General features: G+C 36.0%; 47 protein-coding genes and 1 pseudogene (1 of these 48 running past the window's edge). 44 read left to right on the plus strand and 4 right to left on the minus strand.

The features are described from left to right. Positions 1 to 244 precede the first annotated feature (244 nt). Positions 245 to 1,501 (plus strand): phosphoribosylamine--glycine ligase, encoded by a 1,257-nt coding sequence (gene purD, locus JFL43_RS12845; RefSeq protein WP_200749349.1) that lies wholly within the window; start codon positions 245 to 247, stop codon positions 1,499 to 1,501. Positions 1,502 to 1,554: 53 nt separating this feature from the next. Here purD and JFL43_RS12850 read toward each other — a convergent pair whose 3' ends face one another. Beyond that, positions 1,555 to 1,974 (minus strand): YgaP family membrane protein, encoded by a 420-nt coding sequence (locus JFL43_RS12850; protein WP_407701980.1) that lies wholly within the window; start codon positions 1,972 to 1,974, stop codon positions 1,555 to 1,557. 174 nt (positions 1,975 to 2,148) lie between these two features. Here JFL43_RS12850 and JFL43_RS12855 point away from each other — a divergent pair, with 174 nt between their 5' ends. The 23 genes and pseudogenes from JFL43_RS12855 (at position 2,149) to JFL43_RS12955 (ending at position 27,061) form a co-directional block, all read left to right on the plus strand. Further along, positions 2,149 to 3,879 (plus strand): adenine deaminase C-terminal domain-containing protein, encoded by a 1,731-nt coding sequence (locus JFL43_RS12855; RefSeq protein WP_200749405.1) that lies wholly within the window; start codon positions 2,149 to 2,151, stop codon positions 3,877 to 3,879. 11 nt (positions 3,880 to 3,890) lie between these two features. Continuing rightward, entirely contained in the window at positions 3,891 to 4,931 is a 1,041-nt protein-coding gene (locus JFL43_RS12860) for a DUF3048 domain-containing protein (RefSeq protein ID WP_234447769.1), read from the plus strand. A 23-nt stretch (positions 4,932 to 4,954) separates the two neighbouring features. Further along, the gene (locus tag JFL43_RS12865; RefSeq protein ID WP_200749350.1) at positions 4,955 to 5,275 is read left to right on the plus strand and encodes a YerC/YecD family TrpR-related protein; all 321 of its coding nucleotides are present in this window, start codon (positions 4,955 to 4,957) and stop codon (positions 5,273 to 5,275) included. Positions 5,276 to 5,489: 214 nt separating this feature from the next. Next, the gene (gene pcrB, locus JFL43_RS12870; protein ID WP_100795787.1) at positions 5,490 to 6,176 is read left to right on the plus strand and encodes a heptaprenylglyceryl phosphate synthase; all 687 of its coding nucleotides are present in this window, start codon (positions 5,490 to 5,492) and stop codon (positions 6,174 to 6,176) included. A gap of 52 nt (positions 6,177 to 6,228) precedes the next feature. Further along, entirely contained in the window at positions 6,229 to 8,472 is a 2,244-nt protein-coding gene (gene pcrA, locus JFL43_RS12875) for a DNA helicase PcrA (protein WP_200749351.1), read from the plus strand. 24 nt (positions 8,473 to 8,496) lie between these two features. Next, entirely contained in the window at positions 8,497 to 10,503 is a 2,007-nt protein-coding gene (gene ligA, locus JFL43_RS12880; RefSeq protein WP_200749352.1) for an NAD-dependent DNA ligase LigA, read from the plus strand. Positions 10,504 to 10,517: 14 nt separating this feature from the next. Continuing rightward, the gene (locus tag JFL43_RS12885; protein ID WP_200749353.1) at positions 10,518 to 11,660 is read left to right on the plus strand and encodes a CamS family sex pheromone protein; all 1,143 of its coding nucleotides are present in this window, start codon (positions 10,518 to 10,520) and stop codon (positions 11,658 to 11,660) included. Positions 11,661 to 11,951: 291 nt separating this feature from the next. After that, positions 11,952 to 12,245: an Asp-tRNA(Asn)/Glu-tRNA(Gln) amidotransferase subunit GatC gene (gatC, locus tag JFL43_RS12890; protein ID WP_100795791.1), complete on the plus strand. Its 294-nt coding sequence runs from the start codon at positions 11,952 to 11,954 to the stop codon at positions 12,243 to 12,245. A gap of 23 nt (positions 12,246 to 12,268) precedes the next feature. After that, positions 12,269 to 13,732, plus strand: a complete 1,464-nt coding sequence (gene gatA / locus JFL43_RS12895) for an Asp-tRNA(Asn)/Glu-tRNA(Gln) amidotransferase subunit GatA (protein WP_100795792.1) — start codon at positions 12,269 to 12,271, stop codon at positions 13,730 to 13,732. A 1-nt stretch (position 13,733) separates the two neighbouring features. Further along, complete coding sequence (gene gatB / locus JFL43_RS12900; protein WP_100795793.1) at positions 13,734 to 15,161, plus strand: Asp-tRNA(Asn)/Glu-tRNA(Gln) amidotransferase subunit GatB; 1,428 nt, start codon at positions 13,734 to 13,736, stop codon at positions 15,159 to 15,161. A gap of 84 nt (positions 15,162 to 15,245) precedes the next feature. Beyond that, positions 15,246 to 15,383, plus strand: a complete 138-nt coding sequence (locus JFL43_RS12905) for a hypothetical protein (protein ID WP_200749354.1) — start codon at positions 15,246 to 15,248, stop codon at positions 15,381 to 15,383. Positions 15,384 to 15,996: 613 nt separating this feature from the next. After that, complete coding sequence (locus JFL43_RS12910; RefSeq protein WP_200749355.1) at positions 15,997 to 16,542, plus strand: hypothetical protein; 546 nt, start codon at positions 15,997 to 15,999, stop codon at positions 16,540 to 16,542. Positions 16,543 to 16,799: 257 nt separating this feature from the next. After that, a complete protein-coding gene (locus tag JFL43_RS12915) occupies positions 16,800 to 16,973 on the plus strand; it encodes a hypothetical protein (RefSeq protein WP_200749356.1) in 174 nt (57 codons plus the stop codon). Between the two features lie 394 nt (positions 16,974 to 17,367). Further along, a complete protein-coding gene (locus JFL43_RS12920) occupies positions 17,368 to 17,928 on the plus strand; it encodes a thioredoxin family protein (RefSeq protein WP_200749357.1) in 561 nt (186 codons plus the stop codon). Between the two features lie 238 nt (positions 17,929 to 18,166). Next, the gene (locus JFL43_RS12925; RefSeq protein WP_200749358.1) at positions 18,167 to 19,078 is read left to right on the plus strand and encodes a diacylglycerol kinase; all 912 of its coding nucleotides are present in this window, start codon (positions 18,167 to 18,169) and stop codon (positions 19,076 to 19,078) included. 326 nt (positions 19,079 to 19,404) lie between these two features. Continuing rightward, complete coding sequence (locus tag JFL43_RS12930) at positions 19,405 to 20,748, plus strand: cytochrome ubiquinol oxidase subunit I (protein WP_200749359.1); 1,344 nt, start codon at positions 19,405 to 19,407, stop codon at positions 20,746 to 20,748. Beyond that, a complete protein-coding gene (locus tag JFL43_RS12935; protein ID WP_100795798.1) occupies positions 20,748 to 21,773 on the plus strand; it encodes a cytochrome d ubiquinol oxidase subunit II in 1,026 nt (341 codons plus the stop codon). Before JFL43_RS12930 ends, JFL43_RS12935 begins: the two co-directional genes overlap by 1 nt. A 15-nt stretch (positions 21,774 to 21,788) precedes the next feature. Further along, positions 21,789 to 21,896, plus strand: coding sequence for a cytochrome bd oxidase small subunit CydS (gene cydS, locus JFL43_RS23520; RefSeq protein WP_407701981.1), 108 nt, complete (start codon positions 21,789 to 21,791; stop codon positions 21,894 to 21,896). Between the two features lie 98 nt (positions 21,897 to 21,994). Continuing rightward, the gene (gene rlmD, locus JFL43_RS12940; protein ID WP_200749360.1) at positions 21,995 to 23,365 is read left to right on the plus strand and encodes a 23S rRNA (uracil(1939)-C(5))-methyltransferase RlmD; all 1,371 of its coding nucleotides are present in this window, start codon (positions 21,995 to 21,997) and stop codon (positions 23,363 to 23,365) included. Positions 23,366 to 23,511: 146 nt separating this feature from the next. Beyond that, positions 23,512 to 24,018: a YehS family protein gene (locus JFL43_RS12945; protein WP_200749361.1), complete on the plus strand. Its 507-nt coding sequence runs from the start codon at positions 23,512 to 23,514 to the stop codon at positions 24,016 to 24,018. 198 nt (positions 24,019 to 24,216) lie between these two features. Then, complete coding sequence (locus JFL43_RS12950; RefSeq protein WP_200749362.1) at positions 24,217 to 25,182, plus strand: hypothetical protein; 966 nt, start codon at positions 24,217 to 24,219, stop codon at positions 25,180 to 25,182. A 62-nt stretch (positions 25,183 to 25,244) separates the two neighbouring features. Continuing rightward, positions 25,245 to 25,316: pseudogene (locus JFL43_RS22610) on the plus strand (DUF1456 family protein); the annotation flags it as partial. Positions 25,317 to 26,098: 782 nt separating this feature from the next. Further along, positions 26,099 to 27,061: a tRNA dihydrouridine synthase gene (locus tag JFL43_RS12955; protein WP_200749407.1), complete on the plus strand. Its 963-nt coding sequence runs from the start codon at positions 26,099 to 26,101 to the stop codon at positions 27,059 to 27,061. 360 nt (positions 27,062 to 27,421) lie between these two features. Here the strand turns inward: JFL43_RS12955 and JFL43_RS12960 are convergent, their stop codons facing one another. Further along, the gene (locus JFL43_RS12960; protein ID WP_200749363.1) at positions 27,422 to 27,631 is read right to left on the minus strand and encodes an alpha/beta-type small acid-soluble spore protein; all 210 of its coding nucleotides are present in this window, start codon (positions 27,629 to 27,631) and stop codon (positions 27,422 to 27,424) included. A 508-nt stretch (positions 27,632 to 28,139) separates the two neighbouring features. On the opposite strand from JFL43_RS12960, the gene JFL43_RS12965 reads away from it, so the two are divergent. The 3 genes from JFL43_RS12965 to JFL43_RS12975 all read left to right on the plus strand — a co-directional run bounded on the left by JFL43_RS12965 (position 28,140) and on the right by JFL43_RS12975 (position 30,561). Continuing rightward, positions 28,140 to 29,093, plus strand: a complete 954-nt coding sequence (locus tag JFL43_RS12965; protein WP_200749364.1) for a methyl-accepting chemotaxis protein — start codon at positions 28,140 to 28,142, stop codon at positions 29,091 to 29,093. A gap of 606 nt (positions 29,094 to 29,699) precedes the next feature. Continuing rightward, positions 29,700 to 30,128, plus strand: a complete 429-nt coding sequence (locus tag JFL43_RS12970; protein ID WP_200749365.1) for a S1 domain-containing RNA-binding protein — start codon at positions 29,700 to 29,702, stop codon at positions 30,126 to 30,128. Positions 30,129 to 30,312: 184 nt separating this feature from the next. Beyond that, entirely contained in the window at positions 30,313 to 30,561 is a 249-nt protein-coding gene (locus JFL43_RS12975) for a YkuS family protein (RefSeq protein ID WP_100795806.1), read from the plus strand. Positions 30,562 to 30,632: 71 nt separating this feature from the next. On the opposite strand, the gene JFL43_RS12980 is transcribed toward JFL43_RS12975, so the two are convergent. Both JFL43_RS12980 and JFL43_RS12985 read right to left on the minus strand, forming a co-directional pair. Continuing rightward, positions 30,633 to 30,935, minus strand: a complete 303-nt coding sequence (locus JFL43_RS12980) for a hypothetical protein (RefSeq protein WP_200749366.1) — start codon at positions 30,933 to 30,935, stop codon at positions 30,633 to 30,635. Between the two features lie 7 nt (positions 30,936 to 30,942). After that, complete coding sequence (locus tag JFL43_RS12985; RefSeq protein WP_200749367.1) at positions 30,943 to 33,957, minus strand: amino acid adenylation domain-containing protein; 3,015 nt, start codon at positions 33,955 to 33,957, stop codon at positions 30,943 to 30,945. Between the two features lie 130 nt (positions 33,958 to 34,087). Here JFL43_RS12985 and JFL43_RS12990 point away from each other — a divergent pair, with 130 nt between their 5' ends. The 17 genes from JFL43_RS12990 to asnB all read left to right on the plus strand — a co-directional run. Beyond that, the gene (locus JFL43_RS12990) at positions 34,088 to 35,830 is read left to right on the plus strand and encodes a methyl-accepting chemotaxis protein (protein WP_200749368.1); all 1,743 of its coding nucleotides are present in this window, start codon (positions 34,088 to 34,090) and stop codon (positions 35,828 to 35,830) included. Between the two features lie 489 nt (positions 35,831 to 36,319). Then, a complete protein-coding gene (locus JFL43_RS12995; protein ID WP_200749408.1) occupies positions 36,320 to 38,215 on the plus strand; it encodes a PrkA family serine protein kinase in 1,896 nt (631 codons plus the stop codon). A gap of 322 nt (positions 38,216 to 38,537) precedes the next feature. Further along, positions 38,538 to 39,701 (plus strand): sporulation protein YhbH, encoded by a 1,164-nt coding sequence (gene yhbH, locus JFL43_RS13000; protein WP_200749369.1) that lies wholly within the window; start codon positions 38,538 to 38,540, stop codon positions 39,699 to 39,701. 62 nt (positions 39,702 to 39,763) lie between these two features. Continuing rightward, on the plus strand, positions 39,764 to 41,164 hold the full coding sequence (locus tag JFL43_RS13005) for a SpoVR family protein (RefSeq protein ID WP_200749370.1): 1,401 nt from the start codon (positions 39,764 to 39,766) through the stop codon (positions 41,162 to 41,164). Between the two features lie 185 nt (positions 41,165 to 41,349). After that, positions 41,350 to 41,652 carry a YunC family protein gene (locus JFL43_RS13010; protein ID WP_100795814.1) on the plus strand — a complete coding sequence of 101 codons (303 nt, stop codon included), beginning with the start codon at positions 41,350 to 41,352 and terminating at the stop codon, positions 41,650 to 41,652. Positions 41,653 to 41,937: 285 nt separating this feature from the next. Beyond that, the gene (locus tag JFL43_RS13015; protein WP_200749371.1) at positions 41,938 to 42,642 is read left to right on the plus strand and encodes a DUF421 domain-containing protein; all 705 of its coding nucleotides are present in this window, start codon (positions 41,938 to 41,940) and stop codon (positions 42,640 to 42,642) included. A gap of 767 nt (positions 42,643 to 43,409) precedes the next feature. Then, a complete protein-coding gene (locus tag JFL43_RS13020; protein ID WP_200749372.1) occupies positions 43,410 to 46,793 on the plus strand; it encodes a S8 family peptidase in 3,384 nt (1,127 codons plus the stop codon). A 369-nt stretch (positions 46,794 to 47,162) separates the two neighbouring features. Next, positions 47,163 to 48,038 (plus strand): radical SAM/SPASM domain-containing protein, encoded by an 876-nt coding sequence (locus JFL43_RS13025; protein WP_200749373.1) that lies wholly within the window; start codon positions 47,163 to 47,165, stop codon positions 48,036 to 48,038. Positions 48,039 to 48,749: 711 nt separating this feature from the next. After that, the gene (locus JFL43_RS13030; protein WP_234447772.1) at positions 48,750 to 49,952 is read left to right on the plus strand and encodes an aminotransferase-like domain-containing protein; all 1,203 of its coding nucleotides are present in this window, start codon (positions 48,750 to 48,752) and stop codon (positions 49,950 to 49,952) included. A gap of 135 nt (positions 49,953 to 50,087) precedes the next feature. Next, positions 50,088 to 50,264 (plus strand): hypothetical protein, encoded by a 177-nt coding sequence (locus JFL43_RS13035; protein ID WP_200749411.1) that lies wholly within the window; start codon positions 50,088 to 50,090, stop codon positions 50,262 to 50,264. A gap of 273 nt (positions 50,265 to 50,537) precedes the next feature. Continuing rightward, positions 50,538 to 51,269 carry an alpha/beta hydrolase gene (locus tag JFL43_RS13040; protein WP_200749374.1) on the plus strand — a complete coding sequence of 244 codons (732 nt, stop codon included), beginning with the start codon at positions 50,538 to 50,540 and terminating at the stop codon, positions 51,267 to 51,269. A 97-nt stretch (positions 51,270 to 51,366) separates the two neighbouring features. Beyond that, a complete protein-coding gene (locus tag JFL43_RS13045; RefSeq protein ID WP_407701982.1) occupies positions 51,367 to 51,699 on the plus strand; it encodes a PH domain-containing protein in 333 nt (110 codons plus the stop codon). A gap of 431 nt (positions 51,700 to 52,130) precedes the next feature. After that, positions 52,131 to 53,366 (plus strand): peptidase, encoded by a 1,236-nt coding sequence (locus tag JFL43_RS13050; protein WP_200749375.1) that lies wholly within the window; start codon positions 52,131 to 52,133, stop codon positions 53,364 to 53,366. 515 nt (positions 53,367 to 53,881) lie between these two features. Then, entirely contained in the window at positions 53,882 to 55,627 is a 1,746-nt protein-coding gene (locus JFL43_RS13055; protein WP_200749376.1) for a methyl-accepting chemotaxis protein, read from the plus strand. A 457-nt stretch (positions 55,628 to 56,084) separates the two neighbouring features. Continuing rightward, positions 56,085 to 56,681: a VanZ family protein gene (locus JFL43_RS13060; protein ID WP_100795827.1), complete on the plus strand. Its 597-nt coding sequence runs from the start codon at positions 56,085 to 56,087 to the stop codon at positions 56,679 to 56,681. 57 nt (positions 56,682 to 56,738) lie between these two features. After that, a complete protein-coding gene (locus JFL43_RS13065) occupies positions 56,739 to 56,891 on the plus strand; it encodes a Fur-regulated basic protein FbpA (protein ID WP_100795828.1) in 153 nt (50 codons plus the stop codon). A gap of 216 nt (positions 56,892 to 57,107) precedes the next feature. Next, positions 57,108 to 57,671, plus strand: partial view of an asparagine synthase (glutamine-hydrolyzing) gene (gene asnB / locus JFL43_RS13070; protein WP_200749377.1) — the beginning only. It continues 1,257 nt past the right edge of the window; 564 of the gene's 1,821 nt are visible here — the first part of the coding sequence; the start codon lies at positions 57,108 to 57,110; its stop codon lies beyond the right edge, outside the window.

A 57,671-nucleotide genomic window follows, 5' to 3' on the forward strand; every position in this document is an offset into this window, starting at 1 on the left:
CTCGAGGGGCTGGCCGCTGAAGCTGGATATCTTGATTAAGGAAGGCCACCTAAGTGCGCGACATCGTGTCAAAGGTCATTATTAGTAAAAGTAGCCTAAATGAGCATAGGGTACCGAATTACGAGCATAGAATTGGTTAATTCGAGCATGGCAACTCATCTAATAAATAAACAACACTAAACCCGGAACACACCAAGCGAGCATCGGCGTGTTCCGTTAGTTTATAAATAGGAGGATTCTTTCAATGAAAGTACTAGTCATTGGTAGTGGTGGTCGCGAGCATGCAATTGCCAAACAATTTGCAAATGCACCATCAGTTGAGAATGTATTTGTTGCACCAGGTAATGATGGTATGAAAAATGATGTAGAGTGTGTCGCAATTGACGCTTTCAACTTTGCAGAACTTATAGATTTTGCTAAAGAGCAGTCAATCGACTTAACATTTGTCGGACCTGAACAACCTTTAGTAGCTGGTATCGTGGATGCTTTTAATGAAGCGGGTTTACGCATTTTTGGCCCAACTAAGGCTGCAGCTAAAATTGAAGGTAGTAAATCCTTTGCAAAAGAACTAATGCAAAAATACAATATACCAACAGCCGCTTCTGCAACATTTACTGAAGCAGAAGCTGCAATTGCATACGTACAAAAAATGGGTGCTCCAATCGTTGTGAAAGCAGATGGTCTTGCGGCAGGTAAAGGTGTAATCGTTGCGATGACGGAAGAAGAAGCGATTGAAGGTATCGAAGACATGATTGGCAATCAACGCTTTGGGGATTCTTCTTCTCGTGTTGTGATTGAGGAATTCCTTGATGGGGAAGAGTTCTCTTATATGTCATTTGTACATAATGGTCAAATTTATCCGATGGTTATTGCACAAGATCATAAACGTGCATATGATGGCGATAAAGGTCCAAATACAGGTGGAATGGGTGCTTATTCTCCAGTACCTCAAATTTCTGAAACAGTAGTAAAGCGTTCATATGATGAAGTGGTAGAACCCACTGTTAAAGCGATGACAGCTGAAGGTTCATCTTTCACAGGGATTTTATACGCAGGGCTTATTTTAACGGCAGAGGGCCCTAAAGTAATTGAATTTAATGCACGCTTTGGTGATCCTGAGACACAAGTTGTACTACCACGTATGGCTTCTGATTTTGGTGAATTTATGATGGCGTTAATGAATGAACAGCCGTACACTTTGGAATGGTCAGAAGATGTAATGCTAGGTGTCGTAATTGCTTCAGAAGGATATCCTGGCGATGTACAAAAAGGTGCTAAATTACCGTCACTAGAAAAATTATCAGCAGAATTTGATGTTTTCCATGCGGGTACAAAACTTGCAGGAGAAGACTTTGTAGGAAACGGTGGCCGCGTACTACTAGTTGCTACGAAGGCTGCAACATTGAAGGAAGCACAAAAAAAAGTATATAAAGGTCTATCTAAAGATACTTGGGATAGATTTTTTTATCGTACTGATATAGGCTGGCGCACGATGAAGTAAAATGAAAAACTGTCCGATAAAAAATATCGGACAGCTTTTTGTTCATATGGGTTTTACGTAGTAGATGAACTAGCTTGACTGTTATTATTGTTCTTTTTTTGATCATTGGACTGATTTTTAGAATCACTGTTTTGTGAATCACTGTTTTTGCTATTCATATTCCCGCCAGCAAAATCCTTCATCAGTTGATCAATATTAGGGATGATGCTTGCAGCTTGGCCACCAAATGCGCTAGTCATAGAGCTATCGACCGCACTTTGCATGGTAGAGCTCATCATTGCCTTTGTTGGACAATATTTTAGTATACCTTCAGCTGTTTTCATTGCACCGAAAATAATCATCATCCGACCTCTAGTACAATTAGGATTGCGCGAAATTCTGCCAATACCAAATGCGGTCATACCCACACCACAGGTTAGTCGCATAAAAGCATTTTTCGTACTTAAGTTTTCTGATTGAGTCAATAAAGTCACCCTCCTAAATAAATTTTCCCATAATTAAACAACGAAAAACTTTGATTTCCTAAAGTGCTGTGATACGATAATTTAGTGATGCGAAATAAGAATCAAATCCTATTTTTTACATAAACTAAAAAACCATTTAACGAGCATGAAAATATGAAAGAAGAAAGAAAGGAGATGGATGTAATGCAAGAACCCTCGTGGAAAATCGGGCAAATCCGTCAGCAAATTGCCATCATTGATGGTAAAGAAGCACCTAATTTAGTTATTAAAAACGCACGTTATTTACATGGTGTATACAAACAATGGATCCAGGGGAATATTTGGATCGCAAAAGATCGTATTGTATATGCGGGTCCTAAAATGCCAACAAATACAACGGCAACAGAGATTGTTGATGCTAAGGGACAGACGATTGTTCCAGGTTATATTGAACCGCATGTTCATCCATTTCAGCTTTATAATCCCCAAACATTTGCAGATTATGCGGCTCAACTTGGAACAACAACATTTCTATCCGACAACTTAATGTTATTTTTATTATTAAAAAACAAGAAAGCGTTTTCAATTTTAGATCAATTAAAACAGCTCCCATTTGCATTTTATTGGTGGGCACGATTTGATTCGCAAACAGAACTTGAAAATGAGCATGATTTATTTATGACGACAGCTATCAGTGATTGGCTTGAACGTTCAGATGTTATTTTAGGCGGAGAGTTAACAGGCTGGCCAAGGTTACTTGCTGGTGATGACCAAATGCTTTATTGGTTGCAACTTGCAAAAGCACATGGCAAGAAAATTGAAGCGCATTTGCCAGGTGCCTCTGAAAGAACATTGGCACGTATGAAATTATTTGGCGCAGATAGTGATCATGAATCGATGACTTTAGAAGAAGTGGAAAATCGTATTTTGCATGGTTATGCTGTGACATTACGTCACTCATCAATCCGTCCAGATTTACCTATTTTATTAAAAGACATCGTTGAAAAGGGTTTGAATATTTTTGATCATTTAATGATGACAACAGATGGTGCAACACCTTCATTCTATATAGATGGTGTGATGGACAAATGTATTCAAGTTGCACTGGATGCAGGAGTAGCACCAATCGATGCATATCAGATGGCTTCTTACAATGTCGCGCGCTATTATAATATGACCAATTTGCACGGACTAATTGCAACTGGCCGCTTTGCTACATTGAATATTTTAGAAAATGAATTTAACCCAGTGCCGGTTAGTGTGTTATCAAAAGGAGTTTGGTTAAAGCGTGACAATGAAAAAGTATACGCTCTACCAGCAATCGATTGGTCAGCAATTGATTCACTAGATTTAGATTTTGATCTAACGGATGATGACTTCCAATTTTCAATGCCATTTGGGATTCAATTATTAAACGATGTTATTACTAAGCCTTACAGCGTATCAGTTCATACAAATGAAGGTAAACTTAGCACGGATCATGATGAATGTTATTTAATGTTGATTGATAAAAAGGGGAAATGGCGTGTAAACACGCTATTAAAAGGTTTTGCTACTCATCTACAAGGTTTTGCATCCTCATATTCTAGTACTGGCGATATAATTTTAATCGGAAAAAATACGAAAGATATGTTAGTGGCCTTCAATGAAATGAAGAAAATGAACGGCGGTATCGTAATCGTTGAAAACGGACTAGTTGTAGAAAGCTTACCACTATCAATTGGAGGAGGATTATCGGCTGAGCCTGTAGAACTATTAATAGAGCAGGAATTAGCACTCAAGAAAAAGTTGCAGGAACGTGGCTATCATCTTGGAGATGCTATTTATACTTTGCTATTTTTACAATCTACTCACTTGCCTTATATTCGAATTACACAACGCGGTATTTTTGATGTCATGAAGAAAACCGTTCTATTCCCGTCAGTTATGAGATAGGAGGAAACCTTTTGAAGAGGAAATTAATTATTGTAATGCTACTAGTGCTTGCCGCATTAATAGTGGGATGTTCAAAAGAGAAAGAAAAAGAAGAAGAAAAGAAGGAACCAGCAACAGCAGAAGTACCAGCCGAAGTAGAGAAAAAAACATATATCACACCGTTTACTGGAGTAGAAGTGGATAAAAAACCTACGATGCGCCCTGTAATGGTGACGATTAACAATCAACCACAAGCACGTCCGCAATCAGGTTTAACTTCGGCAGATCTTATTTATGAAATGGTTGCAGAAGGAAATATTACACGTATACTTGCGGTATTCCAAAGTGAATTACCAGAAAATATCGGACCTGTCAGAAGTGCGAGAGATTATTTTGTTGACTTAGCAAAAGGCTTAGATGCATTTTATATTGCACATGGCTATAGTCCAGAAGCGAAATCGATGTTGACGACAGGTGTTGTGGATAATATTAATGGAATGCAATATGATGGTTCGTTATTTAAACGTTCAGCAGATCGCGTAGCCCCCCATAACTCCTATATTTCTGAGGAAAGTGTAAAATTAGGGGAAGAAAAAGTTGATGCTGCATTAAAATTGCAGAAAAAAGTACCTTTCTCTTTTTATGAGTCAGTTGAAGATGTTAAAATAGACAAGGTTATATCGAAAGTTGATATTCGTTACGGCTCTGATGAGCAATTTCATAACACATTTACATATAACGAGGACAGTAAATTATATGAACGTCAATCTGGTGGCGTTGTGACGAAGGATCTATTGAATGATGAATCTGTACAAGTTGCCAATGTTTTATTTTTTGAAATCAATCATAGTACTGTCGATCAAAAGGGGCGTCAAGCGCTAGACTTGGCTTCAGGTGGAAGTGGCTATGTCTTTCAAGCAGGGCAAAAGTTAGATGTGAAATGGCGAAATGTAGATGGCGTATTGTTACCATATGCCGACGATAAGCCTGTCAAACTAGTGCCTGGTAAGTCATGGATAAACTTCGTACCTTCCAATCCTGGATTAGCAAAATTGGTCACATATAAACCTTAATGAAGGAAAGGGGGAAATGAAGCATGCAAATAGAGAAAATTCGTGGTCATCAAACAGACCAATTATTTAAAGCAGTATTAGAATTGAATGATATTGAAGAATGCTATAAATTCTTTGATGATCTATGTACAATAACTGAAATTCAATCTTTAGCACAACGTTTTGAAGTAGCGCATTTATTACGCTTGAAAAAAACGTATGAAACAATTAAAAAGGAAACAGGTGCTTCTACAGCGACAATTTCGCGTGTACGTCGTTGCTTTGATTATGGTAACGATACATATGATGAGATGCTTGGTCGCCTTTATCCTGACGAAAAACCTTTTCTAGCACCTAAAGGCTGAAAAGTTGTATAGCAAATATAAGTGAAACTGACTGAGCAGATGTCTGTTCAGTTTTTTTCTTGTGAAATAAAGATTATAATAAATTCTCCATCTCTCCTTTCATATTTTGAATGGAGGGTCTGTTTGACTAATGTATACTGGTAATTAGAGAGAATGCTCGGTAGCTCTTTGGCCAAGCTGAATAGATATTAACATTTTAGATAGGTGGGTAAAAATGGAGTTTCAAAATTGGCGTCATGTATTTAAAATTGATCCGGCAAAACCTATGGCAGATGAAGTGCTAGAGCAACTATGTGAATCTGGCACAGATGCAGTAATAGTGGGTGGTACGGATGATGTGACAATTGATAATGTTTTAGATTTATTAGTAAGAATTCGACGCTTTACAGTGCCGGTAGTGCTAGAGATTTCTAATTTAGAATCAGTCACACCAGGCTTCGATTTTTACTTTATTCCAACAGTGTTGAATAGTAATAACACAGCATGGGTAAAAGACTTACATCACCAAGCAATTAAAGAATATGGTGATATCATGATGTGGGACGAGCTTTTTGCTGAAGGCTATTGCATATTAAATTCAGATTGTAAGGCTGCAAAAGTGACTGAGGCAAATACGGAGTTAGACTCAGATGACGTTGTTGCTTATGCTAGAATGGCTGAAAATCTTTTTAATTTACCTATTTTTTATTTAGAATATAGCGGCACTTATGGGAATCCTAATGTAGTGAAAGACGTGCAAAATGTATTAGAAAAGACACGTCTATTTTACGGCGGAGGTATTAAGAACGCGGAGCAGGCGAAGGAAATGTCCCAATTAGCAAATACCGTCGTAATTGGTAATGTAATTTATGACGATTTAAAAGCAGCTTTAAGTACGGTAAAAGCAGTGAAAGAAATATAAAACTATAGTATAATTAAGAACAAACGTTTGTATTGTATAAAGGTGGTGCGTTATGGAACAGTTAACAAATAATTTATTAAAAGGTATGAATCCTGAACAAGCAGAAGCTGTGAAAACAACTGAAGGGCCATTACTTATAATGGCTGGTGCAGGCTCAGGGAAAACACGCGTACTAACTCATCGTATCGCGTATTTAGTCATTGAGAAAAAGGTCTATCCTTCGAAAATATTAGCCCTTACTTTCACGAACAAAGCAGCACGTGAAATGAGAGAGCGTATAGATGGTCTACTAGGAAACGGTACAGGACAACAAATGTGGGTATCTACATTCCACTCGATGTGTGTTCGGATTTTACGTCGTGATATTGATCGCATTGGCTACAATAAAAACTTTTCAATTCTAGATACAACTGACCAATTGACGGTGATTAAAAACGTCTTGAAAGAGTTAAATATCGACCCGAAACGTCATGATCCACGCTCTATGCTAAACGCAATTAGCTCAGCTAAAAACGAATGCATTGACATTGAAACATATAAGGCGCAAGTGAGCGCAACGAATCCATATGAAAAAACAGTTGCAGATGTCTATGAAGGCTACCAAAAACGCCTTCGTAAAAACCAATCATTAGATTTTGATGATTTGATTATGATGACAATTCGTTTATTCCAACAGGTGCCTGAAGTACTTGAGAATTATCAAAATCGTTTCCAATATATTCACGTCGATGAATATCAAGATACGAACCACTCTCAATATCAATTAGTTCAAATGCTTGCGAAGAAATTCCAGAATATCTGTGTTGTAGGTGACTCTGATCAATCTATTTATCGTTGGCGCGGGGCCGATATCCAAAATATTTTATCTTTTGAAAAGAGTTACCCTACGGCAAAAGCGATTATGCTAGAACAAAATTACCGTTCTACAGCACGCATCCTTCAAGCAGCTAATGACGTCATAAAAAATAACACGAGCCGCTATCCTAAAGAACTTCGTACGGAAAATGCTGAAGGTGAGAAAATTGCTATTCATCGTTCGTATGATGAGAGACAAGAAGCTCAATTCGTCGTACAAACAATTCAAGATTTGATGTTAAAAGATAATCGCTCACTCGATGATTTTTCGATTCTTTACCGTACAAATGCACAATCTCGCGCGATGGAAGAAGTATTAGTGAAATCGAATATGGCTTATACAATCGTCGGCGGCACGAAGTTCTATGACCGTAAAGAAATAAAGGATTTACTAGCTTACCTGCGTTTAATTGCTAACAATGATGACGATTTATCTTTAGCGCGCATTATTAACGAGCCAAAACGTAGTATCGGTGCAACTTCATTTGATCGTATGGCGCAATTTGCATTTGAGCAAGATCGTTCTATTTTCGATGCATTACGAGAAGTTGATTTTATGGGCTTGCCTGCAAAAGCAACAAATGCAGCAGCAAAATTCCATGCAATGATTTCTGGCTTTACGCAAATGCAGGAGTATTTATCTGTGACGGAGTTAGTTGAGCAAGTGCTCGATAAATCAGGCTACCGTGAAATGTTGCAAATTGAAAAAACGATTGAAGCAGAAAGTCGCTTAGAGAATATCGATGAATTTTTAACAGTTACAAAAGCATTCGAAGCGCAAAGTGATGATAAAACGCTCGTTGCCTTTTTAACGGACTTGGCACTAATTGCAGACATCGATTCACTTGATAAAGAGGACGAGTCTAAAGGGAGCATCGTCTTAATGACAATGCACTCGGCAAAAGGTTTAGAATTCCCAGTTGTTTTCATCATCGGTATGGAAGAAAATATTTTCCCACATTCACGTTCATTACAAGATGAGGATGAAATGGAAGAGGAGCGTCGTTTGGCGTATGTCGGTGTCACACGTGCTGAGCAGAAATTATTCTTAACTTGCGCGCAAACGCGTACTATTTTTGGACGCAGTAGCTATAATAGTCCATCACGTTTCCTTCAAGAAATTGATAGTGACATTATTGAAGATATTTCGTCTAACAAAAGTAGTGCTAGTGGTGGTGCTGGGCGTTCAACGCGATCTTCAGGCTTTGCAACAAAAGCGCCAACAACGCGTACAGTTGTGTCAAAATCTGCTTATCAACAATCTGGTGGAGAAAAGCTTGGTTGGGCTTCAGGGGATAAAGCAGCTCATAAAAAATGGGGTGTCGGTACAGTTGTTAGTGTCCGCGGTGAAGGTGAAAATGTTGAGCTAGATATCGCATTCCCAAGCCCAACAGGTATTAAACGATTATTAGCAAAATTTGCGCCTATTGAAAAAGTATAGGCGTAGTTGCGGAGGAATAAATGAATGGACAGAATTCAAATGGAAAAGCGTGTAGCTGAATTGAATAAGCTTCTTCATGAATATGGACATGCCTATTATGTGTTGGATCAACCGGTCGTTTCAGATGCAATTTATGATCAATATTTGAAAGAGTTAATCGCAATTGAGGGAGAAAATCCGGATTTAATTTATCCAGACTCTCCTACTCAGCGTGTTGGAGGAAACATATTACAAGGGTTCCAAAAGGTCACGCATAACTATCCGATGCTTAGTCTATCCAATGCTTTTAACGAAGCAGATTTGAATGACTTCGATCGAAAAGCACGTGCCATCATCGGTGATAACTTCAATTACATTTGCGAGTTGAAAATCGATGGTTTAGCGATTTCATTGCGCTACGAAAATGGCTTATTTGTTTTAGGCTCAACACGTGGTGATGGTCAAATTGGTGAGGATATTACAGAGAACTTGAAAACAGTTCGTTCTGTACCGCTCCGCTTAAAAGAGTCTGTGTCAATTGAAGCTCGTGGTGAATGTTATATGCCAAAAAGCTCCTTCACGAATCTAAACAAAGCGCGTGCAGAAAAGGATGAAGAATTATTCGCAAATCCTCGCAATGCAGCGGCGGGATCACTTCGTCAGCTAGACCCTAAAATTGCGGCAAGTCGTAATTTATCGACCTTTATCTATGCAATCGGGGGTAGTGGAGAGGCATATAATTTGGCAGGCCATAGTGACGCACTAGATTATATGGATAAGCTTGGATTCCAAACAAATCGTGAACGCCGCGCATGTAAAGACATTAAAGAAGTAATGGCTTATATTGAGGAATGGACTGAAAAGCGTCCAGAGTTACCATATGAAATTGATGGCATTGTCATTAAAGTAAACCGCTATGACCAACAAGAGGAGCTAGGCTATACAGCGAAAAGTCCTCGTTGGTCCATTGCATATAAATTCCCTGCAGAAGAGGTTGTCACTAAAGTATTGGACGTTGATCTAACAGTTGGCCGTACAGGCGTTGTTACACCAACAGCCATTCTTGAGCCAGTGCTAGTGGCAGGAACAACAGTAGGGCGTGCCACACTGCATAATGAGGATATGATTCGAGAAAAAGATATCCGTATCGGTGACCAAGTCATTATTCGCAAAGCTGGTGACATCATTCCTGAAGTCGTCTCCGTGCTATTCGATCAGCGAAGTGAAGATTCCGTTCCATTTGAAATGCCGACACATTGCCCAGCATGTGAAAGTGAACTTATCCGCTTAGAGGGTGAAGTAGCCCTACGTTGTGTGAACCCACAATGCTTCGCGCAAATGGCAGAAGGCATGGCACATTTTGTATCGCGGAATGCGATGAATATTGATGGCTGCGGGGAAAAAGTGGTAGGGCAATTATTAAAATCTGAGCTTGTAAAAGATGTATCAGACCTCTATAAATTAAATGTCGAGGAACTAATGCAATTAGATCGTATGGGCGAAAAGTCAGCAAATAAATTAGTAACGGCTATTGAAAAATCGAAAGAAAATTCAATGGAACGCTTATTATTTGGCTTAGGTGTTCGTCATGTTGGAGCAAAAGCAGCTCGCGTATTGTCGGAGGAATTTGGCTCCATTCAAAACTTAATGACAGTTACAACAGGTCAACTCATCAATGTAAATGATATCGGTGAGAAGATGGCTGAATCATTATTGTCGTATTTCGAAAATGAAGAAGTGCAAGCATTATTGCAAAGGCTTTCTGATGCAGGTGTAAACATGGACTTTAAAGGTAAGAAAGTAAATGTAACTGACACAGAAAGCGTATTTTCAGGTAAAACGGTTGTTTTAACCGGTAAATTAGAACAATTGACACGTCATGATGCAAAAGAGAAAATAGAACAGTTAGGCGGTACAGTTACAGGGAGTGTTAGTAAAAAGACAGACCTTGTAATCGCCGGAGAAGAGGCAGGTTCAAAACTAGCTAAAGCTGAACAACTCGGCATTGAAGTTTGGGATGAAAGCCGCCTTATTCAAGAATTAACTTTGTAAAGGAGTTCAAGATAATGAACCGACTTCGCTGGATACCGGCGATGATTGTTGTTGCAATGCTTGCAGGCTGCGTTCCATCATTAAAGAATGACACGGAAGTAGTACAAAGCGATGCAAAAGACAAAGAAGAAGCAACGATCATTCCTAATATGCAAATTGATGACCAATACTACCGTACTCTTTTACCTTATAAAGAAAGTGCAAGTAGAGGTTTGATTGTTTCAAACATTTATTCAAAATATGATGTAACAGAAGCAGAAAGCGGACTGTTACGCCTATCAAAAAATGCTTTCGATCCAAGCAAGTACTTCTTCCAAGAGGGACAATATTTAGATAAAGATACGGCATCTTCATGGCTAGAGCGTAGTTCTCAAAAAGATGAAGGTCTAAACCCTGCTACTAGTTCTAAAATGTCGCCAACTGAGCGTGCTACAAAGGCACCAATCTATTTGGCTCATATCGTAGAGCAAAATTATCTTGAAAAGACAGATAAAAATAAAGTGAAGCTTGCGGGTGTATCTATCGGTTTAGCACTTAACTCTATTTATTATTATCAAAAAGAGGATTATGGTGCAACTTATGAAGAATCGATACTTGAACCGACTTTAACAGAACAAGGGAAAAAAATTGCTGCTCAAGTTATCCAACGATTACGTCAAAAAGAGGGACTAGAAAACGTTCCAATGGTTGTTGGGCTATTTAAACAGCAAAGTCGTAGCTCCATCGTTCCAGGCACATATATCTCTTACGGAATTGTAGATGAGGGATCTAATAAAGTGTCAGAATGGCAATCGGTTAAAGAGGAATACGTGTTATTCCCAACAAATGATATTAAAGAAAACTATCGTGAAATGAATCAGTACTTTAAAAACTTCAAACAAGATATTGATAAATATTTTACTAACTATACAAATGTAATCGGAACAGGGTTCTATCAAAATAATAAAATTAAAAAGTTAACAATTGATATCCCAATTAAATTTTATGGTACATCTGAAATTGTTGGCTTCACACAATTCATGGCTGGAGAAGTAATGGATCAATTCCCTAAAGGTTTAAAAGTAGAAGTGAACGTTACTTCTGTCAATGGACCAGAGGCATTGGTAGTGAAAGAAGCGAATAGTGATAAGCCGGATGTGCATATTTATAACGACTAGCTTTTCACGTAAAGGGTGCGGCCTATATGTCGCACTCTTTAATTTTGTAGAAAGCATGAAAATCATTCTTATTTGTGTCGATAAAATGTATAATTTGAAAGTAGTCAATTTTCTCTATTCCTTTTAGCTATAATGGATTATGTATGAGTACAGCAAGGTTATGAATAAAGAAAAGAAAAGCCTTTATTTTCAAGCGTTTGGAGCTGCTTTTGTGGATAGAAGCGCCTTGCATAAATATTACTAAAAATGATATTATTATCGGTATGGTTATTGAATTCGGAGGTGTGAAGAATGGCGAATATTTCAAAAGAAGAAGTTAAGCACGTTGCTAACTTAGCACGTCTAGCTATTACTGAAGCGGAAGCTGAGAAGTTTGCGCAACAATTAGGTGCAATTACTAAATTTGCAGAGCAACTTAATGAGCTAGACACTACTAATGTTGAACCTACAACGCATGTCTTACCTCTTGTAAACGTTCTACGTGAGGACGTTGCAGTTAAAGGTTTAGATCGTGAAGTTATGATGTTAAACGTGAAAGAGCAAGAAAACGGCTTAGTTAAAGTACCACCAATCATTACAGAATAATAGTCAGTAAGGAGGGACCACGCATGACATTGTTTACAAAATCAGCGCAAGAGTTACAAGAACTTTTAAAAACAAAAGAAATCTCAATCGCTGACTTAACAGAAGAAGCTTATAAACGCGTTGCTGCAATTGATGGCGAAGTAGGCGCATTTTTAGCATTAAATGAAGAAAAAGCAACTGCACAAGCGAAAGAAATGGATGCAGTACCGTTTGAAGAAAGAGGACCACTATACGGTCTACCTATCGGTGTTAAAGATAATATCGTCACTGAAGGTTTAGAAACAACTTGTGCAAGTAAAATTCTAGAAGGCTTCAACCCAATTTATGATGCAACAGTTGTCCATAAATTACGTGAAGCAGGCATGGTAACAATCGGTAAATTGAACATGGATGAGTTCGCAATGGGTTCTTCAAATGAAAACTCTGCTTACAAAACAGTTCATAATCCATGGAACTTAAATAACGTACCAGGTGGATCTTCAGGTGGTTCAGCAGCAGCTGTAGCAGCAGGGGAAGTTCCATTCTCATTAGGTTCTGATACAGGTGGTTCAATCCGTCAACCAGCAGCATTCTGTGGTGTTGTAGGGATGAAACCAACGTATGGTCGCGTATCTCGATTCGGTTTAGTAGCATTCGCTTCTTCACTTGACCAAATCGGACCAATCACTCGTAACGTACGTGATAATGCTTTATTACTTGAAGCAATTTCTGGTGTTGATGCTAACGATTCAACTTCAGCAAACGTTGAAGTACCAAGCTTTGTAGAATCACTTACTGGTGATGTAAAAGGTCTTCGTATTGCTGTACCTAAAGAATATTTAGGTGAGGGTGTTGGCGAAGCAGCACGTAAATCAGTTCTTGATGCACTAAAAGTATTAGAATCTCTAGGCGCAACTTGGGAAGAAGTATCACTACCTCACTCTAAATACGCTTTAGCAGCTTACTACATCCTGTCTTCTTCTGAAGCATCTTCAAACTTATCTCGTTTCGACGGTATCCGTTACGGTTTCCGCGCTGAAAACGTTACTAACCTAGAAGAACTTTATAAAGAAACTCGTGCTCAAGGCTTTGGCGATGAAGTAAAACGTCGTATCATGCTTGGAACTTACTCTTTAAGCTCAGGTACTTATGATGCTTACTACAAAAAAGCACAACAAACTCGTACATTAATCAAAGCAGATTTTGATAAAGTGTTCGAAGATTTTGATGTGATTCTTGGACCTACAACACCAACACCAGCATTCAAAATTGGTGAAAATATTAAAGATCCAATGACAATGTACGCTAACGATATTTTAACAATTCCTATTAACTTAGCGGGTGTACCAGCAATCTCAATCCCATGTGGATTTGAAGATGGTCTACCACTAGGTTTACAAATTATCGGTAATTACTTCGATGAAGCGACAATTTACCGCGTGGCAGATGCTTTCGAAAAAGCATCTGAATTCCACAAAGAAACTCCTCAAATTTGGGAGGTAAAATAACATGAACTTTGAAACAGTTATTGGTTTAGAAGTACACGTAGAGTTAAAAACAAACTCTAAAATCTTCTCTGGTTCACCAAACCACTTCGGTGCAGAACCAAACACAAACACAACAGTAATTGACCTTGGCTACCCAGGTGTTTTACCAGTTGTAAACAAAAACGTTGTAGATTACGCGATTCGTGCTTCTTTAGCACTTAATATGGAAATCGAACAACATACAAAATTCGACCGTAAAAACTATTTCTATCCTGATAATCCGAAAGCTTACCAAATTTCGCAATTTGATAAACCAATCGGTAAAAATGGCTGGGTTGAAATCGAAGTAAACGGTGAGAAAAAACGTATCGGTATTACTCGTCTTCATATGGAAGAAGATGCAGGTAAACTAACACACGGTAAAAACAGCTCTCTAGTTGACTTCAACCGTCAAGGTACACCACTTGTGGAAATCGTATCTGAACCAGATATTCGTACACCAGAAGAAGCTTATGCTTACCTAGAACAAATCAAATCAATCATCCAATATACAGGCGTATCTGACTGTAAAATGGAAGAAGGCTCACTTCGCTGTGATGCTAACATCTCAATCCGTCCATACGGCCGAGATGAATTTGGTACAAAAACTGAATTGAAAAACTTAAACTCATTCAACTTCGTACGTCGTGGTCTTGAATATGAAGAAAAACGTCAAGCAGCAGTATTAAACGCTGGCGGTGTCATCGAACAAGAAACGCGTCGTTTTGATGAAAAAACAGGTAAAACAATTCTTATGCGTGTGAAAGAGGGAGCGGATGATTACCGTTACTTCCCAGAACCAGACTTAGTAGATATCGTAATCGACGACGCTTGGTTACAACGCGTACAAGACGAAATCCCTGAATTACCAGCAGCACGTAAAATCCGTTATGTTGAAGAGCTAGGCTTATCAACATATGATGCGGGCGTTCTTACTCTTTCTAAAGAAATTGCTGACTTCTTTGAAGCAACAGTTGCACAAGGCGCAGATGCTAAACTTACATCTAACTGGTTAATGGGTGAAGTTTCAGCTTACTTAAACGCTGAACAAAAAGAACTTTCAGATGTTGCTTTAACACCTGAAAACTTAGCTGGTATGGTGAAATTAATCTCAGCTGGTACAATTTCATCTAAAATCGCTAAAAAAGTATTCAAAGAATTAATTGAAAACGGTGGTTCTGCTGAACAAATCGTTAAAGATCAAGGTCTTGTTCAAATTTCTGACGAAGGTGCATTACTTAAAATTGTTTCAGAAACATTGGATAACAACCAACAATCTATCGATGACTTCAAAAACGGTAAGGATCGTGCAATTGGCTTCTTAGTAGGTCAAATCATGAAAGCTACTAAAGGACAAGCTAACCCACCAATGGTTAACAAAATCCTTCTTGAAGAAATCAACAAACGCTAATTTAACACTTCAAAGACTGCTTGGGCATCCGTGCCTGGGCAGTCTTTTTTTGTTATAGTAGCGAAAAAGCAGAGAGGGACTCATATGAAAACACTTAATAGCTCAGATGGCATCATGTATGCTCTTGATAAAAATCACAAATCTATTAAAATCATTTCATCACGTACAACTATTCGCATTGACACATTCAATTGCTTCCAAAACCAAATTACATTTGGCTGAGTAGGTGAAGCAAATGGCTTGGGACCAAACAAATCCAGCAACATGCCTCATGTTTATTGAAGATGGCCTGGTAATATTTAGAAAATGAAGATTGAATAAATTGGAATTGGCCCACAAGGTGTCATGTTGACTTTTCTAAATAAAGGAATATTAGGACATCATTAAATATTTGCGATGGAAAGTTGCTTATACCCAATAAACGAAACGATTACATTAAGAAAAATCAGGGTGTTGATTAACTAATTTTAACCATTACTACTAAAGTGGTAGCTTGATAGATATCCGCTACGGGATGCTCGCTTTGCACCGAGCCGCTTCCTTCGCTACGCTCCTTGCAGGGTCTGGTTTCGCTTGTATTTTTCGCAGGAGTTGAGCACCCTCCGCTACAATCAACTAAAAAATGTAGTAACATACATTAGTATTGATTATAAAAAAACCACTTTAACGGTAAATAATAACCTAATATTTCCCTAATCAGCGCTGAAGAAAGATGATAGCATAACAAGGAAATTGGGGATATTTGTAGAATGATAATTTATAATGAGAGAAAAACTTAAGTCGCCTTAGTGTAGAAAAGGCAATTCTCATAACATAGAAGGGGGGATTCTTGAATATGAAAAATATAATTAGTATTGTTTTTATAGCAATCATATTAATTGCATGGTATTTCATTATTTTGAATTCAAATGAATTTGTCGTAGAAAATGAGCCTACAAAAATTGAAGAAGGGCTGAATAAATTTATCAATCGTCCAGAAGGTAATTTGAAAGTTAAGCTATTAAAAATTCAACAGATAGTTAAAACGGATACATTTGTTGCGGTTTTTTCTATAAATGAAGGTGAAGTAGGATATGCAAAGTTGGAGAAAAAGTTATTTAATAAGTTAAAAATAATTCATACAGGTCATGGTTCAGCAAAAATTAAATATGAAGATATTGAAACGAATAAAGGAAATTATGGGTTATTATATGGAACGAATCCTCAATTAGTAATTCATACTGTCCAAATCAATAATTTAGAAGGAACACATACTCAAGATGTAGATATAAGTAATGAAGAAATTATTCTCGTTGCTGACAAATTACCAAAGGAAGTAGATAAAGCGATTACTTCTGAATTGATATTTTTTGATAAAAAAGGAAATAAGGTTATAAAATAATTGGATTTAGGGGCTTTTGACCATACTTTGGCTCTCGGTAAAGTAAAAAATGGGGGCGATTATTGATTATTCGCTACTCGAAAATTAAGCGTATTTGAGAATAAAATCCGCGTATTAAATTTAGAAAACAACAATCAAGTTAAACAGAGCCTAAATATAAAGCAAATACCTAAAAAACTGTTCCACATATTTCTAATTAATGTGCAGTAAAAGTAGAGATTTTATTCAACTAGAGTAAAAAAAGGAGGAGATGTGAGATGAAAAAACTAATTAATATTTTTTATTTATTATCAATAATTTCAGGATTTGCGTTTCTTTACTCATTAATGACAGAAAATTCTATCGAATGGAGAAGTGCAGGTTATGCAGTTACTTTATTGTCCTGTGCGATTTATTTACATAAGCAACAGTTGCTAAAAAAAGCTAATTAGAATTGGGGGACTTAACTTAAAGATGCGAATTCGAATTAAACAACTACATTATTCGTTTTATTCGCTAAATTTATATTAGATACACATATTTTAAAAGAACTTTAAAGGAGATACTACATTCACAAGTAGTATCTCCCTTTGATTTTTTACGGCAAAATTAAATAACTTTATTATCTCTAAACACAACCTTTTTTCAAATGGCTTCTTTCCGCTTGATGATAAAATCCATTGTGAGCGTAAATGCTAACTGAACGAGCGTAAAACCTCAAAAGTTGAGCGTAAAACCACACCGAACGAGTGTAATGGCGACATCTCAAAACCTATGAAACTCAAGCTTACAACTTTGCCAAAAATCCAAAAACCAATTACACTACATTCAAGGAGGTTTTTACATATGACAACTGAACAACAATATTTTGACAAGGCAATTTCGATTCAAGAGTACATGGATAAAATGACAACGCATAAGGATAATAGTTTCAAAGTTTATAACAGCTATGAGCTACCTCAGGATGCGGAATTCATAGCATTATTAGCGGCTGAAAAACCACATATATTAACGATTACAGAAGACTGGTGTGGTGATGCGATGATGAATAACCCAATCATCCGCAAAATTGCAGAGGCAGCCAATTTAGAAATGCGCTGTGTTTATCGCGACGAAAACCTAGAGCTGATGGATCAATATTTAACAAATGGCGGTCGCTCAATTCCTGTTTATATTATTTTAAGCGAAGCTGGGGAAGTAATTGGTAAATGGGGTCCACGTGCACCGCAATTACAAGAATATGTACTAGCTAAAAAAGCCATACTACCAGCACAAGATGATCCAACATTTGCAGATAAGCAAAAGGAATTATTCGCAGCTATTACAGAAGAGAACGCATCAAAAGAAGAATTCTGGGGCTGGGTATATGATGATTTCCGCAAAGTTGTTACAAACACATTAAAATAAAACCGTCATTTGCACAATAAGTATGATTCTGTATAATGGAAGTGGAAGTATTTCACTATTGGACGGCTCCACATTAATTTGTAGCAATCACACAATACAAATAATAAAGGGCTGCCTAAACGTCATGAATATGGCTGTTGAGACAGCCTGTTTTGAGCTTTTAGTACAATTTGGGAACATTCCAAAGAACTTTTCCGTTAACATAATTAGAAAATTGTAGAGCAAAGAAGGTAATGATATGAAACGAGCACGCATCATTTATAACCCCACTTCGGGTAGGGAGGTTTTTAAAAAGCATCTACCGGAAGTCCTAGAAAAATTAGAAGTCGCTGGCTACGAAGTCTCTTGTCATGCTACTACTTGTGCGGGCGATGCAACAACTGCTGCAAAGGCAGCCGTTGAACGTAATTTTGATGTAATCATTGCTGTAGGTGGTGATGGCACATTAAACGAAGTTGTTACAGGTGTTAGTGATTTTGAGGAGAGACCGAAAATTGGGTTAATACCGATGGGTACAACAAATGACTTTGCACGTGCGGTACATATTCCACGAGATATTAGTCAGGCTGTAGATATTATTATTAAAGGCGACAGCATTCCGGTTGATGTAGGTACTGTGAATGATCGTTATTTTATCAATATAGCTGGTGGAGGTCGCATTACAGAATTAACCTACGAAGTGCCAAGTAAACTAAAAACAATGATTGGACAACTTGCTTATTATTTAAAAGGAATCGAGATGCTTCCTTCTATTAAAGCTTCTAGAATGCGCATTGAATACGACGGAGAAGTATTTGAAGATGAAGCGATGATGTTTTTAATCGGTTTAACGAATTCTGTAGGCGGATTTGAAAAATTATCACCAAATTCAAGTATTAACGATGGCTATTTCTCAATGTTCATTTTGAAGAAATGTAATATTGCCGATTTCATTAAACTTGTATCTCTTGCGGTTCGCGGGGAACATTTTAAAGATCCACATATTATTCATGCGAAAGCAAGCCATGTAAAAGTAACATCGGATGAAGTGGTTCAATTAAATTTAGATGGTGAGTACGGCGGGAACATTCCTGCTGAATTTAACAATTTAAAACGCCATATTGAAGTTTTTGTTCCAATAAATGATATTCGAGAGCAGGATAGACCATAATATAAGAGCATATAAAGACTAGAGAGCATAAATGCTTTCTAGTCTTTTATTATATCCTGTACACGAAATGCAAATACTTAGCTCACGAAAGTAATCAGTTCACATTTTCAACATTCTTTTATCACATTTTCAACATGAATACGTGATAAATTTGTCACGTTCGGAAGTTAGAATATAGGTTGCTGAGGGTATAATAATAAGCAAGGGAGAGTGCGCTATGTATAAAACACATGAGAAGAAATTAATTTGGTTAAGCTTTGTCGTTGCTGGTATTATGTTGTTGTCACTCGTCGGACGTATTTTCGGAAGCTAAGGGAGGAACGATCATGGAAAATGAAAGTGCTGTATTTTTTAGCCGTGTCTTAACTGAGCTTACATTATCTTTCCATATCATTTACGCTACGATAGGCGTAGGTGTCCCATTAATGATTATGATTGCACAATGGGTAGGGATTAAGAAGAATGATGAGCACTATATTTTACTTGCAAGACGTTGGGCACGTGGGTTCGTTATAACCGTTGCAGTTGGTGTAGTAACAGGTACGGCTATTGGTTTGCAGTTATCTCTACTATGGCCGAACTTCATGCAGCTAGCGGGTAATGTTATTGCGTTACCACTTTTTTTGGAAACATTTGCGTTTTTCTTTGAAGCAATCTTCTTAGGTATTTATTTATACACTTGGGACCGTTTTGAAAATCAAAAGAAACATTTATTATTATTAATTCCTGTTGCGATTGGTGCATCGATGTCAGCAGTTTTCATTACAATTGTGAATGCATTTATGAATGCACCACAAGGATTTGACATTGTAGATGGTCAGCTCGTTAATATTCAACCAATAGTAGCGATGTTAAACCCAGCAATGCCAACTAAAGTAGCGCATGTTGTCGTAACAGCCTACATGACAGCTGCTTTCGTTTTAGCAGCTATTGGAGCATTTAAGATGCTTAAAGGTTCAAATCACGTTTATCACAAAAAGGCATTGTTCTTATTAATGAAAGTAGGTTTAGTGTTTGCTATTGCTTCAGCAATCATTGGTGACTTCTCCGCTAAATATTTAGTGGAATACCAACCAGAAAAATTAGCTGCAGCTGAGTGGCATTTTGAAACCGGAAAAAATGCATCACTTGTTCTATTTGGTGTAACAAATGGTGAAGAAGTGAAGTATGCCATTAAAGTGCCTTATGCATTAAGTATTTTAGCGCATACAAATCCGACAGCTGAAGTAACGGGATTAAACGAATTTCCTGAAGATGAAATACCACCACTTTACATTCATTACTTGTTCGATACGATGGTCATGATCGGTATGTTCATGGTATTAGTGTCTGCAGCGTATGTACTAGGTAAAATTCGAGGTTGGTCATTTGTCGGTGCAAGATGGTTCCGCTGGGTCATTGTTGCAGGTGGACCATTATCTATTATTGCCATTGAAGCTGGCTGGTGGCTTGCAGAAGTTGGACGCCAACCGTGGATTTTACGTAAGTATATGAAGGTAGCAGAAGCAGCCACAACAAGTGATCATGTGGACATTATGTTGATATTATTCTGTGGCTTATATATCGTCTTAGGAATTGGTAGTGTCGTTGTACTTCGTCGTATGTTCCGTCACAATCCAATTGAACAAGAAATTGAAGATCGCAAAGCTGGAAAAGGCGGTGACTTCTGATGACATTAGAAATTCTAGGAATTTCCGTATTATGGCTGTTTTTATTAGGCTATTTAATCATCGGTTCGATTGACTTTGGAGCAGGATTTTTTAATGCGTATGGTGTGTTAACAGGTCGTGAACATATTTTAACGAATATTATTCAACGTTATTTATCACCAGTATGGGAAGTAACAAATGTATTTTTAGTATTCTTCTTCGTGGGAACTATTGGATTCTTCCCGAAAACAGCTTTTTATTACGGAACGACATTACTTGTGCCAGCAAGTATTGCGATTATCCTACTTGCCATTCGTGGTAGTTATTACGCGTTTGAATCGTATGGTTCACGTGGACATAAAGGTTATTCGTTTATGTACGGGATGGCAGGGTTGTTAATTCCAGCGTCATTATCAGTGGTATTAACGATTTCTGAAGGTGGTTTTGTCTCGATGGTAAATGATAATCCAGTGCTGGATTATCGGGCATTGTTCACAAGTCCATTAACTTGGAGTATCGTCGTTTTGGCAATAGCGGCTGTTCTATATATATCAGCGGTATTTTTAACTTGGTATGCAGATAAAGCCGGAGATCGAACAGCTACAAAGCTTCTAAGAAAATACGCGCTTATTTGGGCAGGTCCATTAGCAATCGCTGTTATTGGTATTATGTTTGAGTTAAGTAAACATAATGTGGAGCATTTTGATCGTATGGTCGATATAGCCTGGCTGTTCGGTCTGTCAGCAATCATGTTTGTCATTACAGTTTGGTTTGTTTGGAAGCAACAGCATTATAACTGGGCGTTAGGATTACTAATTGGACAATTTACATTAGCCTTCTTTGCCTATGGTATTTCACACTATCCATATTTACTTTACCCACATTTGACTATATATGATGGCTTTACAAATCCAACGATGGCAATCGCTCTAGTAGTTGCCTTTGTTCTAGGACTTTGCTTATTAATCCCATCAATATATTTGCTCTTGAAATTATTCTTATTCAACAAAGACTATGTTCGCGGTAAAGGCGACCATCATGCATAAAGGAGGATTTTCAGAATGGTTAATTTTCTAATTTTCTATGCACCATTTATCGTTTTGGCAGTATCCATTGCAGTAGCCTTCTTTGTAGCATTAAAAGATGGGCCTGTTACGAAAAATGAATAAATACCTTTTTCAATCCAAGTGTCGATTCGGGCACCTGGATTTTTTTCTTCTTAGTGGTCATGGTACAATAGAAGAACTGAAATGGAGGAAGTACGAAAATGACAGCAACAGCACCAGTAAAGAAGAATGACCGCTTGACGGTTTATATAGAAGACCTAACGCATGACGGAGCAGGGGTTGCGAAAATCGATGGCTACCCACTTTTCATCCAAGGTGGCTTGCCTGATGAAACAGCTGAAGTGCATGTATTAAAAACATTAAAAAACTATGGCTTCGCAAAAATAATGAACATTACAGAACCCTCACCTGACCGCGTTGCAGCACCATGCCCCGTATTTGCACAATGCGGCGGTTGCCAACTTCAACATCTATCTTACGAAGGCCAATTAAAATGGAAAGAAAAAATGGTTCGTAATGTCATGACACGTATCGGCAAGATTGATGCCCCGGTATTACCTGTCAAAGGAATGGACAACCCTTGGCATTACCGCAATAAAGCCCAAATCCCATTTGGCTTAAACGGTGAAGCACCTATTGCAGGCTTCTACAAAACAAAATCACATGATATCGTTGATACAGATCGTTGCCTAATCCAAACAGCAGAAGCAGACGCCATTTTAGAAGGCTTAAAACCACGTCTCTGGAAGTTAGGTATCAAACCATATAACGAGCAAACAGGACAAGGTATGCTACGTCACGTCGTTGTACGCAAAGGCCGCGCAACAAACGAAGTAATGGTAGTTCTTGTTACGAAAAAACGTAAATTCCCACAAGCAGAAGCAGCAGTGGAACTCATCAAACAGCTCGTACCAAACGCTACATCTATTATGCAAAACATTAATGGCGAAAAAACTAACGTCATCTTTGGCAATGAAACACTAAAACTTTGGGGCAATGACACAATTGAAGATACAATCGGCGACGTACGCTTTGAAATTTCAGCGCGCTCATTCTATCAAGTGAACCCAGAGCAAACAGAAGTGCTGTACAAACAAGCACTGGATTACGCAGACCTAAAAGGGAATGAAACAGTTATCGATGCTTACTGTGGTATTGGCTCAATTTCATTATTCCTAGCACAAAAAGCGAAATCCGTTATGGGTGTGGAAATCGTACCACAAGCAATTGAAGATGCGAAACGTAATGCTGAATTGAACGGCTTCACAAATACGTATTTCGAAGCAGGTCCAGCAGAAGAAGTCATCCCACGCTGGTATAAAGAAGGTAAAACAGCAGATGTTTTAGTCGTCGATCCACCACGCAAAGGCTGCGACGAAGCATTGTTAAATACAATTTTAGAGCAACGTCCAAAACGTGTTGTGTATGTATCTTGTAACCCAGCTACTTTGGCAAGGGATTTAAGAATTTTAGAAGATGGTGGCTATAAAACACAGGAAGTACAGCCTGTTGATATGTTCCCGCATACAGCTCATTGTGAAGCAGTAGCGTGGTTGGAATTAGGAGAATAAAGGGCCCGAGAATCTTTCAAAGATTCTCGGATTTTCCTTTATAGCAATACATTTTTTAGTTTGTAATGCTAAGTATGGGTTATTAAAAGGTCCATAAAATAATGAAATGACAATGCATATAGGCAAAAATATTAGGAGGTTTATAAATGGATAACAATGATATTTTAATTAGAACAAGATACGCTCTAGATATAAAAAATAGAGATATGGTAGAGATATTTAAACTTGGTGGTATGGAGGTAACGAGAGAAGAAATACCAAAGATACTTACAAAATCAAAAGATGAGTTAGATGACGAAGTTGATGTAGAAGAAAACAACGATCAGATAAAATGTGATTATAAAATGTTAGAGTCTTTTTTAAATGGCTTCATTACTTTTAAAAGAGGAAAACAAGATCCAAAACCAGGACAACCAAAAGCTCCTGAACCGACTAAGGACCATGTGAATAATATGCTTCTTAAGAAATTGAAAGTAGCACTACAATTAACAACGGAAGATATGTTGGATATCCTTGATGATGGTGGTATTGCTGTTTCAAAAGGCGAATTAGGCGCTATATTTAGAAAACCAGGGCATAGAAATTATAAAGATTGTGGAGATAATTTCGCACGTAAATTCTTAAAAGGCTTGGCTGTAAGGTATAGAGCTTAAGGGAATAGTATACTTAATTTTTAAAAAAAGCCTCTTTCTTTGGAAAGGGCTTTTTGTTTTAATCGAATCGGTGACTGGCACAAAATACTTAAGGGAAGAGAAAGAGTACTTTTAAAATTTTATATAGTATAATAGACCTGCATCTTTAGAAGTGAAAGAAAGAGAGGAATTATTGTGAAAAGGATAATAGCATCACTTATGAGTATTATTGTCGTGCTTACTGTTTTATTTGCGGTGCCAGCTAAATCTGATGCAGCAACGTATAAAGCATTTGTATCGAAAGAATGGCTGATTTCTAATCAAAAGGAATTTAAAAAGGGATTTCCTAAAAAGCTTTCCAATGGATTAACAATGTCGGCTGAGAAGTATGATCCGTATTGGGGTGATTTTAGGGTACCCGCTGTCAAAAAAGGAAGTAAGATAATCTGGTCTGCTTCAAATATTATTGATTCAGAGGGTGTGATTATGCAATATACTTACGCAAAAAATGGCGATGTTTTTATCAACTTTTCTGCCAGAACAAAATCTTCGTATTTTGGTGAAATAGTCGGTATTAACAAAAAAGGTAAGGTTATTTTTAAAAAGGTATTTAAAGACGATAAATATGCAGGAATTGAGTTTATATCGAGCAATCATGTCCAATTAACTTGTTATGGAAAAAAAGGTAATCATAAATTTTATAAGCTAACGCAAGATGGAAAGATGACTAAAACTTCTTATATTGATAAGGAATTTGCTACTTTAGCGAAACAGGGGGAATTGAGAGCTGCTCCAGGTAATGTAGGAATGACTTATAGAGCTATAAAAAAGAAAAATGAAGGCACATATGGCCTATCTGAATCTTTCCTTTGGCATACGACAACAAAAGAGAGCTATGGTTTCCTTTTTGGATATGGGAAAGTATATGAAAAAATTTATTCAAAACAAAAGGTTGTTGTGATCACTAAAGGATTATCTATAAATCAATCAGAAAAAGAAACAGCTAAACAATTGAAGAGATATTTTGGAAAACCAGTAGCGAAAAGAGCTTATAAAGCTGGTAAATATTATGTAGCCTATGAAACTTATAAAGGCGATGTACATTTTTATCTCGGCACAAAGAAAGGTATTAATATGCTACGGTTTACGCCTAGTGAGGATTGGAAACTCTATCATATAAAATAAGCAATAATTGAATATGTAAATATAACAGTGCCTTTCAACGACACTAATTCCTATGATGATAGGGGATAGCTGTATCAAAAGGCGAATTGGGCGCTAATTTAAGAAAACTAGGGCATAGAAATTATAAAGATTGAAGAGATAATTTTGCACGAAAATTTTTAAAAGGCTTGGCAGTAAGATATAGAGCGTAAGGGAATAGCATATTCAATTTATTATAAAAAGTCTCTTTCTTTGGAAAGGGCTTTTTGTATTTTATTGATTATACTTTAACAATAAAATCACGAATATTAAGGGTGATTTTTAAAAAATTTATGATTAATTATGTTTAGTTAAATTTCTTTCATTTGTGGGTATGTTCCCACATACGACACATTGTGAAGCTGTGGCGTGGTTGGAGTTAAAAGAATAACCCTAACTTTAACTGTACTTTCCAACAAAGCTTTTGTTAGGATGTGTCTTAGGTATATCTAATTTAATATTCGTTGAAGTATAAAAAAGCAGACGGTTTAGAAGTGCGATAATGCACCTCTAATCAGCCGTCTGCTTTTATTTCTAAAATTCCAGAATAAATCAAGCTAATAATTCAATAATTGGGCCATTTGAAAAGAGTGAAAGTGCCAACTATAGCTTCTTCCAAAATGAAAATCTAGTGAAGAGAAAACTGTGCGAAGATAAATTAAAAAAGCTAGGTTATACTATAATAATGACTTAATTACTTGAACCCACCGACATCCCTTCAGTTGCCACATACATTCCGCACACTGTTAGGGGCGGGTTGGTTTGGGTATTTATAATAAACTAATAATAAATAGATTAAACATGGCTTAAGTGCTAAAGAAGTAGGAGCATTTTTGCTGTTTAATTTTGGGATGAGAGTTTGACAGTGTATCCATAATGAGAGGATTTGAATTTGAATATGACAGATAATTTTTGGCGTGATTTACCACGACCATTTTTTGTACTTGCACCAATGGAAGATGTGACAGATGTTGTTTTTCGTCACGTAGTAAGTGAAGCCGGTCGACCGGATGTATTTTTCACAGAGTTTACAAACTCGGATAGCTATTGTCATCCAGAGGGCATGAAAAGTGTGCTTGGCCGTTTGATTTTTACAGAAGATGAACAGCCAATGGTGGCACATATTTGGGGGGATAATCCCGAATATTTCCGTCAAATGAGTATTGGTATGGCAGAGCTGGGATTTAAAGGCGTCGATATTAATATGGGCTGCCCTGTACCGAATGTGGCATCGAGAGGGAAAGGTAGTGGCCTTATTCTGCGTCCAGACGTTGCGGCAGAACTTATTCAAGCAGCAAAAGCGGGCGGACTGCCTGTCAGCGTGAAAACACGACTTGGCTATAACGATGTAAATGAGTGGGAGGAGTGGCTAACGCATATTTTAAAACAGGATATTGCGAACCTTTCTATTCATTTACGTACAAGAAAGGAAATGAGCCAAGTAGATGCGCATTGGGAGCTAATTCCGGAAATCAAAAAATTACGTGACCGTATCGCACCAAATACGCTACTAACAATCAATGGAGACATTCCTGACCGTCAAACTGGGCTGCAGCTTGCTGAACAATATGGTATTGATGGCGTTATGATCGGGCGAGGTATTTTTAAAAATCCTTTTGCTTTTGAAAAAGAGCCAAAAGAGCATAGCAGTAAAGAGTACCTTGATCTTTTAAGACTGCAGCTTGATCTTCAAGATCAATATGCGGAAGCACAACCACGTTCAATCACAGGGCTTCATCGCTTTTTCAAAATTTATGTCAAAGGATTCCGTGGAGCTGGTGAATTAAGAAATCAATTGATGAACACGAAATCAACAGATGAAGTGCGTGCATTGCTTGATAACTTTGGAAAAGAATGTTGATGGAACGGGGACAGTGAAATGATGTAACTCTTAAAAAGTTAGAGAAAAAATGAATCACATCAACTCATGTGTACTTATTTTATTCAGTTTCAAGTTCCTTTGCGGCCGGGAACTTTTGTTTTGATAAAGTCTGTTTTCTGAAAAAAAAGGTCTTAAGAATGTAATAAACCCACCAGCACCCTTGTGTAGCCACATACACTCCACACATTGTGAAGCAGTATAACGGTAGAAGTTACTAAAATTATTCAAGAACGAATTCCAATCGGAGGAATTCGTTCTTTTTTTAGGCTGAATGTATTTAATTATTGATTTCAAACAAAAAAGGTAGAGCACAAAACTCTACCTTCTTACTTTGTATTTTTATTGGCCAGAATTGCCTTTAGCTTGGTTTTCAGCCATTTGAACCAGTCTTTTAGTGATTTCTCCACCAACTGAACCGTTTGCGCGAGAAGAAGCTTCTCCTCCAAGTTGTACACCAAACTCTTGTGCAATTTCATATTTCATTTGATTAACCGCTTGTTGAACACCTGGTACTTCAAGTTTATTTGAACTTTGGTTATTTGAAGCCATAACTTTCACCTCCTTGTGTTATTAGAATGGTCAAGGATTTGTTTTTAATACATTTGGTGAAGAGGTGAAAAGTTTATCCTACATACTGTTTTAGGCTGCTATAGCAACAAAAACGCCTCTTTGAATCCTCTTCAAAAAACAATAAAGTATTTTTGAAATGAAAATATAGCAATTTAAAAAGTTTATTCTGTAAAACGAATGGAGAAGTAATGATGCAGGCAGAACAAGTGTAGGAAAGTTTAGTAGTAGAAAGTGGACTTTCATATTTATCTATATTCTGAATGTATGGCTGATTTCCTTTATCTAGCACAAACCTTTTTATAAAACCAAAGGGCAATCAAAGCGTAGCTTTACAGAGTCTAGTCCTTTTTGTTTGATATCTTCAAAAGAGAAGTAGTTAAATTGTACTTTTCACTTCGTATGATAAAATGGTATAAAGAAGTATCTAAAATGGATCTTTTATTACTTTCTCTAAATATATGAATTAGAATGGTGGAGTGAATAAACGATGTTAAGTGCATTTAAATCTAGAAAAGAAGATATAGAAAAATTTAATCAAAAAATTGACGAATTAAATTCTAAGCTAGATGCAAAGGATAACGCATTTCAAATTTTCTTAAATGAATTACATAAAGAATTAGTATCTACAATTGAACAACATGATTTAGTAAATGACCAACATATGATTTTAGGTAAAATGGTTGGAGAAATATTAGAGGAGTTTAATAATGTAGAAGAAAGCACGATTAAATCAAACGATATAGCGGATAACGCATTAGTTAAAGGTACTTCTTTAATTACTTCATCTGACAAAATGGTTACTTTATCCGAAAAGAGTAAAGAGGCAGTTGATGGAGTAGAAAAATTAATCGATAACTTAGGCGAGCAGTCTAGAAAAACTTCTTCTAGCATGGATCAACTCAGTGAGCGCTCTAAACAAATCGCGGAAATTGTCAACGTAATTAGTGATATTTCCAATCAAACGAATTTATTAGCTTTAAATGCTTCGATTGAGGCAGCAAGAGCAGGAGAACATGGCAAAGGATTCTCTGTTGTAGCAGATGAAGTGCGAAAGCTAGCTGAGAGTACGAAGGCTAGTACTGCAGATATAGCAAATCTTACTAATAAAATACAAGAACAAATTTTGGAAGCAGTCGAAGATAACCAAACGAATATGCATCTAGTCAATGAAGGCATAAAAACGAGTTCCGAAACATCCGAACAAATTAATTTATTACTAAAAATCATTACAAATGTTCAAGGTGAAGTTAATGAATTACTAAACAATATAAAAAATCAAAAAACCTCTAATGAAGAAGTAATTAATAATTTCAAAACGACAACATCCCTATTTGATGAAACGAATAAAGTATTAATAAATCATATAGACGAATCAGAAATCGTTACGGTCAAACTATTACAAGCAGTAGAAAAAGTTAAAAGCTTTCCAATCAATAAATAAATCTAAATACCGGGCTCTCAGATAAACTCATTTTATCGGAAGCCTGGTATTTTCATGCGAACGAACGTCTGATTGGCACCAACATTAGGGGGAATTGATTAAATGAAAGCGTGAGCAGATTAAATAAGCGTCTGAATAGGTTAAATTGAATGATTCCAAAAACAACAAAAAAAAATTCAAGAAAGCTTTTTATCAAAGGAATTTTGAATAGTATTGTTGAATTAAAAATATAGCGATTACAAAAAGTTCATACAGTAAAAAGAAAGGAGGAGTAAGAATGAAGGCAAAACAAGTGTGGGAAAGTATAGTAGCAAAAAGTGTAGAAAGGCCAATTGAGTTACAGACTAAAACAGGTTTCAATTTAAAATTCTACCTGTTTACTATTTATGAATGAGGTTTATGCGGAAGTGAATCAGTAGCTATAAAGACAGAAACGTACACTGGGGGAGCTGTGTTAATCATGATGACCATCTTACTTACTGAATTAAAGCCGTCATTTCTTAAAAAACATATTTTAATTTAACAGCGCCAATAATCGAACGGATGACTGACGCCAAAAATTAAATTTGGTATAATAGAGCATAGTCTTTATTAGGAGGAAATAGATTGTCAGTAGAAATTGGTAGCAAGGTACAAGGTAAGGTTACAGGAATCACAAATTTTGGTGCGTTTGTTGAGTTACCGGATAAGGTGACAGGGCTTGTACACATTAGTGAAGTTGCAGAAGCTTACGTAAAAGATATTAATGAACATCTTAAAGTTGGGGATCAAGTAGAAGTGAAGGTCCTAAGCGAAAAAGAAGGAAAAATTGCCTTATCTATTAAAAAAGCGATTGATAAGCCTGTTGAAAATACGTCTTCTTATACGAAGCGCCCATATCGCCAGAAGGATAGTCGTCCACGAGGCAATTTCCAACCGAAGGAAACCTTCGAAGATAAGATGGCTAAATTTTTAAAATCAAGTGAAGATAACTTATCCACTCTAAAACGCAGTACCGAGTCTAAGCGTGGTGGAAGAGGCGGACGAAGAGGGTAATTATAGATAGCAGAAGAAACGCACATCTTTTAAGATGTGTGTTTCTTTATTTTTATGGACCATAGTCACCTACACTGCTTATACTAGATATCTTATTATGGGTTTTATCTTTGTTCTAGTTGAAATTGCATACATAAATATAAGTAGAAACGGACATCTTATCAACAAGGAGGTGGACCTTACTATGTCGATAATCGGTGTAGAGCAATCGTTAACGAATGTATCGGAGGCTTTACTTGCAAAGGGTTATGAAGTCGTTGAACTGAAACATGAAGCGGATGCAACGGGTGTAGATTGTTGTGTCATTACAGGGTTGGACAATAATGCACTCGGTATTCACGATACGTCCATTCAAGGTTCAATCATTGAAGCGGCTGGCCTATCTGCAAATGAGGTCTGTCGGAAAGTTGAAGAAAAACTTAATCTACATTAATAAAACAATGCCAGGTCTAGTATCGACCTGGCTTGTTTTATTATGCGTATAGTAGCGGTCGCCTACACTACTTAAGTCATTAGAATCAAATAAAGTATATGATCCCAACCAACAGCTTTTGGCTTTCCATAAGCATCTTTTTTTATAGTTATTTCTTTTTCCCGATTGAAATAATTTTTAAAGCAGTTTTTAATTTGTGTAATGGCAAGTAAAGATCGTAATTGATCTATTCGCTGCTTATATTTAAGAATGGATTGTTGTTCATACACAGTACATGTATCTAATAGCATAGTAAAGGTTCGTTCAGAAATAGAAGTGAAATTCATAACAGCTAGGACAACTTTATTTGGTTGATCAACCTTTAACACTGCCATTATTTAATCAAACTAAGTCTCGTTTTTTTAAAGCAGGGAAATATCCTACTTCTTTACCATGCTGTACAAGCAAAGAAATATAATTTTCTATATCGAGAGACTTCTGACTTGTATACATTTCAGTTTGACTGCAGTCCCAACGGAATAAGGAATCCTTTACACCTTCACCCTCAAGAATACTTACTGCTAACTGGAGGGTTTCAGTATCCAAACCTTTTTCTGGTAGCAAGAGTTCAGAGAAAGACTTTGTATTAACTAAATCTATTTCATAACCTTGTTCTTTAAGGTAAGTGATAAATTGTAAAAAAGGAATAGGTTCGGGATCAACGATGTGGAACGTTCTTCCGATAGCTTTATCCATCGTAACTAGTTCAACAACCGATCTGCTAGCAAGATCTACAGGTGTTACATCAATTAAAGCGGTATACTCGGGGATTTTCCCAAGTGTCATGACCGCTTTTAGCATGCGATAAAATGCATTGGTTTCAATGTTTTTTTGGAATTTTCCTGTAACCGAATGCCCCGTTATGTTACCCATCCGACAAACTGTAGCTAAAGTTCCTTCTTCCATAGCCTGATAGACAAGTTTTTCGGCTTCAAATTTGCTGCTAGTATAAACATTTGTAAGGGTATGAGGGAAACTTGTTGGCTTAGTGTTGATAAATTCTTCCCACAAATTTGTATGTGCAAGCTCATCAGGTATGCCAATTGTTGAAATAAAAACGAATCGAGCGCTTTTATTTTCTTTAACCAGATTCAGTAAAGCTTGAGTTCCATTAATATTTACATTATTAAAGTGACTTTCTTCGCCAAAATGCCTTACATCAGCCGCACAATGAATGATCGCATCCAAATTTGTTTCAAGTTGCTTTCTTGTTTCTAATGTAAGACCTAAAGACTGTTGGGAAAGATCCCCTAGAATTGGAGAAATGCGTGATACCCAAGTTTCTGGAAATTTAGTAAAATAATATTTAAGAGTTTCTTCTAAACGTATTTTTGCTTCTTCTAAGCTTTTTGCTCTTGTTAAACAATAAATATGAGATTCCGTATTTTCCAATAGATCATATAAAATATGACTACCTAGGAACCCAGTTGCACCCGTTAAAAGAGTAGTATTTAACTCTGTTTTCATTTCTTGAGTATAGTCAACAAGCGGCTTTGTATAAAGGGGGTGCTCAATTAAATCGCCCTCTACAATATATCTTTCATCCTGTTCTGTGGCTTCAAAACTAGTTATATGTTCAGCTAGCTTTTCTATCGACCGGTATTGATAGAAATCTTGAGTGCTTATTTCAGGGAAATGTGGCTTTAACTTAACTAAAACATTTAAAACCTTTAAAGAATTTAATCCGTTTGTAAATAAATCTTCCTTGATATGCAGCTTTTCTACTTGTAATTCATTGCATACAGCTTGTGCTAATATTCTCTCTATATCATTTCTGGGCTCGATGATATCAGCAGAAAGGAGTTCTTGATAATCAATTGTTTCTAGGGATTTCCTATCAATTTTCCCAGTTGGTGCAATAGGCATTTCATCCAACTGAATAAAGTAACTAGGAATCATATAATCTGGTAGTGTACCTTTTATTTCTTGATAGATTTCACTTTTTTCAATAGTTTTATTTGATTTCCCAGTATAAAACGCAAATAATTCCTTTTCAAAGTTCTTCACTTCTCTTGGAATAACGGCAACCTCTTTCAAAAGCGCTATTTTTAGCATTTTATCTTCTATTTCACCAATTTCAACTCTATGCCCCCTAATTTTTACTTGGTGATCATTTCTGCCTATGAATTCTACATTGCCATTTTCTAATAACCTAACAATATCGCCTGTTTTATATAGCCTTGTATCTTTCTTTGTAGGATGATCAATAAAGGCTTCAGCTGTTTTTTCGGTTTTATTTAGATAACCAGCTGATAACCCAGGCCCCTCAATTAAAAGTTCACCAGGTTCAGTAATCTCACAAAACATACCCTTTTCATTGACGATATAAAAGTTGAAACCTCGAATAGGTTTTCCTATCGGTACATTTGCCATTCCCTCCGGCCATTTACCATTAATATCATAGAACGACGCCATTACAGTCGTTTCAGTTGGTCCATAAAAATTGCTCAATTTTATAGAATAACCGAATTTTTTTTGCCACAGCCGAACCATTTCTCCAGTTAAGGCTTCACCAGCTAATGCGATTACCCTTAAAGAAGCTAGCTTTGATAGATCCTGTTCGTTCAGTAAAATTGTCATATTACGAAAATATGCAGTTGGTAAAATCATATTAGTGATTTTTTGAAAACAGATTTCCTCAATTAATTGATTAGGGTCTTTCCGAGCTTCTTCGGATAGAATATGTAATCTAACTCCGTTTAACAGTGCTTGGAAAATATCAATTATCGATGCATCAAAGCTAAAGGAAGCAAATTCAGAAATTACCGTTTCATTATCAAACTGATAATGATTGCCCAACCACTCCGCTAAATTAAGAACACCTTTATGCGTAATTAAAGTTCCCTTAGGATTCCCGGTAGACCCCGAAGTATAAATGACATAAGCTAAATCTGATGAAGTAAGTTCCTTACATTGAATGTTATGATCATAAAACCCAATCTTATCTACAATATAGATATTCTGGTAAACTCCGATTTCCTCCAATTTCCCTTGATGGAGTGAATTTGTTATCACAAGCTTACAAGATGTGTCATTAATCATATAGCCAATTCTTTCATCTGGATATGTAGGATCAATAGGGACATAGACACCGCCGGATTTCATAATACCTAATAGACTAATTATTGCTTCAATACTTCGGTTTAGAAAGACACCTACAAAGTCTCCTTTTTTAATTCCCTGTTCTAAAAGTTTGCGTGCAACTTCATTCGACATTTTGTTTATATCATTAAATGTAAATGATTGATTATTCATAGATATAGCTAAATGTTCTGGTGCATTACTTACAATCTCATAAAATTTGTCGATAATAGTCGTAATTACGTCTGATTTTTTCGTTACAAACTGTTTGCTCATATTGTCACCCTTATGTATTTTTGACTTTGTACAGTATCTATATTACATTATAAAAAGGAAAAATTCGACATAATTATAGATTATAAGGTCTAATTTTCCATAGGTAATTTAAATTAAGGAGAATAAGTGCATGCAAAGAAGAAAATCATTTATTTTTAGAAATATTTTTATTTCTGTAGTAATCTCACTATTTATTGCTGTTGCCATCAGCTTGTCTAGCTATCTAGTAATCTCAGATATCTTAAAAGATGATATTAACAAAGAAGCTAGTAACATTATTAATTCACGGGCCGCAGAATTGGATATTGCTACAGTGAAGAAAGCTATGAAGGAGGATTATGATTCCCCAAATCAACAAGAGTTAATTACTTTTTTTGATAATATCACTAAGGCCAACAACAAAGTTGCTCAAGCTTATATTTTTAGTTCAGAGATTGTTGATGGAAATAAGACACCGCTAATTAGCTCCCCAACACCGATAGTCGAGGCATTAAAAGAAGAGGGAATTGAAATAGGTGATCCATATCCACAGCCAGATCGTATTATTAAAGCTATTAAGAAAATGAAAGAAACGAAAACAACAGTTGCGTCTGATATTTATAGCGATGATATAGGCTCTTGGATTACAGAATTATATCCACTAAAAGATGAAAACGGTAAAATCTTTGCTTACTTTGGGATTGATGTAAATGCCGATTTGTTTCATGAGAGCCAAGTTAAATTATTGAAAATGACCTTATTTGTTCTTCTTCCTGCTTTAATTTTAATCATTATTTTTCAAGTTTTTTATACTAGAAAATCCTTCAAGCCAATGAAAGAACTCATTAGAGGATTACATGAAGTTGGTAACGGTAATCTTAATGTAAACCTAAATGTAGAGAAGGATGACGAATTCGGACAAATCGTTGCACTTTTTAATAAAGTAATTAATAACATGAAACAACTGATTTATAAAGTTAAGGAAACTTCAGCTGAAATAAATCAAGCATCCTCCATTCTACGTCAAGGTGCAGAACAGACTGAAAAGGATTCTGTACAAATTACTCGTGATATCCAGGATATGAATGGTGGAATGAATACTCAGAAGGAATCTATTTCTCATACTGTACTAGCTATAGAAGAAGTAGCCTCTGCGATTCAAGTAATTGCAGGTAATTCATTAGATGTTAGTAATTCTTCAATAGAAATGGACGAAATATCTCGAGAAGGATTCAATTCCATTAATAGTCTAATTGAACAAATGGGTACAATTAATCTATCATTTAATAACACAACAAACGCAATCACACAACTAAAGGAACGTTCTCAATCCATTCAAGATTTCCTTACGATTATCAGCTCGATTGCAGATCAAACAAATTTGCTTGCCTTAAATGCTGCAATTGAAGCAGCAAGAGCAGGTGAAGCTGGAAAAGGATTTTCTGTTGTAGCGGCAGAGGTTAAGAAATTAGCCGAAGAATCAAGAGACTCTACAGATATGATTGCCAACATTATTAAAGAAATACAAACCGATACGGATAATGCTGTTAATCTGATTAGCCTAGGAAATAAGGAAATTACCCAAGGTGTTAGTATTGCTCAAGATACCGAAACAATCTTTGGTAAAATTCAAACATTCACAAATCAAGTGGCAAATAATATAACTGAAGTATCAGCATCTGCTCAAGAAATTTCTGCAAATACTGAAGAAATTACAGCTACATCTCAGCAGTTAGAAAATATTTCAACAACAAATACTACTATTACTGGTTCTATTAATAGAAAAATTCAAGAGCAAGAAGGTAACGTAAATAATATTTTTAATGCTTCTAACCAACTATATCAACTTTCTGACGAGTTAGAAAAATTAGTGGAAATATTTAAAGTAAAATGATGGGTTAATTTCATAATTCTGAGACTAGTCATATCAATGACCTTCACTATTGGGTTATTTTCATGAAAAGAAAGTAGCATCCGAAGAGGTTGTTGCGTAGCTTACATTGGCAGACTAGGATAAAAGAAAGGGACTACCCGCAAAAGTCAGTTTTCAATGACAATTGCGGGTAGTCTCTTTTGCGATAAGGGATGTATAAAAAACTCAGTTCCTATTGGAATAATACTTGCTAATTCTTCATCATCATTATTATTCATACGAATACAACTGTGTCATACAGCTTTAAATTGGTCATTTAGTAAGATTAAACATGCTTTCATCAGTGGAGTTCAAGCCTACCGTGTTTTAATGAATTTTAGTTTAAGTTACCATTAGCTACTTGTCAGATTTCCTTAAGGAAGAAACGCTGACAATGAATTAGTATGGGGTATCATTATTGCTCTAACTTCATACTATGTTATAAAACAATCCATGGATGGAGGGAAGACGATAGACATTTTAAGTAAGTTTAAGAGTTATCGTGAAGAAGAAAACAAACTGAAGTGGGAAGGCACGTTTGCGGATTACTTAAGCATATTAAAGGAAAGACCGGAAGTTGCTCAAACAGCCCATTCACGTGTGTACAATATGATTAAAAGTTCTGGATTAGAGGAAAGAGACGGACAAAAATTGTATCAGTTTTTTGGACAAGAAATTTTCGGACTTGAGACAGCAATTGAGAGACTGGTGGAGGAATACTTTCATCCTGCAGCAAGAAGATTAGATGTCCGAAAACGGATTTTACTATTGATGGGACCCGTAAGTGGGGGGAAATCGACGATTGTGACATTGCTGAAACGGGGGATTGAGCAATATTCACGGACAGACGAAGGAGCAGTTTACGCCATAAAAGGATGTCCGATGCATGAAGATCCACTCCATCTTATTCCACATCATTTGCGTAATGATTTTAATGAAGAGTATGGTTTGAGGATAGAGGGTAATTTATCGCCTTTAAACACGATGAGGCTTGAAAAGGAATATGACGGACATATTGAAAATGTTTTAATCGAGCGTATTACCTTTTCCGAAGATAAACGTGTTGGAATTGGGACATTTACACCTTCTGATCCGAAATCACAAGACATTGCAGATTTAACTGGTAGCATTGATTTTTCAACGATTGCGGAATTTGGTTCTGAATCAGATCCTCGTGCTTATCGTTTTGATGGGGAACTAAACAAGGCAAATCGAGGCATGATGGAATTTCAAGAAATGCTTAAATTAGATGAAAAATTTCTATGGAATTTATTATCCTTAACGCAAGAAGGAAATTTTAAAGCAGGTAGATTTGCATTAATTAGTGCTGACGAGTTAATTGTTGCCCATACGAACGAAACTGAATATCGATCTTTTATTTCAAATAAAAAGAACGAGGCACTTCACTCAAGAATTATCGTGATGCCTATTCCTTATAATTTAAAAGTAAGTCAGGAAGAACGAATCTACGAAAAAATGATTAAAGAAAGCGACATATCGCATGTTCATATTGCCCCTCATGCATTAAAAGCCGCTGCAATCTTTTCCGTCTTAACAAGGCTTGAATTACCGAAAAAACAAGGTGTTGACCTTGTGAAAAAAATGCGTCTGTACGACGGAGAAAGTGTAGAAGGATATAACGTAGTTGACGTAGAGGAATTGAAAAAAGAGTATCCGAACGAAGGTATGAATGGTATTGACCCACGTTATATCATTAATAGAATTTCTTCTGCCATCATTCGAAAAGAAGTACCATCTATTAATGCATTAGACGTATTACGTTCTCTTAAAGATGGACTTGACCAACATCCTTCGATTACTCAAGAAGATCGGGAAAAATACATGAATTATATTGCAGTTGCTAGAAGAGAATACGATGAAATGGCTAAGAATGAAGTTCAAAAAGCATTTGTGTATTCGTATGAAGAGTCCGCAAAAACATTAATGAATAATTACCTCGATAATGTTGAGGCTTTTTGTAATAAAAATAAAATTCGAGATATGCTTACTGGAGAAGAAATGAATCCAGATGAAAAGCTGATGAGATCCATAGAAGAGCAAATTGGCATTTCAGAAAATGCGAAAAAGCCATTTAGAGAGGAAATTTTAATCCGCATTTCGGCATATGCAAGAAAAGGAAAAAGATTTGAATACCATTCTCATGAAAGGTTACGGGAAGCAATTCAAAAGAAATTGTTCGCTGATTTAAAAGATGTTGTGAAAATTACAACATCTTCTAAAATGCCAGATGAGTCTCAGCTTAAAAAGATTAACGATGTTGTCGCAAGGCTTATAGATGAACATGGATATAATTCAACTTCAGCAAATGAATTATTACAATACGTAGGTAGCTTGCTGAATCGTTAATGATAAGAAAAATGCTAAAGTGCCCTTTTAACTTCCAGCTAGACATCTACAATATACTTTCTTGTTTTTTTCATAAGGGTGTCCAAATAATCTTTAGGGCACTCTTTTTTATTTCCAATGAAAAGTCAAATAATTCGCATAATTAACATAGTATAAGAAAAATGGATTTCTCCCCTACGTAGTTTCACATCAGGTGGAGAACTTTCTAAGAGTCGTACTTAACGATTCAAAATCTAGACACAATGTTTTTTGCGACGACGGTGAAACGTCAGTCGTAAATAGGCTAAGGCGAATTTGATTTTATAGATGGGTGAGGATAAAAATGACCGAAAATCATAATAAACGTTTTGTCATCTCTCAGGAAAATTGGTCTCTCCATCGTAAAGGGTACCAGGATCAACAACGTCATATGGAAAAAGTAAAAGATGCTATTAAGAACAATTTACCAGATTTAGTGAGCGAAGAAAGCATTATTATGTCCAATGGTCGCAAGGCAATTAAAATCCCTATACGATCTTTAGATGAATATAAAATTCGTTACAACAATGATAATTCAAAGCATGTTGGCCAAGGACAAGGTGACAGTAAGGTAGGAGATGTAGTAGCCCGCGACTCAAGTCCTGGGGATCAAGGTGTAGGAAGAGGTAAAGGTAAAGAAGCTGGTGACAAGCCTGGTGAAGATTACTATGAGGCAGAAATTAGTCTTGAAGAAATAGAGAAAGCCTTATTTAAAGAGTTAGAGTTACCCAATTTACAACAGAAAGAAATGGCAGATATCGCAACAGAAAAAATTGAGTTTAACGATATACGAAGAAAAGGTCTTATGGGCAATATCGATAAGAAGCGAACAATCCTAAATGCTATTAAACGCAATGCCATAAAAGGAAAAGCAGAGATTACACCCATCCATAATGACGATTTACGATTTAAAACGTGGGATGAGGTGACGAAACCGGAATCGAAGGCAGTAGTTCTTGCTATGATGGATACAAGTGGTTCAATGGGGAAATTTGAAAAGTATTGTGCAAGAAGCTTTTTCTTTTGGATGACAAGATTTTTACGCTCTAAGTATGAAACGGTTGAAATTGAATTTATTGCTCACCATACGGCAGCAAAAGTTGTGTCAGAGGAAGAATTTTTCACAAAAGGAGAGAGCGGAGGAACGCTTTGTTCATCTGCCTATTTAAAAGCATTAGAACTTATTAAGCAGAAATATAATCCAGTCAGATATAATATTTATCCTGTTCATTTTTCAGATGGAGAAAACATGACAACGGACAATGAGGTATGCTTGAAATTGGTTCAGGAATTAATGGAGATATCCAGTATGTTCGGATATGGAGAAGTAAATGAACATAATCGTTTTTCCACATTAATGTATAATTATAAAAAAATTGAGAACCCGAAGTTTCGCCACTATGTTTTGAGATATAAAAGTGACGTTTATGAAGCATTAAAAAGCTTTTTCCAAAAAGTAGAGTCTTAAGTTGGAGAAGGATGGTGCCAAGCACTCATTCCCTAATAATATACACGGAGGGATGTAGATAAATGGAAAAAGAGCTTCACCTGGCGATTGATGAAATTACGGAAATTGCGACAGGGTTTGGGCTAGACTTTTATCCAATGCGTTATGAGATATGCCCTGCAGATATTATTTATACATTCGGAGCATACGGCATGCCTACTCGTTTCTCTCATTGGAGTTTTGGGAAACAATTCCATAAAATGAAGTTGCAATACGATTTAGGTTTAAGTCAAATTTACGAGCTTGTGATTAACTCTAACCCTTGCTATGCATTTTTACTCGATACAAATAAATTGATACAAAATAAGCTAATCATCGCGCACGTTTTGGCTCACTGTGACTTTTTTAAAAATAACGTTCGCTTCTCCAATACAAGACGCGATATGGTCGAGAGTATGACAGCAACAGCCGAGCGAATTGCCAACTATGAAATGCTCTACGGGAAAGATGAAGTAGAACAGTTTTTAGATGCTGTGTTAGCCATTCAAGAGCATATCGATCCATCCATACAACGACCGAAGCTGTTAATGCACGATTATGATACGGATGATGACGAGGACATCACACCAAAAACACCCTATGATGATCTTTGGAATTTAGGCCAAAAAGAAAAAGAACAGAAGATAATACGACAAAGAAAGAAACAGTTTCCACTAAAACCAGAAAAAGATCTGTTGCTATTCATCGAGCAATACAGTCGTGAGCTAGAGGAGTGGCAACGAGATATATTAACGATGATGCGTGAGGAAATGCTCTATTTCTGGCCACAATTAGAAACGAAAATTATGAATGAAGGCTGGGCTTCCTACTGGCATCAACGTATTATGAGAGAACTAAATTTAACAGCGACTGAAACGATTGAATATGCGAAGTTAAACTCAGGTGTTGTTCAACCGTCAAAAACGTCGATCAATCCCTATTATCTTGGACTGAAAATTTTTGAAGATATTGAGAAGAGATACGATTCCCCAACTGAAGAGATGAGAAAATTAGGGGTGAAACCAAATTCTGGTCGAGAGAAAATGTTTGAAGTACGAGAAGTCGAATCGGACAGTTCCTTTATACGAAACTATTTAACAAAAGACTTAGTGAAGCAAGAAGATCTTTATTTATTTGAGAAAAAAGGAAATGAATATCGAATTTCAGATCAAGATTACGAAAGAGTACGAGATCAACTTGTATCGATGCGAGTGAATGGTGGATTTCCACATATTGTTGTGAAAAATGGAGATTATTTACGAAATGGTGAATTATATTTAGTACACGGATATGAGGGAACAGAACTCGATTCCCGTTATTTAGAAAATGTTCTCCCGTATATTTATCAGTTATGGGGGCGCCCTGTTCATGTAGAAACGTATAGTGAAAAAAAGTCAGTTCTTTATTCGTATGATGGTAAAAAAAATTCTCGGCGATTTGTATAAAACTAAATATGAAAATGATGAGCTCTTGAATTGATACATTCATGGGCTCTATTTGTTTAATATGTAACTGAATAAAAATAATAAATTTGAATAATAACACTGAAATTAAGTATTGGGATACACGAAATATCTCGAATAAATTTTTGCCCATTTCCATATGTATATAGAGGGAAGGGGCGAATTAGATGGTTTCAACGGAAACACTAAGTATTCAAGGTTATTTCTTCAAGGCTGTAACTGTTCGTTTACCAAAAACAACATTGTTAACGATTTCTAATGATGTAGGCTATATCATGTGTGGTGCGTTAGACGTTGGACTTTTGAATAGTAAGTTAGCAGATCGTAAAATAATTGCTGGTCGAGCGGTTGGTGTGAAGACAATTGAACAATTGTTAAAAGCACCGCTTGAGTCCATTACACTTGAAGCAGAGCAACTTGGAATTGTGAATGGAATGATTGGAGAAGAAGCATTGTTAAAGATGATCTGAACGCTCCTAAGACTAAGAAATAAATAGTAATAACAATGTTAAGTAGCGTTAGAAAAAATAATAATATTTGAGCTAAAGGGTCAATCTCCGTTACGTAAAGTAAAAGGAGGCTGCCCCTTTTAGTTTTTATTTGGCTATCATCAAAAATAATCCGCTTAGCTAAAGAACGCACCGAGGGCTTTTTAGTGAGCTAAGGGGCAAAATATTGTAGTCAATATATCTTATAATAATTGATTTACTGGGAATAATAAGGAAAAAACAATAGAATTGAAAGGACGTGGTATTGTGGACTTTTTTCATGGACAAGAATCTCTTACAGCAATTCAATGGATTCTAAGAGCGATTGTTGCTTTTCTCTTTTTACTCTTAGCGGCGAAAATTATGGGGCAACGTTCTATTTCTCAGCTGAGATTAATCGATTTCGCTATGGCAATATCTATTGGTAATATTATTGCCCATCCTTTGTCTGATGAAGGACGGGGGATGAAAGGTTCCATGATAACCATATCCGTTTTAGTTGTTTTATATTCAGTAGTTGTATTATTGAGCCTTAAATGGGTTTCGTTTAGACATTTGATAGATTCCTCTCCAATCCCACTTATTAAAAATGGTCAAATTGTTTCGAAAAACTTAACAAAAGCAAGGATTTCCGTTGATTTACTTTTATCTGAGTTAAGAAAAGAAAAGATAGAGGATGTTCAAAAAGTCGCCCTCGCATTATGGGAACCAGACGGAACTATTTCAAGTTTTTTATACCCTCAATACCAAACACTAACGCGAGCAGATATGAAGATTGTACCTGAACCTTTTTCTTTACCCTCTGTCCTTATTAAAGAGGGTAAAATTGATTACCATGAGTTAAACAAAACAAAGTGTAATGAGGATTGGCTAAAAAATAAAGTTACCTCAACGTATAACGTAGACATTAGCGATGTCTTATTAGCGACAATTGACAAAAATAATAACGTGAACGTTTTCCTTTATAAGTAAAGCGTTCACGTTGTTGATTTAAGAATTCATTTTAGGGCCAAGCATCTACAATAATGAATCGATATTCATGTGAATGGGGGCACCATAAAGTGTTGGGCGAGCATCTGGATAAATGTATTATTCGATATGCGGTTCATATGGATACCATTGTGTCTCCTGTCCACAAGTGTAAATTATTCACGGATACATTTCTCCCGCTACATGTGTTTAGAAAGAGCATTTTGGAGGTCATAGGAGTGACTATGAAGCAGATCTCATTACATAACCAAAGAACAAATACTAGTTCTTAGCAAAAAGGTGAATACAGCTACAGCTCAATATAATGAAATGAAAGGATGGATTATAGATATGAAAATATTCAATGGTCCTTTTTTATGTGTAGGATTATTAAAACGGTTGATGTAAGGAGAACTATGAAAGAACGTGAAAGTGATTTTGAACCAATTGATGAATTACCATTTTAAGTATTTTCACTAATTCAGAAATACTTAAAATGGTAATAGAAACTATAAAAGAATCTGTAGCTGACACAGAGGAAAAAATCCGTTATCAAATATGTGACAATTTTGTGGATATCGCTGTCGATAAAAGTAGATAGAATTTTATTCAACTTCTAGTGGAAGTCCGGTCTTTAAAGTTAAATTATCGGAAAATTAAGGAGACACAGTTACTATTAAAAAAAATATAATTTAATATTATATATAAAATATGGTAAAATTGGAATGTAATAAAATACAAAGAATGAAATGTTATTTAGGGGGAATATTGTGAATCTCATTACAAAAAAAGTAGTAGCAGTTGGAGCAAGTTTTGCATTATCTTTTTCACTACTTAGTAGTTTAAAAGTAGAAGCAAATACTAAATCTGTCGTTACTAAATTACACTCAATTACCAGTGATTACAAAATGTCTAAGGTTGAAAAGAGGGCAAATTATAGCGATGACACAATTATTATTAAATATTCGAGTCCGTTAAGTGCAAGTGATCATCGCAAAGCTGGTGGAACGGTTGTGAATCAAATCAGCGGACTTAAATATGTGGCTATAAAGGTCAATAATAAGAAAAAGCTACAGCAAACAATCCAAAATTATCAAAAAAATAGCAAGGTTATTTCGGTAGGTCTCAGTCCAAAGTATACGCCTACGGGTACAATAGATCCAAAAATAAGTGAGCAATATATGCATAGCTTATTAAAAACGGCAAATGCCCAAAAGCTAGCAGGAAAGAATCAGGTAAAAGTAGCGATCATCGATACAGGAATTGACCGCACTCACCCTGAATTAAAAGAATCCATTCTTTCAAGTACAGACATTACAGACCCAATGAATCCAATGACTGCTGATTCACATGGAACGCATGTTGCTGGAATTATTGCTGCCAAAAAAGATAACGGAATCGGTGGCTATGGCTTAAATCCAAATGTGAAGATTCTATCGTATAATGTCTTTAATGATTTTTTAGGAATGTCTTTTGCATTGGACTATACGATTGCTAGTGCGATTTTAAAAGCAGTAGATCAGGGAGCAGATGTTATTAACATGAGCTTAGGTGGGAAAATTCCATCTAGTGTTGTAGAAGCGGCTGTGGAAAAGGCGATTAGCAAGGGTGTTGTTGTCGTTGCTGCAGCAGGAAATGGAGGGTCCGATATTCCGGAATATCCAGCCAAGTATGAAGGTGTAATTAGTGTAGGCTCTGTAAATAACGAAAAAAAGTTAAGTGATTTCTCATCATATGGTATCTCTACTGACGTGGTAGCACCGGGAGAAGATGTGTATGCTCCCTATTATGATGCACAAAAAGGCTCAACTTTTGCGAATTTAAGTGGAACGTCCATGGCCTCCCCTGTAGTTGCTGGAACAGTAGCTTTGCTGTTATCCAAGTATCCAAATCTAAAACCGGCTGAAGTGGAGTATATTCTAGAAACAACAGCGAAAGACTTAGGTGCAAAAGGATTTGACCATAAGTACGGGAATGGTCTTATCGACCCAGTCGCTGCGATGAAATTTGATGTTAAAAAAATCCCTTCTCTAGTGAAAGAAACGTGGGGGGAAAAAGAAATTTTAAAAAATGCGGAACAAATTTCGAATCCTGCACAAGTGAAGCATTCTCTTACAAAACCTTCAGAACAGAAGTGGGTTAAACTTCCTGTAGAAAAAGGCGAGTATATCCAAACTTCATTGGTTGGTGCAGCTCAGTATGATTATAAAATGAGTATTCATTTCTACGGTAATGGTCAAAAGCAATTGACGGATGTCAATGATGTGACAGAAGGAAAAATAGAAGGAAAGCTAATCCAAGCACCGTTTAGTGGAACAGTAGCAATTGGTGTAAAAGACGTGAATGGTAATTTCGATATTTCAGGTCAAAAGCAGTCAAACTTTACATTACAAGTAGATAAGCTATCTAAAGTTCCTGAAGATGAGTCAATATTAGAAAAACCAATTAAAATAGAACAATGGCCGTTTAATCAGGAAAAGCTTTATATGACAGGTGAAGATGGTGATGAAGACTACTTCCACTTTACATCAAAAGAAGCGCAATTTATGAAGTTTGAAGTTACAGGAATACCAGGTGTGGACATAAGTGCGTCTGTTTACGAAAAGGAGCAGCTATTCCCAACATCCCCTGGAGCAGAACTCCCTACAAATGACATGGCAGCTTTATATACAAGTAATATGCACGGTTTTGGAGAAGGAGAAACTCTTTCGTTCCAAACCGAACCTGAAAAAGAATATTACCTAAAAGTGACTAATAAAAGCTCACTATTAGATGGTAATATACTCCAATTACTATTCAGTTTAATGGGAGGCATAAAAGAAAGTAAACCTGCTGAGTCAGCTCTTCCGTATAGCGTAAGCCTAGTAGGAAAGACGATTCCAGGGGATGAAGATAACTATAATACTATGCAAGAATCGCCAGTTCTTGATGAAGAAACACAGGATGATTCAGGACGAATTGCCTTATTAGAATCAGTAGCTCTCCCATACGAATTAGGTGGAACTATTCAGGGCTATCTTCAGAATGCGACGGATGAAGATTGGTTTAAACTGGATTCTTCTAACGCTGGTATTTATCAATTCCAATTACCTACGCCAACAGAAGGTATTCCAACAGTAGAATTGTATGAGGTAGTGAAGGAAGACGATGGAGATGGAAAGACTCAGCAAACATTATCTTTTAGTTCATCTAATGAAGAGAGTATATTCGATGAATCGACAAAAAATAAATTTTTTGCGAGTTTAAAAGCAAATAAGACGTATTACCTTGCCATTAAACCAAAATTTGACCAAATTCCGTATGATGGATATAAGGTGACATCTAAGCTTCTTGTTGAGAACCCTGATAGCGATGAAGAAAATGACCGACCAGAACAAGCAACAAAACTACCTAGTACTGGTGTAACGGCAATCTTTTCTAAAACGAATGATATCGATACGTACTATTTTACTGCAAAAGAGAACGCGATATATGGTGCGAAATTCTCTCGTACACCACTTACTTCTTCGCTTAAAGCGAAGTATCCAAAAGAGCTGTTAAGCCCTTACTATGGATTCATGGAAATTACAGAGGATATCAATAAAAATCACAAAATAGATGAGAAGGAAATGGAATACAAATCACTCCTAATCAAAATAAATGAAGATGGTACGACAACAGGATCCTTTGCTGCGAAAAAAGGGAAATCGTATTTTGTTACTGTAACTAGTTTTGTTGAATCAGCTTCAGGATTATCACTGTGGCCATATCAACTAAAGGTAGAATCAGTGAATAAAAAAGATGAGGATGCAAACTCCAAAGTAAAAAATAATAAACCATCTAAGCCAATCAAGCTACAGAAGAAGAGTAACAAATTATATACATCGCAAGCCTATTTCAATTCAGGGTACGAAAATGGCGATGAGGATTGGTTTATTTATGAGCCAAAGAAAGCAGAGCAGGTGACGTTGACACTTGATACTAGTAAAGAATCAGATGGAGCTATTGAAGTCTATCGTAATGGCAAAAGAGTAGCAAAATCCGATATATATGGAAAAGGTGATCAGGAAATTCTGCTCTTAAAAATGACAAAAGGAACATATTATGTGAAAGTTCGTGATAGCCGAGGTCGTGCTTCAATTGATCCGTACACATTATCATTGAAAGTAAAGTAAAAAAGGAAGAGGTGAATCAAAAAGTCGTAATCCAACGACTTTTTGAAGTCACCTTTTTTTGTTACTAAATGGATTTTACAGATGCGTGCCAACTTTCATATTGTTCTTTAGTTATCTGATGCTATCCCTAAAACTATACGCATGTCTCAACGGAGCTGGCCTACTGATAGAAAAGGCAATATTTCATAGCGGATTGTTGCCTTTTTCTATCTACTAAAAATCACGTTCTACGAATGAAAAAAAGGCTGTATGACCGGTATTAAGTCAGCCATAATTATTGGAAATTTGAAAGACTGTTCAGTATTATAAGATTTGATTACAATAAGTATAGTCATTGAATATATAAAGAACTGGAATGGTGAACGAGCCTTGAAAACATTTAAAAAAGTCTATATCGAAATTACAAGCGTCTGCAACCTTGCGTGTAGCTTCTGTCCGCCAACGAGTCGTAAGGCGAATATTATTAAACTAGATGCGTTTAATAATATACTCGATCAGATTAGACCACATACGAAATATATTTACCTGCATGTGAAAGGAGAACCTCTTTTACATAATAAGATCGACCAATTACTTGATGCCGCTCATGCAAAAGGATTTAAGGTGAATATCACAACAAATGGAACACTGATCAAAAAGAATCGAGAGAAATTATTGGGGAAGCCTGCGCTACGCCAAATAAACTTCTCATTACATAGCTTTGACGGACATGAGGGGTCAGAGAATCGTGAAAAATACTTAGGTGATATTCTTGAATTTGTACGCGATGCTGCGGAACATAATGTCATCATATCGTACCGATTATGGAATCTACAAAAAGACCATGTGACAGATTTAGAAATGAGAAGAAACCGTGAAACGTTAGATATTTTGGAGAAGGAATACAACTTAGACTTTAAGATTGAAGAACAAGTACAACCAGGTAAAGGCGTTAAAATTACGGATCGCGTTTATCTAAACCAGGATCATGAATTCCAATGGCCTAGCTTGCAAGCCCCTGAGGATGAAGGTAAAGGATTTTGTCATGCACTTCGCAGCCAAGCAGCAATTCTTGTTGACGGTACAGTTGTTCCATGTTGCCTTGATGGAGAAGGTATCATTAATTTAGGAAATATCAATAGCATGCCTTTTTCTGAAATTGTAGAAGGAGAGAGAGCAAATAATCTCTTTGACGGATTTACTAGACGAGAGGCTGTTGAAGAATTGTGCAGGAAGTGCGGCTTTAGAAAGAAATTTGGAATATAAGGGAGTTAATTCCAATGAATTTTTAGTTTATATCGTGTTAGTCATCGTAGCATCTCCTTGTGAGGTGCTTTTTGTTTGAAATTTAGGTTGAGTAAGTTAAATAGACACCTGAATGAGTTAAAAGAACCGCTGAATAGGTTAAATGAGAGCTCGAGTGAGTCAAATGAAAGCCTGAGTAGGTTAAAAGAAATCGAATGAGTTAAAAGAACTCCTGAATAGGTTAAATGAGAGTTCGAGTGAGTTAAATGAAAGCCTGAGTAGGTTAAAAGAACTCGAATGAGTTAATAACCCACCGAGTAGATTAAATGCTATAACTAATAAGTCGTATGGTAAGACCAATAAGAGATTTACCGCTCTGGTTTATTTATAGACAATAAACATCGAATCTGGATAGTCTATAATCACTTTCGATTTTCGGAAAAATATTGACAATTCCTAATGTTATGTGATTTGCTGTAACAATATAATAAAATATCAGGTGTGTTGCTTAGGGGAATATTAGGTTGTTATTTACCGCTAAAATGTTTTTTTATGTTTCATACTAACGTAAGTTACTACATTTTTTAGTTGATTGGAGCGGAGGGTGCTTGCCCGCGGAAAGCGAGCATTCCGTAGCTGAAATCAACCTACCACTTTAATAGTAATGGTTAAAATTAGTTAATCGACACGCCTGATAAAATATATAGAATTAGTAGTTTAGAAGGGGAATAGATGATGATGCAAATTTTTTCAGATAGAATGTTAAAAACAGATAGCTCTTTTATTACGGAAGTTTTACGATTGACTGGGGTAAAAGATATTATTTCTTTCGCAGGAGGTTTACCTAATCCTATTTCTTTCCCGATGAAAGAGTTCCAAGAATCGATTAATCGTGTTTTACAAGAGTCTGGTGAAAAGGTATTCCAGTACTCAGGAACTCAAGGTTATTTGCCATTACGACAATGGATTGCAGACCGTTATAAAAAACGGTTTGGTATGGATGTCACAGCAGACGATATTTTAATTACAACTGGTTCTCAACAAGGACTAGATTTGATGGGAAAAGCCTTGGTTAATAAGGGGGATAAAGTGGCTGTAGAAAGTCCTTGTTATCTTGCGGCTATTCAAACTTTTACACTTTTTGAACCTGAGTTTTTACCTATTAGTCTTGAAGATGATGGTTTAAATTTAGAAGAGCTTGAAGCAAATTTACAAAATAATGATGTCAAATTATTATATACTGTCCCTAATTTCCAAAACCCTACAGGTATAACGTATTCAAAGGAAAAACGGGAAGCCATTTATGAAATTATCAAGAAGACGAATACAGTTTTAATTGAAGACGATCCCTATGGTGAACTTCGCTTTGAAGGAGAATCATTGCCTTACATCGCAGGTGGAAAAACGACAAACAGTGTATTATTTGGTTCTTTCTCTAAAACATTATCACCAGGTATGCGTATTGGTTATTTATGTACGAAAAATAAAGAGCTAATGGGGCATTTAATCGGTGCAAAACAATCGTCTGATTTACATACGAATGTACTTGCCCAATATGCTATCCATGATTATTTAACGAATAATGATTACGATGCGCACATTAGCAATATTACAGCGTTATATAAACAACAGTGTGAGGCTATGATAGCGGCCATGGAAAAATATTTACCAGCTCATGTTACGTTCACAAAACCAGAGGGCGGAATGTTTTTATGGGCAGATTTAGGTGAAGGAGTTTCTTCAGTCGATGTCTTTAAAAGAGCAACTGAGAAAAAAGTGGCTTTTGTCCCTGGAGATCCATTCTATACGAATATTAAAGGAGCTGGAACTTTGCGTCTCAATTATACGAATTCAGATCCAGCAACAATTGAAGAAGGTATTAAAAGATTGGCATCGGTTTTATCAAAAAGTGGCCAGATTGGAGTTATGAAATAGAATGAAAAACTAAAGGTGCTAGACACCGACAATATTCTCTGGCGTCTCCTTGTGAGATGCTTTTTTTTTTGAGGTTGTTGGCGAGTGAGTTAAATGAAATCCCGAGTGAGTTAAATGGGAGCGTGAATAGGTTAAATGGAAATGAATAGATTAAATGAATGTGCGAATGAGTTAAATGAAATCCCGAGTGAGTTAAATGAGAGCGTGAGTAGCATCGTCGGATTAGATCGACAAGCTGCAAACGAAGCATTCTTTGAGTTCTTAAGTGAACAAAGACTAAATTTGCAACAAGCAAAATTTGTTGAATTATAATTAGCCGGGTGGGAGGTTGCCCCAACCCTTTCTCTTGATAGAGAAGGGAGGTAACCGATACGGATATTCTAATTTCCATAATAGTGGAAGCGACTAAGGCGTTCGTTAATTAGACGATCGTCTGCTTTTTCAATAAGATAGCTACTAAAAAACGCAAAAAGAAGACCACCCGCATCTCTACCAAAAGAACCGGGAAGTCTTCTTAAAGAAAAAAATAATATTTAGGGCAACCGACCATTTTGGAATTGGTTACTAGGCGAGATGTTAGCGTATTTGGCGAATAGCCTGAAAATGCTTGCAGAGAGTTTAGCAAAGGAAGGTATTGCTTCTATTCGTTATGATAAACGTGGAGTAGGCGAAAATACAGCCTTAATGATAAAAGAAGAAGATTTATTGATTGAACAATATGTAGAAGACGTTAATAAGATTATTAAATACGTAAAATCTGAAGATAAGTTTCGAAACATTCATATAATAGGTCATAGCGAAGGTTCTTTAATAGGCATGTTGGCTGCACAAAATAGCAAAGTTGCTTCGTTCACTTCACTAGCAGGTGCAGGGCGGCCTGCAGATGTACTGTTGAAGGAACACTTAGATAGCAAATTAACACCGGAACTAAAAAAAGAAAGCACAGAAATTTTAGCCTCATTAAAAGAGGGTAAACCTATTGCAAATGTATCATCAGAATTACAGATATTATTTAGACCGTCTCTACAGCCATATCTTATGTCATGGCTAAAATATGATCCGGCTAAGAGCATTCAAAAAGTATCAGCTCCAGTTTTAATCATTCAAGGAGCACGGGATATTCAAGTTCCAGTAAAAGATGCACAAATTTTAAAATCCCATAAAGAAGATGCAGAGCTAATGATTGTGAAGAAGATGAATCACATTCTAAAAGATGCACCTGAAAATTTTAAAGGGAATATCGCTACTTATTCAGATCCAACAATTCCGTTATCACCGAAATTAGTTGAGGCTATTAGTGGATTTATACAGAAATAGATGTTCATATAGGGGGATTCATTTGTACTTTCCATCGAAAAAAGATGTATGAATTTATCCTGTCTACTGGGGATGTATTATCGCTTGTTCAGCCCCATTGTTTACAGGCAGAGATTATATTACTTTAGTATTTACGGTTCCACTTGCATTCTTTATGATTTGGGGATGGTTTAAAACGGGATACGAAGTAAAAGATGATCTTTTAATCATATATAGTGGACCTTTAAAAAAGAAAGTATTACTAAAAGAGATTAAAAGTGTGAAGCAAACAAAGAATCCTTTAGCAGCATACGCATTATCACTGGATCGTTTGGAAATCGTTTATATATCTGATTACAGTATGGCGCTTATATCTCCGAAGAATTGGGGGAATTTCATAACGGCACTTAAGAGGGTGAATCCAAAAATTGAAGTAGTTGATTTACAATAACTTTCTTATTATAACCTCTTTAGGTGCTTTAGAATGTTTTTATAAAACAGCTATATGAGATAGCATTAAAATTTCACCAGAAGAAAAAGAACTTTTCGTAGAGGCATTGATAAAACGCTATTTAGAGATGAATAAGAACAGGGGTTACTTTTAGACCCCTGTCTGTTTTTCTGTAGAGCTGAGACTATCTTCTAATTTCAGTAAATATGTTAATGCCATACTCTGGAGCACTATAGTTCCACCTTTAATATGATTGGGAAGCTTTAAGGATTGTAATCCGCTAAGTATCGGATTTTGTTTTAATTTACCTAATTATATACTAAATGTTATAATTAGAAGTATCTGAATTGGGGAAAATGGAAGAGCCTTTTGTGATGTTGAAATCCTAATCTATGGGCAAAGTCCCCTCTCAACAAATGGAGGAATAAAAAATGACCAGAATAAAAAAAGTGTTAGCAACGACTTCTTTTTTAGCGATGTCAATAATCCCGATGACAGCAAGTGCACAGAACATTCCATCCGATCTGATTCATAATGGTCAAGGATTTACAGTAAATCAAGTGAAAGCTGCCCCAGGTACAGTAGGTCAAATTACAAATTTCGTCAACGATAAAACTGGTAAATTTATTACCGTAACAGGCCATGGTCTTGCTACGACAGATCAAAGCGAAATTATTTTATCTATTACCAAAAGTACTAAAATTATTGATTCCAAAGGTAAAAAAGTATCTTTAAAAAAGATTATTGATGATAAAAAGGTTGTTAAAGCATTCTACGGTCCTAACATTACGAAGAGCCTTCCAGCACGTGGAAAGGCATTAAAACTTGTTGTTCAAGACGAAAAATTTACAGGAATTAATGGTACTGTATCCGAAGTGACAGGAAGTGGGATTGTCGTAAAAGGTACAGATATCTACAATTCGAACAAGGAAACGATTGTCTTGAACTTTGCTGACAAAGCTCAGATTCTAAACCAGGATGGAAAAGCGATCAAAGCAAGTGCAATCCAACCAGGTATGAGTGTCAAAGCATTTTATGGTCCTGCAGTTACGATGAGTATTCCGGCGCAATCGACAACGAACTATGTCGTGGTCAACTTGGCAACTGAAGAAACGGTTCAAGAAAATGCTCTAGGCACAAACGGGATTATTACGAATGTAACAGATAACAAGATCACCGTGATTGGGAACCCGATGGAAAAAGGCGGAGTGAATTATGTAATCTTATCGGTGGATAAGAACACTCAAATCGTTGATCAAAAGGGTACTTCATTAACGTTAGATGCGTTAAAGGCTGATGTTCGTGTTGATGCCTACTATGGTGAAATGATAACAATGATCTACCCAGCTCAAACATATGCCAATAAAATTGTTGTTAAAGCAATAGAAAACAATAAAGTTGAAGGTACAATCGTTGCATCGGACCGTACAACAAAAGATCAAGTATACGTCAATGTCGGCTCTGACCAATCAATAAACAATGATGTGATTCTGAACATCTCGAAAGATACAAAAGTAATCCCAGTGCTGGGCGGAGGAACAGAATTGAAGGCAGGTATGAAAATTGTGGTATACCATTCCCCAGTCATGACGAAATCGTTACCAGGTATCACAAATGCTGAAATAGTGATCGTCACTTCTGACGGTAATACAGTAGCCTCTAAATAATAGCTAGATCATTATTATGTATATAAGACAAAACAATCCATTTATTTAAAAATTATTAGGTCGGAAATAACCGTCAAACCTTGTGTAGGAGGACGGTTATTTCTTTTTTATGAAGTAAACTATAACGATGAAATTCAAAAATAAAAAACTCTATCCATCCAAATCAGATTATCGATTGGCATAAGGGAAATTTAAAATGGAAATCATAGTGCATTTACTTATTAAATCGGGTATCTCTCAGATGCTCGATTTTTTTATTGAAAAGTTATCTAATTACACGAATAAAAGAATACTTTGTGAACATTCTGATGATTTCTTGATTAATTGATACTTTTTACTATATGTTAGAAGTAATGGTTTAATCCATAAAATTACAATTTAGTGGTATTAATATACTGCATATTAACAGTGTGAGTATAGTAAATATTGTATTTTAAGTATATGAGTTGTGATCTAATTTTAAGTCGAGATATCGCTGTAGATTGTGAAAATATACAGTATAAAGGGGTGTATATATGTTTGGTAAAACAAAAAATCATTATCAATATTTTTCTTCATCACCTGTTTCAGATATTGCTTCAAATGAACGGTTTCAAGAAAAGCTGAACTTTTTAGGGCTATCACAAATTCGTAGAGATTCTATTATTCAATTGAAGGAGATTTACGAGAAAAATCATGAGGTAATTTTAGATAAATTCTATGACCGATTAATGCAAATGGATGAGTTTAAAGAAATAATCGATCAATATTCAACTGTGGGCAAACTAAAAATACTAATTCATGCGCATTTTATGAGCCTTTTTCAAGATAAACTGGACTTAAATTATATTTTCCGTAGAAGAAAAATTGCTTATACTCATGCCAAAATTGGTGTACTACCGAACTGGATGATTTCAGCGTACACACTGATTAATCAGTTTATTACGCCACTTATTGTTGAGTCATTTCCAAAGGATCGAAAAAAAATGCTAGATGTATTACTTGCTTACGATAGTATTATTACAATTGATCAACAGCTGATTGTTGAAACTTATATTGAAATTCAAGCAGGATCTATTGTGAATGGATTAGGTGAAATCATTAAATATAACGTGCAACTAGATCAGATTAAGAATTTAATTCAATTCCAAGAAAGACAGGAGCTAGACGTTTTATCTGTGAATGCTTCAATGGTGGAGTTGGGTGTAAGTGTGGATGAAATTGCCGCATCCGTGGGTGGAGTTTCGCAGCATACGCAAACAGCATTGGAAGAGTTAAATAACGGTATTGATTCATTGCATAATGTAGCACAATTATTGAAAATGACAGATGAAGGGCAACATCAAGTGCAGGAAAATGTAACTGAGTTAGTCGATCGTGTGAAAAGTGTTTCTAATTTAATGGAATTCATCAAGGGGATTGCAGAGCAAACAAATCTATTAGCATTAAACGCATCGATTGAAGCAGCACGCGCTGGTGAAGCAGGTAAAGGTTTTGCAGTAGTTGCAGAAGAGGTACGTAAGTTAGCGGATAACACGAAATCGTCTGTTCAATCGATTCATAGTGATATTGGGCAGCTCTTAGAGATTACAAATAATATTGATATGCTAACGAAAAAATCAGCAGAAGATTTACATCGTGGTGTAAATGATACGGCGAATATTTCTAGTGTATTGGCAGACCTTAACGCATCATTACAACAACAGGGGACTCATTTTAAGGAAATTGCTAATACGACAAATCAACAAGCAGCGGCTACAAATGATATTACAATACGTAATAAAAATATTGCTGAAAACACAAGTCGCAGTAAAGATATTACCTATAAAACAGGTGAGGAAATTTATGAGTTAAGTAAAATGATTAACCGCTATCGTACAGAAACAATTTCGAAAAACTTCATTATAAGCCAAGAAGACATTATTGAGTTGACCATTACAGACCACTTGCTATGGCGTTGGAGAATTTATAATTTAATGCTTGGTTTCGAACAAATGAGTGAACAAGATATCTCTGCACACAAAGATTCACGCCTCGGCGTTTGGTATTACGGCAAAGGAAAAGATTTATTAGGTAATGAACCTGCGTATAAAGAGCTTGAAGTGCCACATGCACAAGTACATGAAGTGGCTAAAAAAGCTGTACAGGCATATAATGCTGGTAATAAAGTACTTGCTGAAGAACATTTAGTTGAACTAGCTAGAATTTCACAAGTTGTCATCGAAAAACTAACAATCTTAAAGCAAGTTATTACGAATAGCAAAAAACAATATATTCACTAAAAGTTAAAAAGCTGATTTGAGTGACCTTCTTAAAGAGTCAATTGAATCAACTTTTAAATAGAGAATACAGATTATTAGCTATTGGAATGGTATCTGTTTTTTACTTGAAAAACTAAAATAGCTTTAAAAACTACTGAACATTTCACACGCAGAAATGTTCATTTTTTTTATGTAGTGAGAACTGACATAACCTTGTCAGAACTGAATTAGTGAAGAAATAAAAGTGAACTAAATTGAATGATTTTTATTCACATGAAAAAGAAATATATGCTATAGTTAGGCCTAATGGCGATTGTTTAATTATGGTACTTTATAAGGGGAATTCCACTATCTTTAAAATTCAATTATTCATTAAATTATTTTGATATAAGATTGTAATTAAATTTTAATGTTTATGTGCAACCTAATCCTTTATAATTTGTCCTGTTAAATAGAAAGTACGAAATGAGTGAAAAGGTTGTCAGATATACTGTATTACCTACTTGAAATGATCCCTGTTATGATCATTGCCATTCCTTTTGTCGTTTATTTACGCTTTAAGTCTCGAAAAAGTAAAGGGAATCCACCTACAAACCGTTTGCATGAATTAGGGTTATTACTTTTCTCTGTTTATGTGATTGGTTTGTTTTATGAAACAATCGTTCCTAGAAATGGTATGAGTCTACAATATTTTCAAATGCGCTTCCAAGAGGATATGATTTTAGGTGTGAATTTAAAGTTATTCCAAGTGTTTACGGATGTGTATAACGCCATTCATTATTTAGATTTATGGCAGCCATTTTTCATTAACTTTCTAGGTAATATAGCCATATTTATGCCAATTGGTTTTTTAATGCCACTGTTATGGCGTAAAATGGAGATTTTTGCTTATGTTTTTATTACAGCATTATGTTTATCGATCTTTATCGAAACGATGCAACTACCGCAAATGCGCAGCACAGATGTAGATGACTTGTGGTTGAATACATTGGGTGCAGTATTAGGCTTTATTGTATACAAATGGGTCAAGAAATTGATACCGAGTATCGAGACAAAATGTAAGCAAATTGTTTAATACACAAGTTTAAGGGTATGAGTAATAAAGCACTTTAAGTAAGAAGGAGTTTTTTAGATGGTTAAACAATCAGAACAAATAGAAGAATGTAAAAAGATGCATATAATAGATGATTTAGTAGCTTTAGGTGTATTTAAAGTTAATGATAAACAGCTTTATCAAGTGTCTTTAGAGGAGCTTGTGAAAGAATATCAAAAGCATCATCAATAAAAGATTGCTACTAAGTGGCAATCTTTTTCGATTTATGCAAAAAAAGTAGTACGATAATCACGAAATTCTGGCGATAAAATGACTTTGTTATCAGTATCAAACATTGGAGAAATCGAGAAAATAGCGTATAATTACTATGTGATTTTTTATTATTAAACAAACTAATGCATGTTAAAATATAAGACTGAATGTAACGGGATAGGAGAATTTAAATATATGTGTGGATTTACAGGATTTATAGGTGAGGTTTCAAACCCTGACGTAGTGTTAGAGAATATGATGAACCAAATTATTCACCGTGGACCAGACTCTGCAGGTACTTTTACAGATGGTGAAGCTGCACTTGGTTTCCGTCGTTTAAGTATTATTGACTTAGAAAATGGTAGTCAGCCTCTATATAATGAAGACCAATCGTTAGTATTAATCTTCAATGGCGAAATTTTTAACTATCAAGATATTCGTAAAGACTTAGTAGAAAAAGGTCATACATTTACAACTGAAACAGATAGTGAAGTATTAATTCACGGCTATGAAGAATATGGCACTAAATTAGTCACTAAATTACGTGGTATGTTTGCATTTGTTATTTGGGATCGCAATAAAAAACGTTTATTTGCTGCACGTGATATGTTTGGTATTAAACCGTTTTATTATGGCCATATGAACGGTACTTTAATGTTCGGTTCAGAAATTAAAACCTTTTTGCCACATCCACATTTCGAAAAAGTATTAAATGAAAAAGCATTAAAACCATATTTAACATTCCAATTCCCAGTGTTA

It is taken from the genome of Viridibacillus soli (assembly GCF_016612995.1).
Classification (GTDB): Bacteria; Bacillota; Bacilli; order Bacillales_A; family Planococcaceae; genus Viridibacillus; species Viridibacillus soli.

What these genes read in the sequence shown, in the direction of transcription:
- JFL43_RS12950 (WP_200749362.1), top strand. Translation starts at nt 24,217, where the DNA reads ATGAGTATTATTGTCGTGCTTACTGTTTTATTTGCGGTGCCAGCTAAA.
- yhbH (WP_200749369.1), top strand. Translation starts at nt 38,538, where the DNA reads ATGACCGAAAATCATAATAAACGTTTTGTCATCTCTCAGGAAAATTGG.
- JFL43_RS12945 (WP_200749361.1), top strand. Translation starts at nt 23,512, where the DNA reads ATGGATAACAATGATATTTTAATTAGAACAAGATACGCTCTAGATATA.
- JFL43_RS13010 (WP_100795814.1), top strand. Translation starts at nt 41,350, where the DNA reads ATGGTTTCAACGGAAACACTAAGTATTCAAGGTTATTTCTTCAAGGCT.
- JFL43_RS12865 (WP_200749350.1), top strand. Translation starts at nt 4,955, where the DNA reads ATGCAAATAGAGAAAATTCGTGGTCATCAAACAGACCAATTATTTAAA.
- pcrB (WP_100795787.1), top strand. Translation starts at nt 5,490, where the DNA reads ATGGAGTTTCAAAATTGGCGTCATGTATTTAAAATTGATCCGGCAAAA.
- JFL43_RS12965 (WP_200749364.1), top strand. Translation starts at nt 28,140, where the DNA reads ATGTTAAGTGCATTTAAATCTAGAAAAGAAGATATAGAAAAATTTAAT.
- gatB (WP_100795793.1), top strand. Translation starts at nt 13,734, where the DNA reads ATGAACTTTGAAACAGTTATTGGTTTAGAAGTACACGTAGAGTTAAAA.
- JFL43_RS12955 (WP_200749407.1), top strand. Translation starts at nt 26,099, where the DNA reads ATGACAGATAATTTTTGGCGTGATTTACCACGACCATTTTTTGTACTT.
- JFL43_RS13030 (WP_234447772.1), top strand. Translation starts at nt 48,750, where the DNA reads ATGATGATGCAAATTTTTTCAGATAGAATGTTAAAAACAGATAGCTCT.
- JFL43_RS13005 (WP_200749370.1), top strand. Translation starts at nt 39,764, where the DNA reads ATGGAAAAAGAGCTTCACCTGGCGATTGATGAAATTACGGAAATTGCG.
- pcrA (WP_200749351.1), top strand. Translation starts at nt 6,229, where the DNA reads ATGGAACAGTTAACAAATAATTTATTAAAAGGTATGAATCCTGAACAA.
- JFL43_RS12925 (WP_200749358.1), top strand. Translation starts at nt 18,167, where the DNA reads ATGAAACGAGCACGCATCATTTATAACCCCACTTCGGGTAGGGAGGTT.
- JFL43_RS12855 (WP_200749405.1), top strand. Translation starts at nt 2,149, where the DNA reads ATGCAAGAACCCTCGTGGAAAATCGGGCAAATCCGTCAGCAAATTGCC.
- JFL43_RS12930 (WP_200749359.1), top strand. Translation starts at nt 19,405, where the DNA reads ATGGAAAATGAAAGTGCTGTATTTTTTAGCCGTGTCTTAACTGAGCTT.
- JFL43_RS12975 (WP_100795806.1), top strand. Translation starts at nt 30,313, where the DNA reads ATGTCGATAATCGGTGTAGAGCAATCGTTAACGAATGTATCGGAGGCT.
- JFL43_RS13065 (WP_100795828.1), top strand. Translation starts at nt 56,739, where the DNA reads ATGGTTAAACAATCAGAACAAATAGAAGAATGTAAAAAGATGCATATA.
- gatA (WP_100795792.1), top strand. Translation starts at nt 12,269, where the DNA reads ATGACATTGTTTACAAAATCAGCGCAAGAGTTACAAGAACTTTTAAAA.
- JFL43_RS13055 (WP_200749376.1), top strand. Translation starts at nt 53,882, where the DNA reads ATGTTTGGTAAAACAAAAAATCATTATCAATATTTTTCTTCATCACCT.
- JFL43_RS12915 (WP_200749356.1), top strand. Translation starts at nt 16,800, where the DNA reads ATGAAAAAACTAATTAATATTTTTTATTTATTATCAATAATTTCAGGA.
- JFL43_RS12960 (WP_200749363.1), bottom strand. Translation starts at nt 27,631, where the DNA reads ATGGCTTCAAATAACCAAAGTTCAAATAAACTTGAAGTACCAGGTGTT.
- JFL43_RS12905 (WP_200749354.1), top strand. Translation starts at nt 15,246, where the DNA reads ATGAAAACACTTAATAGCTCAGATGGCATCATGTATGCTCTTGATAAA.
- JFL43_RS12885 (WP_200749353.1), top strand. Translation starts at nt 10,518, where the DNA reads ATGAACCGACTTCGCTGGATACCGGCGATGATTGTTGTTGCAATGCTT.
- ligA (WP_200749352.1), top strand. Translation starts at nt 8,497, where the DNA reads ATGGACAGAATTCAAATGGAAAAGCGTGTAGCTGAATTGAATAAGCTT.
- purD (WP_200749349.1), top strand. Translation starts at nt 245, where the DNA reads ATGAAAGTACTAGTCATTGGTAGTGGTGGTCGCGAGCATGCAATTGCC.
- JFL43_RS12985 (WP_200749367.1), bottom strand. Translation starts at nt 33,957, where the DNA reads ATGAGCAAACAGTTTGTAACGAAAAAATCAGACGTAATTACGACTATT.
- JFL43_RS12935 (WP_100795798.1), top strand. Translation starts at nt 20,748, where the DNA reads ATGACATTAGAAATTCTAGGAATTTCCGTATTATGGCTGTTTTTATTA.
- gatC (WP_100795791.1), top strand. Translation starts at nt 11,952, where the DNA reads ATGGCGAATATTTCAAAAGAAGAAGTTAAGCACGTTGCTAACTTAGCA.
- cydS (WP_407701981.1), top strand. Translation starts at nt 21,789, where the DNA reads ATGGTTAATTTTCTAATTTTCTATGCACCATTTATCGTTTTGGCAGTA.
- rlmD (WP_200749360.1), top strand. Translation starts at nt 21,995, where the DNA reads ATGACAGCAACAGCACCAGTAAAGAAGAATGACCGCTTGACGGTTTAT.
- JFL43_RS12980 (WP_200749366.1), bottom strand. Translation starts at nt 30,935, where the DNA reads ATGGCAGTGTTAAAGGTTGATCAACCAAATAAAGTTGTCCTAGCTGTT.
- JFL43_RS13035 (WP_200749411.1), top strand. Translation starts at nt 50,088, where the DNA reads ATGGAAATGAATAGATTAAATGAATGTGCGAATGAGTTAAATGAAATC.
- JFL43_RS12990 (WP_200749368.1), top strand. Translation starts at nt 34,088, where the DNA reads ATGCAAAGAAGAAAATCATTTATTTTTAGAAATATTTTTATTTCTGTA.
- JFL43_RS12910 (WP_200749355.1), top strand. Translation starts at nt 15,997, where the DNA reads ATGAAAAATATAATTAGTATTGTTTTTATAGCAATCATATTAATTGCA.
- JFL43_RS12920 (WP_200749357.1), top strand. Translation starts at nt 17,368, where the DNA reads ATGACAACTGAACAACAATATTTTGACAAGGCAATTTCGATTCAAGAG.
- JFL43_RS13050 (WP_200749375.1), top strand. Translation starts at nt 52,131, where the DNA reads ATGACCAGAATAAAAAAAGTGTTAGCAACGACTTCTTTTTTAGCGATG.